The organism is Stenotrophomonas sp. Steno-C17 (assembly GCF_056393165.1).
In genome coordinates this window covers 1-57,671 of the sequence record NZ_JBWJPD010000016.1, presented here as the reverse complement: position 1 = coordinate 57,671, position 57,671 = coordinate 1, and the positions used below count along the sequence as shown (strand labels likewise).

Below are 57,671 nucleotides of genomic sequence, written 5' to 3'. Positions count from 1 at the left end.
CCAACCTGGGTGTACGGATCAGAGAGACTGCGGAAACCTGATATTTACAAGCAGTACCTACGATGTTGGCTATCGTCGGAATATTCCAGTGGGGAATTGTTGGTGCTAACTCCAAGTAAGCTCCTTCTTCTGGCCAGTCCTCGTGATCCAACGCCCCGTAGAACTCTGCCAGGCAACTCGCATTGGTTCGCGTAAGATCGCCAGCCGAGATCGCACCAACTATCTCTTGCACTTCAGCTTCGCCAAAAAAAGGCCTGAACTCAGGGCGAACCAGTCGATCAGGGCCAATCAGGCTAGCTTTGCAACGAATGCATTGATCCAGTTGTCCCTTATTGCAGCCGTGACCTCTCGAGTAAACAATCTGAGATTGAGTGCACCGTGGGCAGGTCGTCCTGAGCAGGACTTTGTGAAAGGGGCATCGGATCATAAATCGCGATGTCCATATCAAGCGGTCGAACGCCGGGCGCATATTTTTGCGGTCCTCGACAAAGCACTGCTCGCACCATGCTCGTGCAGTTCTCAGTGACGTGTTGCGAGGACTACATCCATCAGATGATAGCGGAAGAAATGTCAGACGAGTCAAGCCAGGACTACCGCTTAGCTCCGCGAGAAGATCGAGCTCCGAGCGTACGTCAGATGGCGGTCGAGGTGCACAGCGGGCACGCGCGGGCTCGGCAGCTTCATCGTGCGCGCGTACCCGTCTGACAATCCCTAACAGCTGACGGGGTGTTAGGCCGTTACTTGCGGCTAAACGTGATTGAAACGAAGACAGGGACTCAACCTCATCTGTTCCGAGCCCGATCGGATCTAATTTCAGAAGAAAAGTAGTCATTGCGCGCTAGGGTAGCGATCAGGATTGCGCTGGAATGGCCTCCCCTTCTTGGGCTTAGGTGGCGCCTTCGTGGACTTGGGTGGCATCTTGCCAGGAGCGCCAATTAACGTAAGCTCGCCCTCTGCATCTGCTTTCCATTCCACCTGCTGAAGCCGATCCATCCCATCTGCGATGTCCTTTCGCTGCACCTCCCACTGCAGCTTGGTGGGACGGCGCTCAGCGAGAGACGTCTTATCAAACGGAATTCCGTGAGCTGCACACCAGGACAAACAGTCTTTGAGCCTGCGTTCAAGAACACCAACGCATCCGTTCGACTCCTCAATCAGCATGCTCGCCGAATCGATAAGGATCTTTCCCAAGCCGAACAGTTTGGGGCTCTTTGACATCGTCTTGAGAATTCGCTCCCACTCGCCTAAACCTGTCGTCAGATCATACGGAGCCAAGTGGAGCACGACTGTTCGCATGGCCAAGTGCGAACGTATAGAAAGTGCAGGCTCAAGTAGGTCATAGCCTCCGCACACTACAAGGTTCCTGTCAGGCCCTGCCAAATTCTTGAGAGACTCCATCAGTGTTGCGGCGAACTTTGGGTCTTTGGTGCGAGTGATAGCCTGGCCTTCATCAATCAAGACGTACCGAACCCCTCGGCGGGACACGAGCTCTGTCAAATTCCCAAGTAAAACGTCCTCACTGTGGCTCCTTGGCGTGGGGTAGAAGCCTGCTCGCTCTATGCGCGCAGGGTCGAACAGCGGGTGTCCTCCATCTTCAAGAAGCGCACGGATCAACTGCTTCGGCGTCATTCGGGAATCCTGCGAGGGGTTTGCCCTTGCGCCAATGATGGGGATATGGCCTATCTCTACGTGTGTGTAGAGCGTATCCCTAAGATGCCGTGCGAGAAGCCCCAGTAGCTGAGACTTGCCGTTGTTGGAAGGTCCTACTATCAGAATGATGTCGCCGCCGTTGCTGAGCCCGGTAAAGGCCTTCAGATATCGCCAAAGGATTGAAAAGTTCTGATGCATGATAGGGGCGACCGTGAAAGCCGGAGCCATATTCTCAAGCTCGGAGACAAATCTGGTCATGGGACACGCAATCACTGGGCACCGCCTTCATAGATATCAAGTTCACTAACGTCTTCCCAGTCAGTACTGATACTTCCCTCCGGAGGTCCCGCAGCTGTGTCATCATGCGGCGCGCTTGGGTCCACCTGCTCAGAATCGCTGTTCCGACCACCTTCTTCCGTCGACATCGCGAGTTCTGCCTGATATTCACCAGCGAGCACAGGCCTTGGTTGAGTCTGACTGGATGCGGCAATGGACGATGCTTCGTCGGTGGCTCGCCTTGCGCGACGTGAAATCTCGATTGCTTCGTGCAGCGGCAATAGACTGGCTGTCGTGCCCCTGGCTTCGTGGTCGTGCGCAGCTTCCATCAAGATGGACTCGACACTTCTACCCGCAGAGGCAAGGCCCTCACGACAGATTGCCGTGTGCCACTGGCCGTCCAAAAAGAAGTACATCACCGATCCACCGGACTCCGGGTCAAGTCGAGGGTGCAGCGCGCTAACCTTTATCGACTTCCCGATCAATACAGGAGAGTAGTACCGCCGATCTTCCCAACGGATAGCGCCTCTGGTCTCCGTCTTGCCCTTAATCTGCTTCATGAAGGGCGACGTGTAGACGTAGAACCTGAAGTCGAGATCACAAGGAACGCCTTGAGCACCGAAGAGCTCTTCCGAGCGCAGCCGCAGGGCAATCCGGTCAACTCCTTCATCTCCATAGGCTGAGCCATCATTGATCCCGGCCATTGCAATGTTGAGATCAATCATCAGATCACGGAGCTTGCGCTTAGGGAGGTTCTTAGGTTGATGACTTGCGGAGGTGCCGCGCATGGTCTTGACGGCTGGAATGTAGCCGGCAGCACCCTTTACCGCAGTCTCCTGAATGGTCCAGTGATAGCGCTCGATCTCACTTCCCGCTTTAGCTTTTGCAGGCGGGCGCCTGATCAAGGACACTCCGAGTTCCGCTGCCGCGATGCAGAATTGCTTGCTCAAGAAGTCAGAGCCGCAGTCGTGGTAGATGTAGCGACTGAGATACCCATGCTTCCGAACACACTGACGCATCAGAAGACCGAGTGTCGCCGCGCTAGGAGACTCGAATCTGATGACGGCCGCGAGTATCTCTTTGTGTTTGTGGCACACAAAACTACTGAGTTGAGGGGAACGCTCAGACTCCTCACAAAGTACCGGCAGATGGCAATGGTCGCTGTGTGACACCTGGAATGGGAGGGTACACAGCGGCTTCTGGACTGACGGATCACCATAGGCAGAGTCTGCGTTTGCCCTGCGCTTGCCACCGATCCCATAGGCGTCCTTTGCGTTGTGGCGTCGACTGTTCCAGAGTCCGTAATAGGTAGAGAGGCCAACAAGCTTGAGCGCACGCCCATCACTCACGGCTTGGGCGACATCGAGCTTGTAACTGGCATAGGACTGCTGAACAGAGTCATGGTGTGGGCTACCTCGATCAGTCCTGATCCTCGCACCTGCAAACTCGATGTCATCGCTAGTGAAAGTCGGCTTCCTGCCGCACTTATCCCAATTTGGGTACAGGCCACGAATGCCGTGCGTCATGTAGAGCTTCTTAATCCGCTGTTCGGTACGCTTTCCGAACTTGCTGACGCCGCTGAACTCCGCAGGATCCATCCCCGTCGCGATCGCGTAGCGGATGCCGACGAGTGGTAGATGCTTTGGATCGCAGGTGACCCACGAAACATCGGCGCCGCGAACTGCTGCGGCTGCCAACGCTTCAACAGCCCTTCCTACATTGCAGGCGTCGGCCGGTGTGATGCAAATGCACGTGTTCTCGGGGTCCCACAGGCTGCAACGCTGGAGATCGACGAATACATGGCCATCGCAGATCGCTCGGAGAATCTCAGTTCCAGTTTCCAAGTGCAGCTTGTCGACAATTGTTGCCAAGCTTGTCGGTTGCTTCTTGGCGACAAATTTCTTAATTGCGGAGAGCGTCCCTTCGTCGCGCTCCGAATTGGATATTTCTTGGCTTGCAAGTAGCCTTAGATTCTCCGAATAGATCCACGAGATAGTCTCTGCCGGCACAACCTGGTGAACAATGCCAAGCTCACCAAAGTACTTGTGGGGCGGCTTATACGTAAATTGACCACTCTCATATGCCCAGAGGTGAGGACTTTCCTTCTGTAAGGCAGTCAGCGCTTCTAGTGGCTTCACTTCATACACAACTACTTTGTCGCGATGGATGACGAGGTAGTCAGGCGTGTGTTGATAGCTGTGGAGGCGGCCAGCCGGGTTCCGCCACGGCGCGAAGACCGTGGTAGGCTGGTCGATCAGAAACAGCGTGGACGGGTGAGCGCTTACGCATATAGCGAAATCGTGCTCAGAGCTCGACTCAAACTGTATCGTCGCCGCCCTGGGATCTACCCGAAAGCCACTCTGCACGAAGCTCTGAATCTCTCCAACGCGGCTCCGCTGATGTGCACCGCCAACCTTTCTGGCGGGAGGACTATTGAGCGCTTGAATGACATAGCAGATGCCTTCCTCCGGTAACCCTAAGGAACGAAGGTGTGCGACCGTGTCTTCCAAACTAAGGAAGTTTGCAAGGTCGCTTTTCGTCCGGGGGCGGCAGCCCGCAGACCAGGAAGCCTCCGCGCACGACTTAAGATCGTCCGCGCAGATAACTTTGGCAGCATGTTCCACGCCTGATGAATCCGGCGGCTGCACCGAATTTGGCAATCTGGCCATAATTTGGGCAAAAAGATAGGCCTCCCCGCTTTGACGGGGCCCCACGAGGTGGTATCGTAGGGACGTCTGGCGTTCAAATCAGACATACCCTAGCGGTTCCCGAGGCCCGTGCTTCCGCAAGCACGGGCCTCGTTTTATGGGCTGGCAACTTAGTGCGCTTGCTCCTTATCGTTTGCTTTTGCGTTCAGGTTATCTGGGCGCTTGTACTGCTCAAACAACCAATCGGCCAGGTCACCCGATCGAATGACGCGAGTGCGTCTTCCTGGAAGCAACACAGCTGGAACGCCCAGTCGGTCATTGGCAGCGGCTCTACGAGCTGCCCCGTAGGTTCGAAAGCCCATGACCTGCCATGCTTCCGTGATCGGAACGAACAAGCCGTGCTCATTCGTGATCCGCTCAGTGAGTTCGCTTGGCGAACGGGACTGAAGGACATGGTGCTGGATGGCAAGGGGATTCATCCCCGAAACGCTAAACCATTTCTTCTGATACGCAAACACCCCTCGCCAATGCTATTGATGCGCGAACGTGGCGATTGAGCGACAAACTTTCGAGAAGCCTTGATGCCAAAGGATTTGCACGATTTTCTCTCGCGATTCACGATTGGCGCGGAGATGGCGCCAAGTGAATGAACTTAAATCTACTGCCATTGAATTGCGCAAGCTAGTCCAGACTGCCGTGTAGGAAGCATGTGCATGGAAGCAACTCAACCCAAGCGATGTGTGCCTCAATTGCGGCAAGTTTCCTATAATTTATGATAGATCGCTTGATCGCGTCCGCATGCGGACGATCGTGCTTCCTGTCTCATCAGCGCGCCTGGTGTCACGGACGGAGATCTGTCAAGCCGCCCTCCGTGGTGGTGCGGATGAGCCCGCCGGCAGCGAGCCAGCCGGCAGTGTAGGGATGCAATTATTAGATGCGTCGAAAACTTCTGAGCCGTTGTGATTATTATCAGGCAGTGCCAATCACGTCGAGCTTACTAGGGGGTCGATAATGATCAAGCATCCGGAATGACTGGCCTTATATTGACTATTAGGTCTAGATGCTTAAGGAGTTGCCGTGCGTGCCATCGCGAACTGCCTTGCCCGATACGGGATTCATGATTAATCCGGATAGACAATTAGGTTGATGCAGATCTGGCAGAAATGAGCCGGCTATCACATCTAAAGCACGGCTACGAAATTTGTTCGTAGTGTGGGTTCCCCCAACATCGTTTCACAATTGGCTCGGCGATTGGGTTGCATAATGGGCTGCAAACTATTTATTTTATTAACTTAGCGGGTAGTCCATCGAATCATGGGCAGGGCCGGGGATCCAAAGATCTGACTTTTCAATCAACGCATCTAAATTGGAGGTAAATGCCGCCGACAGGTGCTGATCTCGCTAGCGCTCTGTGATGGACCTGCGGCATGCCGCCATGAGCGTCACGACAACGGTGTGGCCCCGGAAGAGCTCAGTCAATCTTTGCTCAGGCCACCGTCGATCTTGCTGTGCCACTACACTGTATCCATTGGCCGTATGCGACGGTAGCCGCGCTTGGCCAGCCTGATTCTTCTGTAGTCACTGAGCCTGGTGCTAGCCTCCGCCATGGATGCCTGATAGTGATCAGATCCCAGAGGCTGGCAGTCTGTCCACGGTGTCGCGCCGAAAAATCTAACACCTTCAAGAATCAACTCAGGCCTCTCCAGGTAGTCGATATGTCCGGTAGCTACACATCCAGCTCCCAATTCCCTCTTCAGCGAATCGAGGTTGTGGCCATATCCCTCGTGGTTTCCTGGAACATAGATGACCGGTAGGCCTGAGAACGCCTCATGTGCCCATGCCACTGCGCGAACGCCGACCTCTATGTCGCCCGCGAGCACAATGATGTCAGGCTGCGATACGCGGAGATCGGCTGCATCGTCTCCAGTCCAGCCTTGGCGGAGGCATTGGCATTGTGCCAAACCTCGCTATGCAGATCCGAGAGGACCAGCAAGCGCATGGCTACCTAGGATCAATAGCAATTGGCGAACAGCCACTTCCACTGAGAACCGCAACGCGTTCAACCAACTGCCGGTACGCAACGCTCAACCCATCGTCCTTCGACGAGTAGGGGGACCCGAACAGAGAGATCTCAACCCAAAGATGCTCCTGCCCCGGCTTCACATACGGACCGTGATCGTCAAGCAGCAATGCCTCACCCAGACGAGGCGAAACGAAGGAGAGGTCCTTGGTGTGGCCTGACCAAGATACATAGACGAGGTCGGCAAACCACTCTGGAGCCGTGGCTTCGTATACCAACAGTTTGGCAATGCTTCTAACCCTGGCTTCGGGTACCGTGGTGAAGAACACAAGGTGATCAAAGTGAGACCGAACAGCGTTCAAGAACGCATGCAGACCAGGCCTCGGAATCTGACTGATTGCATTGGAGATGAGCGTCCCTTCCAGGTCCAATGCCAGGATGGTGGGCTTCATACGTGGCCTCCGCTTTCACTCGGAGTCCATACCTTGCACCGCTGCTGGGCACCTGTCTACCGCGTGAGCCTACTGGTACGTCCGCGCCAAGAACGTAAGGCGCCTGGAAGCCCCTACCCACGACGGGTGAGGGCATTGGTAGGGGCTGTTGCGCCAGATTTCTTGGCCGACGAACTTGGAAACGGTTGTGCGGCCTAAATGTAGCAGCAGAGCCGACAGCAAAGCCTACTTCAGGTTCTTGTCAGCGCTAAGGGACGTGGTGGCTGGAGGTGCAAAGAGCATCTCTAGCACTTGCGCTCTGACCGCATCATCGGCCCTCTCCTGATTCGCCGCAGCCTCAAGCAGTTGCAGGAGCTGTTCCAACTCAGCTGTCATCCCCTCGTGATCCGCACCATCGGTAGCTGCAAATTCCTTCCAGCGAAAGAGCAAAGTTCCAATAGCCCTTTCGTGCGTGCTACCGATTGACTTCAACCTGACACTATTAATAGCAGCAGCTAGCCGCTTTTTTAGATCAGCCACGGTCTTCCTCCTCTAAGCTATGCATCGAGTGCAACTGCAAGCCAATCTCCGTCGAGACTACGCGATGCATAGTGAATCGAATTGCTCACGCGCTATCGCAAATAAAGCGATTGGCCCGCTCCAAGAGTGATCTTCCACTGGAGGAGCTTGGTGCGTAAGTCCGGCCTCCGTGAAGGCTACTGGCCGTCAATGATCGGCTTCAACTCGTCAATCAAAGCGCGCGCCTCACCTACTGTGGTTGTAGTGAGGGCTCTCTCTAGGTAGTCGCCGCTTAGAAGGTTCCGGCCGCAGTAGATCCCTACGGCCGTAACCAGTGCAGCGTGCGCTGTCGCGGATAGCTTGTCTGTAGTCACGCCATCAAACTCTGCTTGATTAGCGACCCAGCGGCCATCCTCGTTGGTTGCTATCGCCAAGGCTCTGCCAACGAACCCTTCGTCCTTAATCATGCGTTCCATAAGAGCTCCAAAAGCAATTACGTTCCGAATAGGTGTCACGCGTGGGCCAGAAAGCCGGATTGCAGTGCTGGCATCAGGTCGCTGCAAGCGACTACTGCCCACCCCCGATAGTAAGGTTTCATCGAATTCATCGCCACCTAGAAGGGGACGGTTCTCGTACATCAACCGCTGCTTCAGAGAAGGCCAGTCGTGTATCAAACCATCGAAATGGGATTAGGGATCAATCAAAAAAATATTTCCCATTGACACCTGAAGAGAGGCGTGCGCTAGCGTTCTCTCAATCTCGATGTGTGAACATTAGCCCGTGCCGCTCATGTCATTCTGCCCATATGGCACGCAACCCATGATTCGCTTCGCTGAGGGCTGCACCGGGCATCCAACAGTCGAGGTTCATAGAACGCCAAACTTAGGCCGCATCGCCTTGGCTAAGGTCAATGCCGGAGGTTTGCAGAGCGCCACGGGTCACGGGCCGGGACAGTGGCTCGGGGTTAGGATCTGGCGAGTACGAACGCGCTCTCAGCAGTCAGCTCTTCTCGTGGTTGGCTAGCGCAACACGATGACGGGTCTCACCTGCATAGCTCCTGGCACGATCGACATCGGCCTTCATCCCAATGATCACCTGCTCGGCATCTGGATCTTTGAAAGCCCTTTCAACAGTCCGTACCACCCCAAAGAGATTCCATGCCGCCACAAGCACTAGATCTTGATATGGCTCATCGATGAAGGCATCACCGTGCGCTTTTCTCCTACCGGAAGCCCCGAACCAGTGAGGGTTCTTCATGAAGGAGGGTACGGTCCCAGGTCCCAAGCTCACCAGGTAGCCGTGGACCAGACTATTGCGGTATTCATGGAGATCTCGCGCAGCGCAGGCAGCCACAGCAAGTACAGCGTTGCAGTCGTCGCTGAACTTGGGGCTACCGGCACCTAGCATTTCAAACTGCTGGCTAGCGTTCATCGTTTCTGTAAATGGCCGCTTGCCCTCCATAGGCACGCCGCTCAAGGACCACAGTGCGCGCTCAAGGGTAGTCTCAAACAGACCATAAGCCGTGACAAATGCGCCAATCATGACCAAGTGATGCGGCATCAGCCCCATCGCCATCAGGCGAGTCTGGATCGCTCGAGAGCTTGATACATAGTCGTATGCCATTGGAGGTGCATCTCCTAACTCTTAGCATCCATCCGGCAGCATCTCTGGCTGCCGTCGAGTTGAAAGTTGAGGCCTGCGCTGATGCAGGTGTGACCAGCGCAAGCAAAGCAATGGCCTTAGTAACGAACAGCCGGACAACGCCTGCTCAGGCATCTGACCTACCAACTGTGGCAAACGATCTCAACGCGGCCTCAGCCCTTGTCACCGCTTCAGATAGCTCGTGCACGACGTTGTCGAACTCGGGATCAGTGGCCCAAACGCGATCCTCAGCTTGAGCCAATCTATCTCGAGAGCCTTCGTAAGCTTTGATCTGGTCGTCGCTTGGGTACCTGTCGAGAAGGTGCGCACGGTGAAGCATGATCTTCTTCAGGCGACCAGCCGCGGCTGCTTCATTGCGCACCCCGCGGAGCACTTTCAGGATCTCTTCTATGGCGTCCTGCGCCTCCTTTCCGAGGGCTGCACGGACTCTAAAGCGAAGGGCCGCCAACTGTGATGCAACTTCTGCATGTTGCTGGTAGCGAATCTCGACCACCCCGTACTCCTTTCGAAGATCAAAATCCTCTTCGCTCTCTTCCTCCCCACGATGAACCGACTTCATTTCGCCAGCCAAAGCAAAGGGCTGGCGCATGTGTCCAATCGCGTCCACCACCCGGTAAACCAAACTCAAAGCGTCCTCAGCAAGGGCTTGGCTCCGTGTGCCACGCAACTGCTGCTTCCAAGTGCTAAGTCCCAAGCCGCCAACAACCGCAACTGCTATCGCCCCAAGACCCTGGGTCACGGCGCCAAATACCGCGGCCGCAGCCGGCCAATCGACTTCAAGTGCCAAGCAATTCATGGTGACCCCCACGGCAAGAAGACGCGAACATTGACACGTTGGGACATCACCCTCGCTCGCGCTGTCGACAATGCCGCCTCTAGCGCGACAACATCAGTTTCTCCACGATTGGCTCTTTCATTCTCATTGATCACACCATGGAGCTGTGCGCGGATATCGATCGACGCCGCAACTTGCCGTTCAGCTGCCAGATCGTCTGCCGCCCGGTCCATCGCCTTGCGATCAAAGCCACGTATCACGACGCCATCGGCTTCTTGCATGTACTCAACCTGCTTGAGGGCACGCTCCGCGTCCCGTAGCAGTGAGTTGAACCTGGCGGTGCGGGTGACGACGAGACCAGAGGAGTACCCCGACAGCACGCCGGTAATCAGTCCCGTCAACAGGCCGACGACTATGTTCTCCAGCATTCACTCCCCCAATGAATTTCTTGATGAAAGGCCGAAAGCTACCGTCTGAGGACACTAGCAAACATGGATAATTGTCGACAACCAAGGAGTTGGCATGACAATTGAAGCTGTTGCTAGTAGCCCTGATCTGCAAATCAAACTCTTTACGGCAGCCGGGCAAATTCTGGTCGCTGCGGCCGTAGGCGTCATTGCCCTGCGACAATGGCTAACCGCCAGAAACAAGCTGAAGGCGGACCTCTTCGACAGACGATTCGCTCTTGTGAAGGAGTTGAGACGCAGGGTAAATACAGTCAGAGCAGGTCAGGTCAAAGCAGAGGACTTCTTGACGCTCCCCGATCTGGCCAGGGAAGCGGGATTTCTATTCAACAAGAAGGTTAGGCGGACTTCAGAGCTGCTGGTGGAAAACCTCACTGACTATCATCGCCAACAGGTCCTGCTGAGTGAAGCGCACGCCACGCTGGTTCAGGAACGTCAGTCTTTGCTCAATCTCATGAATGATTCGCAGGAGGAGCGCATCGCTGCCCACGAGCAGATGGAAAAGCGCATTGCGAATACGATCGCGCTGATCGGAGAGCTGGGGACTGCGACGAAAGACCGACGCAGTACAGTTTCCGGACTTCTCAACGATCTGGAGAGCATGACTTCGAACTTCTTGACGCTCAAGCATTAGCGCGTGTTTAGCCTACGCGAAGAAGATTCGGAAGCTGCACGTTGGACTATGCGCTAACCATTTGGCCTGCATCAAGCCTGCAAGAACCTGCCCCATAGCTGCTTTGTTCCGCGACCTAAGGCACTCGGGACGCAGAAGGCCACAAGCCAGGTCTCAAAGCATACCGCGGCTTAGTCGTGCGATCGGTATGACAGAGAACCTGGCTTTCGTCCCACAGGGCTGCTCAGCGACAGCGTGCAGGCCGGGCGAGGCGGCAGGGGATCTAAGAGCAGTCTCCTGGGGCTCGATGCTCAAGGCTGTTCATGCTGCCTCCTTCCGTACGGAGGGCATCCCAGGATCTGTCGCATGGCTTGTCTTCCTGTCGCGAGCTGTCGCTTTGAGGCGACTGATCACGCCGGAAGCGATCGAGAAGGCAATGACAGTGTATCCGAGCAACTCAGTGGTCTCCTCAATCGCATTCTTAACCGATCTAACGTATCCATCCTCCAGGAGATCAATCCAGATGTCTTGCATTCCCATAAGGCGGGAGTAGATCAGAAGAACCGCAAGCCCGGGCAGCACAAGTGCACCGCCATCTGTCCGCAGGAAGCGAAGGCCGCCGAGCGCAGTGCTTCGGGGGTCACTGGCGGCGTAGGTTAAAGCTGAGATGGAGAGTACAGCGACGATGTACTGCCACAGATGCGGAACCAGCTCATTGAGAAAAAAATCGCATTCGCGTACGAACATGCAGGCAAAGAATGCCGCCGCAAGCAGAGCAAATTTCTTGTCCTGCTGGTTCACCTTCGCAAGCACAGTTAGGGACGCAATGCTGATGCCAAGAAGGAGGAGCTGAGCGTTCTCCACTGCTCCCCCTTCGCCTACACCGTTCGCAAAGATCTGTACGTCCAATCTCAACATCAGGATAGGGAATGTCATGCAGACACCCAGCAAGAACAGAAGTGCAGCCTTGCGAAGGACCGCTCCCCAAGGAGATTCAGACTCACTGAAAGTATTCATCTTACCCAACACTTGCTCACCTATTTCACTTCTTGGATCAGACAGATCCGGGTTTATCTTGCTGAGATTACTGGTGCGTCATGGAGCGGGAGAGTGGTCCGGCGGACCTTCTTCACTGCTTGGGTGCGTCCGGCTTTGACACCCGGCGAGCTCAGCGGCCTCCAAGTCGCTCCAACTGACGCCGGCGACCTCCCCTCGATAGACCTCGTACTCCAACTCGGATTCAACGGGCTTTCTAGTGAGACCACGGCATCGAAAGCACATGAGAGGCGCCTCCCTTATTAGTCTTATGGATACGTATGAATTTCACGCACATGGATCTGGAAACCGACATAGCGGGTACAGCTGAAATCGAAGACTCTGCTCGAGGCAATCAAGAACATGAGCTCCGGTCTGTCCCCGGATACCTCACGTAGGAACGTCTCGATTCCCTCAACCATCTTGAGGTCGATCAACGACCGGCGATTCGCCGGGCACTCTGTCTTGAGCTGCTCGGTGCGGCGCCAAAGATCGCCGCCATACTCAAGGAACGGCCTCTGGCGAGACGTAATCAAGTCACCGACGAGCTTGGACATGAAATGAGGCGAGTACGCTTCCACGGGGCTGGCCAGGTACCAGTCAAATCGCTGCTCATCCTTCGCCACCCCGAGAAGCAAGTGCCCGCTTGATAGGATGATTTTGCGCTCAAAAGGCGCCAAGCCTGCACCCATTTCGTGTTCGGTCACTACCCTGACATAGCGCACATCATCATAGAATTGCCAGTAGCGGCGCTCGGGAGCGAAGAAGCTTGGTCGGATGGAGAGTTGATCTCCTTCCTTGAAGCTCACTTCCAGCGCACGATCTTCGTAGGATTCAGAGCGCTTCAACACATTCAGTTTCATGGCGATCACGGATACAGAAGATGGTCCCACTGGCCTTCCCGAACCGAGTGGGCAGCTAGAAAAAACGCAGTGGTCGAGTCGATGTGCTTCTTTAGTTCTGAGTCGATCCAAGGGGCCAACTCCTTCTTTCCTGGCCCCCTGCTCAGTCCTCCTCGGACCAGGCACATGAACTGGGACGCCGCCAGCTCCGGGCAATCCACACGCATGTATCCCCTTTTTCTGGCGTCTGCAATGGCTACTACAACCGCTGCCCGGTAGGGATCAAAAATCTCGCGCCAGATAGGGAATGGATCAACCTCAGCCTGCTGCATTGGCAGCGCCAACAGCCTGTTGATCGCCTGGAAATCACGACCGAGCTCAAGACGGGCCAATCGCCAGGCGATAGCACAGAACCGGATATCAACTCGCCATGAAGAGCCGGCGATGACGCTTGCTGGAGAAGGAAGTTTGGCAGCCAAGGTGCCAACCACGCTGTGGAACAATCCGAGCTTGTCCCCGAAGATTGCATACAGCGTCGCCTTGGTACATCCCGCGTGTGCAGCGATCTGGCGAACGGGGCTGCCATCGTAGCCTTGCCTTTCAAACAACTGGCGCGCGCTCTCCAGAATTGCCTTTCCCTTTGGAGAAAGGCTCTTCACATCGAGCTTGCTTAGCAAGCCAACGCCATCTCCACCAATGCCGCAAGATGGCCCGCGCTGTGTACTCATCTGGCGAACTCCACGTTGCGACGTCAGGACTAATGTGAGAGGAACAGGGGAAGGGGAACGGACTCAAGGAATGAACGCGTCGTACCCCCGAAGAGGATCTCCGACATCCTCGAGCGGCTGTATGCCCCAAGGACAATCAGATCGAAGTTGCCAGTCACCGCCCGATTCATGATTACGTCGACAACGGCCGAGCGACCAGCGCTAACGCGATTCACCTCGACGACCGCTCCGTGTCTAGCCAGATAGGTGGCGACGTCGGAGCCTGGCTCCTCTTCCAAAGCGAAGTTCGCCGAATCCGGATCAACAATGAGCAGCTCCACCTGGTCGGCGTGGGCAAGAATCGGCATGGCATCAGCAACAGATCGCCGAGCCGCTCGACTACCATTCCACGCAACAAGTACGCGACTTCCAATACTGCTGTTCTCTGCCTGGTTAGGAAGAAGGAGCAGTGGGGTCGAGTTGAGCGAGACGACACGATCCGAGTTCCAGGTCATCGGCGCCCCAAATGCCTTGGGGTGGCCAACCACAACGAGGTCCGTGTACAGCGTATGGAGCGTCGTCTCCTCTCTAGACTCACTGTATGGAATGAACCTAAGTTCCGACGTCACGGTGTGCGCCTCAGACTCCTTAGCTATCGCCCTTCCAGCGTGTGCGGCGTGGGTTGCTTCAAATGCTCTGCGAGCAAGGATCACGTCGGCCATCGCTGCACCTTTGCTGTAGCCGTCAGCAGCGTGGGCTTGGCTTTTCGGTGCACTGGTCACGCCGATAAGGTGTGCATCGTGCTTACCTGCCAGCTTAGCGGCCTGTGCCAGCACGCTCAGCCCTTTCTCGCTAAGGTCGAAGAAGACCGCGAGATCCCTGAAAGTCGGTACGATCATTGCGTCACCTCTTGGTTAGTTCGGCACGGCCTTCCGTTGGCGACATCGGGTTGTCCCGGCCGCCGCCCAGTACACGGTACAAGTCAACCGCATTGAGTCGCTCCTGCAGGCTGATCGTGATCAGGGCGCTCTCCGCAGCAAATAGAGTTCGCTGTGCGTCGAGTAGATCAATCTGAGTGGCTACTCCCGACGTATACAGATCCCCCATCGCGTCAAGGGATGCATTTGCCGCCTTTACTTGGCGCTTTCGAGACGCGACACGGTCACCGAGTACACTTCGGTCCACCAGCACATCCGATACCTCTCGGAAGGCTGTCTGCACCGTGCCCTCATAGCGAGCCAAAGCCATGTCGCGGCTCGCAGTGGTTGCTCGAAGTGACGCCCTCAGCCGGCCCCCGGAGAAGATAGGCAGCGTCACCTGAGGTATGAAGCTCCAGGACTTGCTGCCAGAGTCAAATAGCGAGCTCAGTTCCCCACTCTGACTCCCATAGGCCCCGGTCAGACTGATGGAAGGGAAGAACGCCGCGCGTGCTGCACCAATGTCGGCATTGGAAGCCAAGAGCTCATGTTCGCTGGCTTTCACGTCGGGCCGAGAGGCAAGCACTGCTGAACTCAAGTGGCCGATCGGCAGATCGTCCGCAAGAATCTGATCGATTGGCTCCGCGGTAAGATTGGCATCCAGGTTCGTCCCCACCAGAAGCTGTAGCCCATTCCTGGTCTGCTGTGCTGCGGCTTTCCACCGGAGGAGGTTGTCACCGATCTCCTCCAGCTCCGCAGCAGCCCGATTGATCTCCAAGGACGAGCTTATGCCTGCTGCTGCGAGCTCTTTCTGGAGTTCGTACGCGGCGACGCGGCTTGTATAGGTCTGATCCGCGAGTGCAAGTTGCTGCTGATCTGACGCGAGCTGCAGATAGCTACTGGCGATCTGCGAGATCAGTGCCAGTTCAACAGAGCGACGGGTCGCATCGCTCGCGAGGTAGCGTTCGAGTGCAGCGTCCTTAAGACTCCGAATGCGGCCAAATAGGTCGAGCTCCCATGAGGCTATCGAGACACCCGCGCCATAGGTCCGAGTCAAGCTGTTTGCTTCTGTCCCAAAGCTCGGTGCGCGCGCAGAGCTGCCTTGAGCGAAGAGATCCAGTTGCGGGTACAGCTCAGCACCTTGGATCCTGTACATCTCGCGTACTTTGACCATGTTGAGGCTAGCAGCACGCAGGTCGCGATTGTTTACTACCCCTGCACGAATCAGGCGACGCAGCTGATCACTGCGAACCAAGGTGTCAATGGAAAGTGCACCCTCGCGGCTCTCACCGTTACCTGCAAAGTTGATGAGCGCCGACGCCTCCGGTACCTCAATGCCAGGGACCGGCGGTGCCAAGCTGGTGCATGAGGCAGTAAGGGCTGCCAGGATGGCTAGAGCAAGATGCTTGGGCAATGTGTTCAACGTCTCTGACTCTGTTGTAGTCGTGGTGTCCCACGTAGCCCTGTTGCAATGTAGTAGCAGGGCACTGTTCAAATTGGAAATGGCTGGGGATGGTTCCGGTCATCCCCAGCACCGGCCCTGCTGATGCGGGACCTGTCGCCTATTGCAGACGACTGTCGCGCGGTAGGGGCCGCCGCGACGTTTGCCGGCCGGGCTCGGGGGCCGGCACCGAAACAGAACTAGTGGATAGCCTCTACGTCCTCGTCTTTTGACTGGGCCGCTGCTTGGCGTTGCTTCTTCTTGGTAAAGAAACTGGTAACGCTGACGTAGAACAGCGGAATGAAGAAGATGGCCACCAACGTCGATGTCACCATGCCGCCGATCACACCGGTACCAATTGCATGCTTGCTTCCCGAGCTTGCACCCGAGGAGATTGCCAGCGGGATCACACCCATGGTGAAGGCCAGCGAAGTCATGATGATTGGACGCAAACGAAGCCTGGACGCTTCAACTGCAGCTTGGATCAGCGTCTTCCCGCTGCGCTCATGCAGATCCTTCGCAAACTCAACGATAAGGATCGCGTTCTTCGCGCAGAGGCCGACTGTCGTAAGCAGGCCAATCTGGAAGAATGCATCGTTGTCCAGGCCCCGCATCAGTGTGGCGATCACTGTACCAATCACGCCGATGGGGATTACCAAGATCACCGAGAACGGGACCGTCCAGCTTTCATACAGCGCTGCCAGGCACAGGAAGACGGCGAGGATGGATAGCGCATAGAGAGCTGGAGCTTGGGAGCCAGACGCGCGCTCCTCGTAGGAGAGAGCCGTCCACGAGATCCCATATCCCTGCGGAAGCTTGCTGGCAATTTCCTCCACGGCTTTCATTGCATCGCCGGAGCTGTAGCCAGGCGCCGGCTCACCGAGAATCTCCACCGCTGGAACGCCGTTGTATCGCTCAAGCTTGGGGGAACCCATGATCCAACGGCCAGTGGCGAACGTGGCGAAGGACACCATTTCACCGTCCCGATTTCGGACAAACCACTTCGCAAAGTCATCCGGCGTAATGCGCGAGTTGGCCATTCCTTGGATGTAGACGCGTTTGACGCGGCCTCTGTCGATGAAGTCATTGATGTAGGACGAACCCCATGCTGCCGTCATCGTGGCGTTGATGTCAGAGAGTGAAACACCCATAACCCGAGCTTTCTCATCATCAATGTCGACTTGGTACTGGGGCTCGTCCACCTTGCCGTTGGCCCGGACCATGGTCAGCGCTGGCGATTCGGACGCAGCTTTCAGCAGCTGATCACGTGCGTCCATCAGGCCAGCATGGCCGGCACCGCTGATGTCCTGGAGGAAGAAGTCAAAGCCAGTAGCGTTGCCAAGCTCAACGATTGCGGGTGGTGCAAATGCAATGACCTGAGCACCAGTGATCGAGGAAAACCGCTCGTTTGCGCGCTGTTGAAGCTCGAATACCGTTCCCTTGCGCTCCTTCCACGGGCGTAGCTTCACAAACAGAAGGCCGGAGTTCTGCCCACGTCCACTGTAGCTAAAGCCGCTCGCACCAAAGACGGAGTCGACCACCTCTTTCTCGTCCACCAGGAGGTAATCGGTAACCTCCTTGAGCACGGCTTCTGTGCGCTCCGAGGAGCTGTTTGCTGGAAGCTCCAGCTGGACGGTCAGTGATCCCTGATCTTCGTCCGGCAAGAACGAGCTGGGCATCAGCGGGAACAGCGCCACCAGGCCAAGTACGATCGCCAAGAACACAACACCGTAACGGCGGCGGCGCGTTGTTACATGCGTCACGCCGCGCTCGTACCTACCGGCATTACGCTCAAAGGTCCGATTGAACCAGCCAAAGAAGCCCTTCTTTTCATGGTGGCCATGAATCGGCTTGAGGAGTGTCGCGCAGAGGGCGGGAGTAAAGATCAGCGCCACAATCACTGACAGCACCATGGCCGTAACGATCGTCAAGGAGAACTGTCGGTAGATGACACCGATGGAGCCGCCGAAGAAGGCCATCGGAACGAATACAGCGGAGAGCACCATGCCGATGCCAACCAGCGCGCCAGAAATCTGATCCATGGATTTCTTGGTGGCTTCTACTGGGTCCAAGCCCTCATCAACCATGATGCGCTCGACGTTCTCCACAACGACGATGGCGTCGTCCACGAGCAGGCCGATTGCCAAGACAAGGCCGAACAGCGTAAGGGTGTTAATGGTGAAACCCAGCGCCGACATCACGCCAAAGGTACCCAGCAAAACAACCGGCACTGCGAGGGTTGGGATCAGCGTTGCGCGGAAGTTCTGCAGGAACAGGTACATGATCAGGAAGACCAGGACGATCGCCTCCAGCAACGTATGCACCACGCCGCCGATGGACTCCGTGACCACAGGGGCCGCGTCGTACGGATAGACGATCTCAACACCTGCCGGAAGGGTAGGCTTAAGGTCATCCAGCGTCTTTCGCACAGCCCGAACCGCGTCGATGGTGTTGCCGCCGCTGACAAGGCGCAGGGCGATACCCGCGCTGGGCTTGCCATTGTGCTGGCCGCTGATTGCATAGCTTTCAGAGCCAAGCTCGACTTGGCCAACATCACGCACTCGCACCTGCGAGCCGTCATCGTTAACCTTCAGCAGGATGTTCTCGAACTGGCTGGGGTCTTGGAAGAGCGCCTTTCCCAGGACAGTTGCATTCAGGTCCACGCCATTGCCTGTGGGCCGGCCGCCCAGCTGGCCTGACGACACCTGAACGTTCTGTTCGCGAACCGCTTGCATGACGTCGCTGGGCATCAGCTTGAAGTTATTAAGCTTCGCTGGGTCCAGCCAAATGCGCATTGAATTCTGCGCAGCCATGACAAAGAAGTCGCCCACGCCAGGCGTACGGCTGAGCGGATCCTGCAGCTGAGAGACGACGATGTCGCCCAGCGCGTTCGTGTCCAGACTCCCGTCCTCGGAAACAAGCGCTGCAACGGCCATGAAGTTGACCTGGTACTTGACCACACGCAGGCCCAGCTGCTGGACGACCTGGGGAAGCATGGGAGTTGCCAGAGACAGCTTGTTCTGCACCTGCACCTGGGCAATGTCGGGATTGATGCCCTGATCGAAGGTCACCAGGATGGTGACCGTGCCGTCAGTATTGCTTTCAGATTTCAGGTATCGCAGGCCGTCCAGGCCAGACATCTGCTGCTCGATGACCTGCGTCACCGTGTCCTGAACGGTCTGTGCTGACGCGCCTGGGTAAGCGGCAATGATGCCGATGGTAGGTGGCGCGATAGATGGATACTGGTTTACGGGCAGGCTGACGACGGACAGCGCTCCCACCACCATGACAACAATTGCCAACACCCACGCGAAGATGGGGCGGTCGATAAAGTACCTGGACATGTGTTCTCTTAGTGGATTGCCGCGGGAGAGCCGGACGATTCAGCGGCCTTCTTATCGCCCTTTGCGACGACCTGTTGACCGATGGCGACCTTCTGAATCCCGTCCTCGATCAGACGATCACCGGGCTGGATGCCGGTGCTGATCAGCCAGCGATTGCCGACTGCCCGATCCACTACGACAGAGTGCTGCCGAACGATCTGCTTGTCGTCCACAGCCAGTACGTATGGACGCCCTTGGTTATCGCGGCTCACCGTGCGCTGTGGCACCAGCATTGCGCGTTCGTTGGTGCCTGCAGGCACCTTCGCCCGAACAAACATGCCCGGGAGCAAGGTCCCGTCTTTGTTGGGAAACACTGCGCGCAAGGTGACGGAGCCGGTACCTTGATCGACGCTTACTTCAGAGAACTTGAGAGTGCCCTTGTAGGGGTACTCTGCGCCATTCTCCAGAGTGAGAGACACTTCCGCACCGTTGCCCTCTTTGACCTGGAGCACGCCGGCAGCCGCATCGGCTTTCAGCTTCAGCACCGCAGTGGACGACTGGACGATGTCCACGTAGATCGGGTCCAACTGCTGGATCGTGGCCAGCTCAGTCGTCTGATTGGCAGATACCAGCGCACCCTGGGTAACTGAGGACCGACCAATGCGACCCGAGATCGGAGCAAGTATCCGGGTATAGCCCATGTCAATTCGGGCGCTCAGGGCGGCAGCCTTTGCCTCCTGGAATTGTGAGGTGGCATCGTCGCGTGACTGACGGCTGATGGCCTGGTTCTCCACAAGCATGTCGTACCGCTCCGAGCGCAGGCGAGCCGCGGACAGGGTCGCCTCAGCGCGGCTCAGGACAGCTTGATAGGGCGCGGCATCCACCTGATAGAGCGGCTGACCTTGTTCAACGTAGGAGCCTTCTTCGAAGAACCGCTTCTGAAGGATTCCGCCAATCTGAGGCCTGACTTCTGCCACCAAGTAGGGGGCGGTTCGGCCCGGAAGCTCGTCGGAGAGGGCGAGCGATTCAGTTCGAACGGTGTACAAACCTACTTCGGGTGCTTGGCTTGCCTGCTCGCCAGCGTCATTGGAACTGCAGCCGACTAACGCGCAGGAAAGGACAGTCATCGCGGCGGCGGCAGTGGCCACGCGTGCTCTTGAAAGGGTCATTTTGCTGTCTGAACGGAGGGGGGAGATGGCGTAGCGAATTAGGTAGGTTGACCGACCTAACTTTGACCGTGAGAGTCTATCTCACGGAAAGATAAACAGCGGCTGAACGAAGGGGTGGGCGCACCGCGGCGCTCGGTCATACTTTCGGGCTGCCCTGAGACAGACGCCTAACAAGGTGACGTAATGTCAGAGAACTCAGAAACTCCCACCGCCAAGCGTCGCAAAGCCCAGGTGGTCAGCGCTGCTGCCGAGTGCTTCCGCCGAGATGGCTTCCATCGCTCGAGCATGTCTCGCATCTCCGCTGCTGCAGGGATGAGCTCTGGGCATATCTATCACTACTTCGCTCGCAAAGAGGACATCGTCGAGGCGTTGGTTGCTCAAGAAGAAAGCGAGCTTGCCCTGCTGGTCCAAGACGTGGAGCGGGCCGCGGAGCACTCTGACGTAGTCAGCGCAATCTCGGACTTAGCCGAGCGCACTGCGGAGCGATATATGGATCGCGAGCATGCCGGATTGGCGATGGAGATTCTTGCCGAGTCGGTTCGCAACCCCGAAATTTCGAAGCTAATTGCTGAAAGCGACACAGACGTGCGCCGTTCCTTTGAAACCCTGCTCGGTGAGCGCACGCCGGAATCGGTGTCCCGCTGCGCTTTGGTTGCATCATTACTGGATGGGCTGTCTGTACGATCGATACGTCACCCAGGTGTGGCCGCGGACATTGACCGAGTCATGCTCGCCAAGGTCGTGCGATTCATGCTCACGGCATAAGCAAGCCCGCATCCAAGATCCAAGTTGCTTGAAAGGCAGGAACTCCTAAGCGCATTTCTGAAGAGTACGCGTGAGCTTGTCATCTGGCAGAGAATGTGAAAAGCAGCCGCAACGCCCCTACTACCGGCCGGTCTGCGCCGGCATATCTACGACGGTGAGCGAGCAATGATCTTTGTCGACGAAAGCATTCACTCTAACCTCGATCTCATCTGCGTGAGCTTCGTCTACTCGCCTGATGACCCAGGATCCGAAATCGATCGAGCGCTTAAGCACGCAGGGCTGGAGCCCGGGCTTGATGAGTACAAGAGTGGAGTGCAGATGTCCGGCAAGCCGCATCTGCATGCGTTGCGTGAGAGCATCGGGGACATCGCACTAGGGTGCCAATTTGCTGTTTACGTTGCACCGTTGTCAGAACTTAGCAGTTTGCAGACTTCGGTGGTGAAAATTGCCCTCGAAATCATCCAAGCCAATGCGCTGCCGACGCCTCAACATCTGTTCATTGACGAAGGGATGGTTGGTGGGTACAGCGCTGACGCAACGAGGCTGATCGTCCATCACGGGTGCGACTCAAAGCAAGTCCTTGGCGTGCAGCTTGCGGATTACATTGCGTACCACTGTGCGCTTCTTCTCAAGACGCATCTCACTGGAAATGTAAAAACAATCAAATTGGATGGCACGCCTCACCCGCTCGCAGGCGAAGAGGTGGCACTGGACTGGATGGTTCGAACTGACATGCGACGAAGCTTCTTCCACGAGCCGCGAGATTTTGAGTCAATTGAAGGAGATGACTTCTTCTTCAAAGTCTCAGGCTACGGCTTCTTCTCGTCCTCCAACTTGAACCCGGCAGTCCAAGATGCAGCCCAGCATACGTTCCAAGAGATGTACCTGGGTTGCGTCTGGTGATGTAGCAAGGAAGCTACAGCTAGGTGCCAGGAGGCGAAAGCCAAGCGGTCTAAGCATCAAGGGCGGCGACGTTCAATAGAATGGCCGAACCTCTGGGCATTTCATCACCGGCAGGAATGACGATGTCTCGGCCTACGGCATCCGGGGCATCGATCAGCGAAGTAGATTGGGCCCAAGATCCACTCCGGTACGTCAGCGTCGCACCGGACGGTCAAACTGGGCGTCCAAGCTCTTGCAGCCGCGTGAAACGCGACGGGCGGGATGAATCGGCTTGAGGAGACCCCTGCAGAGGTCTCCCCAAGCTCGATTGGTTCAGGATTTCGAGAATCGACCTGCAATCAGGCCAAGAATTGCCGTGAATGCAGGCCAAGCGAGCTTCGTGACTTCTGGTTCGCGATCAAACAAGATCACGTACAGAGATGCAGCCAAACCCATGACACAGGCTGCAGTAAAGATCACGAAGATGATCAAATCCTTGCGTCGACGATGGCTCGCATCCTCAAGGCATTCAACCTTTTCCACACTCAGCGACATCCGCTCAGGGATGCGATTCAAATCCAGATTGTTTTCTGACACGTTGGGGACTCCAAGGGGTTAGAGTCCGACAACCTCCCCATCTACGCGGCGGGTCTTAACATCGAAGAAGCCGAGCTTGCGCTCGCCACTCCTCGTGTTGTCACGAGCAGCTAGATAAAGGTGAAGAGCTTTTCTCAACGTCTCACTGGCAGACTGTTCAGTCTCCGCAGTGACCTGGTCAAGCGCCCTTTTCAAGTCATCGGACAGAACTATGTTCATACGAACGGACATGAGAGGACTCCGAGAATATTGAGATTATGATATGAGTGATTCAATCGGCTTAGAGAATCAGTAGATTAGATTTAATTAGATATGATCGAGAAATATATGAGATGCCGAGAAGATCAAATAGTCTGAGATGTTTGATATGAGTTGGAGGTGGTCGATGTCCAGTCGGCCACGGCGCAAGTATACGCACCAACGGCGCACTTTGCACACACTTTCGACACACTCATGCAAGCCTTTGATTCCATTGTTATTTCGAGAGCAACTTCACTGTCGGCTTAGGGCTCAACGCCCACTGAAGCCATCGGCGTAGCCCCAAGGCCTTCCGGTTCTCGGGCAAGATTGAGCCCCTGAGGCGACCAGAAAGCGGCCCGAGGGCTGACGGATCGCATCTCGGTGATGTGGTCTTACCGTAGACCTGCTGCCAGCTCAGCATTGGCATGACCTCCTTGGTCCAGTCTTCCAGGCCAAGAGAGCTCCGACACGACGCTTCGTTTTAGCTGACGGGTGACGCGCCCTCCACGCGACAACCTGCAATCAAATAGAGCGGCATCGCATGAACAAAAGCGACGGATGCTCTAGGTCAAGTATGACCACGCACTCGTCTTCGAGAGCGCTCACTCTACGGTTGAAGTAGGTGGCCAGCCTATGAACTGCCGCTTGTGAACTCGCTTTGGGCGGCACTCAGCACGCTAGCCGGATCTTCAGCCAGCGCCGCAGCAGGAGAAGCACCTTCGAGCAACGCATGCGGCGATAGAAACCACTCGATCTCGCCCCAGCCGGTGGTGCGATGCAAACCCTGTGACTCTCGCTCGAATGGACCAAACTCGCGCAACAACTTCAGGATTTCAGCGAGATGGTCAACGGGTTGACCATCCGGCCGGAACTGCCAGGACGGATAACGATAGGTCGGCAGAGGGAGTGCTACATACACCCCCAGCAACTTTCCTTGGCGCCGCAACTGGCTTGCGCTGTGCACATCCCCGAGTCTCCTTGAGCCCAATCGAGTGGTGACCTGATCGGAGCTAAGCCATTGCTCGGCTAGCGCGCGGCGTTCGTAAGCTGCGTCTAGAAGGATCTTCTGGGCGGGGGAGAGAGTGTCCATATTTGCCTTGGTGGCGTCCTCGGCAGCAAGAGGCTTCAGGTCGCTGCTTCGCATGGGTCGGCAGCGATGTCGCAGTGGAGTTTAGTCTCGCGCAACACCGTTCACGATGACGCTCATTGCACGCTGTGGTCGTTGGTGCTGGAATGCTATGGGCCTTGATCAGCACATAGTCGCTACTGGGGCTTGCCTGCTGTGACGGTGCTGCAAGGCAAACGGTCAGTGACAATCTCAAAAGGTCCTGCAGATCACGCTGGGCCGAAGACCCACGATGAGGCGAAGTGTGCCTTCAGCCGCAACGTTGCACCGCAGCGCGTGCCGCGTCAAGCTGAACGGGGAAGAGCGCCATAAAACGCCCGAATACTGGCGTGCCTTGATTCAACTTTTCGACCGATGGATCAATCTGATTCAGCTTTCGCGAGCGTTGGCTAATCATCAATCCTGACGACGTCCCGAAAGCATCAATGCGGGGGCGAAATCTTAAGGCGTTGACTAGTAGTGATAGCTATGTCGGAGGTGTATCTTTCCAGTAGCTCAACTGAGGTAATGGGCCGTGCACGAGTCAGAGCGTAATCAGCCGGACGATCTGGAAGAAGGCGGAATTCGGATATTTGAGCGAATTGCTGAGGCTTGGTCTCTAGGCAAAGACGAACAGCGCCAGATGCTTGCGCTGCCAGAGCTTCCGCAGACAGCTGATGATGCGCAGTGGTTGATCGACGACTTAGTGCTAATGCGTATTGGATACATCATTTCCATTTATCGGATGCTGCACACGATCTTTCGTAGCCCTCAACAAGCAAATTCGTGGATCCGCCGCAAAAATGCTGCAGCTATGTTTGGCGGCGAACCGGCGATCAAGTTGATGTGCACCGGTGACATTGAAACCCTAGAGGCTGTGCGCAATCACCTCGATGCTCAGATGCGCTGATGTGAGTGTGTGTTGGTATCAGCGGAAGGAATCGGGCGTGCAAGACCACACCGTCTTGGATTTCACGAACGAGGACGAGTACCCGACAATGCTTGCCTAGCTACATGATGGATATACCCGAAAGGATGCCGCCGGCGTCAATTGCCGGCGGCCTTTCGCTCACGACTAGATCCGGGTATCAAGCCTTCATCGTCTGCCGATCATTGATCTCCATCAGGATGCCTGCGTCGCCAGTGTTGTTCCAGACAGGCGTCCCCAAGCCCCAATAAATGACATGGGTGGTGGTTCCAGCTCTGTTCTTGTGTGATGTATCTACTCCCTTGCCGGTTCGAAGGAAAACGTAGTCTCCCTTTGCCAGGTTCTTTGGTGTAAACCAGTGGACGTGCCTGAGCTTGTTCGAAACGGTGGTTGGAGACAGGTACGTAGTGTCAGACAAGATGTAGTTGCTCAGCGTGCAGGCTTCCTTTGCCTTCAGCTCCACGTACTCGGCATCCTGCTTTCCCTTCTCGTGAATCCTCACAATCTCAAGCTTCATGCCCTTGCTCCTTGTGGTTACGTGGGTTGATCGATGCAGCGTCTACGAAAGAAACGTCCTCGAATAGACCGCTAACTTTCCCCGGCCTCTCAAATCGCGGCTACCGGTGTAGCCGGCCGAAGCCATTAAAGCTCTTTGTACCTCACGACTACTCAAGCCGGACTTGCTTCACTACGCCAGCGGAGCCAACACCGGCCCATATCGTCTGAATGCCTACTACAAGGAAGATCATCTGTCTCGCACTGGCTCCAGCGAGTATCTTCTTCCACTCAAAAAGGTCAGTGCCCGACGGCGAAGGATGAACTTGGGGATGTGTGTGCCACTCGCCTAAGTAGTCACCTGTGCCAGCGGAGGATGACCAATGTTGCAGTGCTGCGGCTTGATGCCCTTGGGAGGAGCGCTCAAATGAAGTTCGGGAGCAGCGATCATGGACGGTTGGTGTTGTTGCTCTGGTCACATGTAGATGGACCCCCCGTCGGAACCCAAGCAACACTCCTCCCGACTCTGGTGCTTCAGCGTTGTGTTGGCAGAATCCCCGAATGAGCTCAATCACCTCCGCCTGGATCAAGACATGGCCCCCTAGGCCAAGCGCGTCAGACGCAGTCAGATCGTGCGACATGCAGGACACTCCTTAAGGGGCTCGACGTCCTGATTCTTGAGTCTGCGGGCACTGCTCCCTTCTACAATCCGCGTGCGGAATCGCGGAGATGGTGTTCCACGAAGCCACGAGCTGATCTGATCAATGGCCAACGCGCTGGCCATCATCGGAGCAGAAACGGCATAGGGGGTGAATGTCTGGCATCCATGTATAACTTCTGTGGCTGGCGGAAGACCAAGGTCGAACCGCGGCGTCCGCTTGCCGTCGTTCAGGACCATGCATCTGTAACAAGCATGACGAGTGTCGTCAGTCCAGAGAGCTTGAGCGCACTCCCCCTTCCCTGTCACCCATATGTGCTGAGTGGCAGGCCTCGTGCTCTCAGGGAGCTCGAGCCGGTGATAGTTGATAGCCTCACTCAGAGATTCCTCCCCGGTCGCGTCAATCACTAGGTTGGCTCGATAGAAATCATTGGGAAACTTAGCGCGCCGAATACTTGGCACGATCTTGGCGTGGGGGAACTGACCCATAAGTAGCTCAGCAAGGGCTGCTGACTTTGCTTGGTAGAGGGACTCGATACCCAGCACGTGTCGTCCCAGGTTGCCGGGGGACAGGTGATCGTGGTCAATGAGCTGCAGCTCGCCATCGCCGGACCCTGCGCCAAGACGAACCAAGGCCTGTGCCAAGTAGCTACCGATTGAGCCGCAGCCGATGAGGACAACGCGACGGCCTGCAAGGCTAGGGAAGGTCAAGTTGCGACTGTGGATGTATTCCGGTGATATCTCGTTGACCGACACCCTCCTAATTGCAGTGTCTCGGCGACCCGTGTGAAGCCTTTGACGAAGCTGGCCGGGCTTGCGGCGAAATGCCACTGCGAGTGTTCTATCTATCTCCATGGAGAAGCCGAACCAGCCCGCTGCTGAGTGGATCAAAAAGGTGATCTCGCCATAGCGCAGATAGTCAGGTTCGGAAAAGACTTTGCACACTCTTCGATAGAGCGACACGTCCCAAGTCTTCAGCCATATGAACATCTCTCCTATCGTCGCAGGGAGACCATCAGGCATAAGCTTAGGCATCTCGTTGGACCGAAGAATCCAAGCTGAAGAGTTACCTCGCAGAGGTCCATCCCAGCCACATGCGCGCGCAATCGTGTCCGGTTCTGCCACTGCGGATGAAATTAGATTTGCCGCAAGTCCCTTGAAGGGGAGGAGGTAGGAGGCCGACTCGGAGTCGCCTGGGCTTACCGTGCCCAGTAGGAATTGACGAGGCAGGGGCGATTGGCCGATCGACCAGTTCGCGCCAAACTCACTTTGGAACTCACCTTGTCTGTAGCTGGGATTGGCAAGGAGGCGGTCTAGCTCCTTCTTGGCAAGGACAAGGCATTGCTGAACTGCGACATCTGGATTGTAGCGATCAAGCACGACTGATCCAGCTGCTAGGTAGCAGAAGCCGCCCCATGCGCTGATATGAGGTATGAGTTCCGGTGAGCCGCCAGGTAGTTCGTGCACTTGAATGACGGGATAGCTGACAAAGTCCCAATCGACTACCGTCAACGTGACAGTTGCCTCGCCACCGGTGCAGGGCAGCGAGCCGCTGAAGCTATATCGCCCATCTCGAGTTGGGAGCTGCTTGAAGCCCTGCGAGGTCATGAACCTAAGCAGGGCGGAAAGCGCCGTCTTACGCGGCTGGCCCATTGGTCAGCCTGCCTTGGTTGCGCCTACCGCGGGCGCAGCGACACGAACAGGGTCAACCGAACGAACCTCGGCAGCAGTGTCCACCGAAACCAAGGAAGGCTCGTTTGCTATGCGTTCTCCGAACTGTCCCCTCATGTTCTGGATTGCTGATGCGATCAATCCTTGTCCATAGTGGCGGCTAGAGTGGATAGCCTGATAGAGCTCGCGTGCTTTTTCAGCGGCCTGAGTCCTTCTGGCTGCATCAAGGCGATTGAAGTCCTCTTCGCCGAAATCGATTCCGACTTCTCGAACTTCTCCCGACAACTTCTGAGCAAGAACTTGGGCGGCGCTTTCGAGAGCGAGATCGTCTCTTCCTCGAATCGGCTTGAACGATTGCGAAGCGATGATCATTAAAAGGACGGAAGAGGGGCCGCCGGTTTCCCAGTTGTGATCGCGCCATGCCTTCAGGTACCGGCATACACGACGCAACTGGTCAGTATGCTCAGTGACGCGATCATCAAACCAATTCGCGACCTGCTCAGGGTCGGACTTTTGCCAAGTGCCGTCGCGCTTCGCCACGTGGATCTCATCCATCAACACCCAGAAGTCGTTGGGCATCTCGCCACTCTCAGAGTAATCCTCCAGTCCAGCGCTTTCGCGCAGATAGTTGGCGCTAGCTTTTGAAGAGTCCATGGCAGCTCGTTCGGACACGTGCTGGAACTTCTCTTCAGGTGCTGCGTACAGCGGAAGGTCAACATGCCCCCAACTGGCTATCTTGACGCGTGCACAGCGATTATTGGTGCGATCCAGAACCCAAGGGCGCGTACGGCATAGCTCGGCCAGTGAATGCTCGACAAACTCGAAGTAGAGCTTTGCCATCTTTCGCGGAGGCGAAGTGTCCTCCCAGGCGGTCACCGGCAAGTACACTCCGAAGTCCCAGTCCATCTCCTGTGGCGGAAGATGCGCCCCTTGGATGCAGGTTCGGTAGGCCCATGAACCTTGCGTACGGAATCGCGGGGACACCATATGGGACATTCCCAGGATCGTAACCGTCGCATCCCGAATGCTCTTACGAAGGTGATCGCGAATGATGTTCTTCGCCTCCTGCAGCTGACGCTTCTGATCGTCGGTAGGCGTGATGACCTTATCCAAGCTAATGGGGTTGTCGTCGTTTAGAAAGAGCTTGTGCAGGTTAAGCATTGATGACTCCTTCTTCGACTGCCTGGGGGCCGTAATAGAACTTAGGATTCTGAGCCGCACTTTTAAGAAGCTCACGGAGGACTGGGTTGCCAAGCGCGACTTTCGATGACTGGCGAGCGGCGCCGATCAGTGCTTCTTGCGCTGCGTAATCAGTCTTGTCGAGGGCAACTGATCTCGCCTTTTCATCGGTCAAAGGTTCGTCGACGTGGTGATATTGACCGGCTTTGACCCTGTGAGAGAGCATTGAGTGAACTAGGGACTCTTGCGACGAAATCGCGATTCCGAACAGGCGTTGTGGCGTATTCACTGGGTTGAATCCACCCCAGTCCAACGTTCCTCCCGCACGCCCAGAACTTGGATCAACGGTGAACCGGGATGACATCGTGCCTACCGACAGAACGTGGATCTCATCCCTTTTCGCACCGAGGTAGTGTTGCGCTTCATGTACAGCCAAGAGTCCAGGAGCATTGGCAAACAGGCCCCCGTCGATGAATTGGCGATTGTCAAAGCAATGCCGCGGGAAGTAACCGGGCGCTGCGCTGGTTGCAAGCGCGACATCGGTCGCCGCATACGCGTGGTCCCTGGTTAGATCGGGGTGATGGGGCGTCTTGAACAGCACGGGTACCCCGTTGCTGTAGTCGATGGCTGGCACGATAACTCTTCGGCTGCAGTGCCCCAGCGTTTTCTGCCCGAAGAGATTCTCTCCTCGAAGAAGGTCCAGCAACGCGAGCTGTGTGTACTTGGAGCGCCAAATGCCCCCGAGGGAACTTCGTGCTTTGAAGATCTCATGCCCATGGGCCGTGAAAAGCTCAACCATCCGAGCAGCAGGAACTTCAAGCGATAGAGCCAGCGCCAGAATCCCTCCGATGGAGGTGCCTGCGATTAGGTCGAATCGGGAGGCGATGGGCGCTTGGATATGGGCTTCAAGGTCAGCTAGCACTTGAGCTGTGTAAAGCCCCCTGAACCCCCCGCCAGATAGAGCCAGTATCCTGAAAGGGTTCGAGGCGGTGTCAACGATCGGGTCCGAGGGGGGCGAGACGTCCCCCAATCCCGCGCCAGTAGATGAGTACTGCTGAGTCACGTCCTGTTTCCCCCTGAGAAGGTCACTTTCCAGCAACTATCAGGTCCAGGAGTCTCAAACGTTGCGACGAGACTTCCTTGACCGCCTTCTCATTGCATTGGTGATGCTCGTCACATCTTTCAAGGGGTCAGGAATCAAATTTTGACGTTCAGTTGGCGATGCTCCTGATCAACACCTCAAGCACGCTAGGTGCTTCAGCCGCCAGGGAAGGTCCGACGCATGCCCGGAATTCAATATGCCAATGATTGACGCTTTGAACGGCTCGCTTCCGCATGGAGCGACAATCAAACACGCAATTACACGAAAGATTGGCGTAAGCGACAATCTTTACGCCTCTGCATAACCCCTTTCACCCGCCCCTACCGTTCGTCGGCCCATGACTTCCGGGGGGTTGACTACATCTGTCGTCACGCCGACAGTAACTACACGTGTAGTCAATGGAGTGGTGTCATGCGCGGCAAGACCATCGGGGACCAGGAACTGGCCCTGCTGCAGTACATCGATGAACATGCGCCGGCCAGCGTCGGCGAGGTCGCCAGTGGCTACGGCGAGGCCCGCGGGCTGGCCCGTTCCACCGTGCTGACCATGATGGAGCGCCTGCGCGCGAAGGGGTATCTTCAGCGCCAGCAGCAGGACGGTGTCTACCGCTACCAGGCCACCCGTGGCCCGGAAAGCGTGCTGCAGGGCGCGGTGGCCCAGTTCGTCGACAACACCCTGCAGGGCTCGGTGTCGCCGTTCGTGGCCTATCTGTCGCAGCGCCAGCAGGTCAGTGACAACGAACTGGCCGAGCTGGAAGCGCTGGTCGCCGAACTTCAATCGCGTCGCCACGAGGGCTGAGCCATGGATACCACGATGCTGATCGCGTTGCTGGAACGGCTGGGCTGGACCAGCCTGAAGACCGCCCTGCTGGTGGGGCTGGTGTATCTGGTGTGCAAGCGGCTGCCAACGCTGTCGGCGGCCACGCGCTGCCGCCTGTGGTGGCTGGTGTCGCTGCAGGCCGTGTTCGGCCTGGCCTGGAGCCAACCGCTGCAGCTGGCCTGGCTGCCGGCTCCGGCCGAGGTGGCGATGACCACCACCGATCTGGCCGCCGATGCGATCTACCCGCTTGCGCCCGAAGCGTCGGCGCAGCTGCTGGCCGACGCGCCGATCGACCAGACCCACGACATCGCCGCGTCCATCGGTACGGGCGCATCGCCGCTGGCCGTGTGGGCACTGGCGCTGGCTGCGCTGTGGTTGTCGGGCGTGTTGCTGATGGCGTGGCGCACCTTCGGCGAATGGCGGCAGTGCCGCGCGCTGCTGGCCGCCTCGCACCCCTGCGAAGACGCTGCCCTGGTGCAGGCACTGCAACTGGCGGCCGATGCACATGGCCTGCGCCGGGCGCCGCGCCTGTGGATGAGTGCGCAGGTGGACGCACCGCAGCTGGTCGGGCCGCTGCGCCCGGTGCTGCTGCTGCCCGCCGGTGCCAATGCGCTGCAGGGCGACGCGCTGGACCTGGCGCTGACCCACGAACTGCAGCACCTGCAGCGCCGTGACCTGCAGTGGGGGTTGCTGCCGGCGCTGGCCCAGCACCTGTTCTTCTTCCATCCGCTGCTGCGCATGGCCGTGCGTGAATATGCGCAGGCCCGCGAGGAAGCGGTGGATGCGGCGGTGGTCGGTCAGCACGGTGCCAGCCGCCACGCCTATGGCCGCCTGTTGCTGCAGCTGGGCGTGGCACCGGCACCGCATCTGGGCGTGGCCAGCGCTGCACCCAGCACCACCAGCCTGAAGCGCCGCCTGCTTTCGCTGCAGCCGCGCCGCTCCTGCCCGCGCGTGCTGGCGGCGGCGCTGACCACTCTGGTCTTGGCGCTGAGCGTGGCACCGATGCAGCTGGTGGCCGCGCCGGTGCCGCCGGCACCGCCCGCCCCGCCGTCGCCGCCGACGGCGGTGGTGGCGCCCGCTGCACCGAAGGCGCCTGCCGCCCCGGCGCGTGCGCTGCCCGCCGTGCCCGCCGTGCCGGCACCGCCGGCCGCTCCCGCCGCGCCGCCTGCACCGCCGGCCCCGCCGGTCGATGAAGACGATGACGACAGCTTCACTACGGTGGGCCAGCTGCATCTGGGCAATGACATGGAGCGTGGCCACGTGTTGATCGACCACGGCCGCAGCTACGCCAGCGCCACCATCGACGACATCAAGCAGGCCCGCCGCGATGTCGGCCGCGAGGGGCCGGTGCTGTGGTTCCGCGAGGGCAACAAGCGCTACGCCGTGCGTGACCCGGCGCTGATCCAGCCGCTGCAGCGTGTCTACGCGCAATCGGCCGAAGTGGGCCGGCAGCAGGGCGAGCTTGGCCGCGAGCAGGGCGCACTGGGGCGCCAGCAGGGCGAACTGGGCCGCAAGCAGGCGGTGCATGCACGGGAAATCGCCCGCGTGGCGACGCAGGCGGCCAGCAAGGCCGTGCGCGCCACCGACATCAACCGTGACGCTGCGGCCGAGGCGGCACGGGCTACGCGCGGTGTGACCGACGATGCCGCGATTGCCCGCGCGGCCGACGCCGAAGTACGTCGTGCAATGCAGGACCTGCAGGACACGCACAGCCGCGATATCAGCGAGCTGGCCGATCAGCAGGCCCAGCTGGGCCTGCGCCAGTCCGCGCTGGGCAGCCAGCAGGCGGAACTGGGCGAACGCCAGGCCAAGTTGCAAGCGCAGGCGTCGGCGCAGGTGAAGCAGGTGATCGCCCGCGCCATGGCCAGCGGCAAGGCCCAGCAGCTGTAAGACCGCTTCGCTCGCCGGGCATGGCCCGGCGCTACCGGATCGATCGCGTCCGTGGTTACGGCGCGATCACATCAACCGCAGCTGGCGCGCTCGATCCTGTTCTGCGCATCCACCTGCACGGTGACCCGGTCCTGGCGGAAGTCCATGGTGACGGCCATGCCCGGCTTCACCACCCGCGCGTTGCGCGCGCCGCTGTCGGCCACCAGCTTCTTGATGGTGGCCTCGTCGGCGGTCTTGCCGGTGAACGCTTCCAGCGCCTCGGGACGGCACTCCTGCGGGCCATCGGAGACCTTGGCCGGCAGGCTGCCGGTATCGGCGGTGCTGTTGCCGCCGGCATGGCTGCAGGCAGCCAACGGCAGGATGGCGGCCAGCAGCAACAGGGAAGAAGAACGCATGGGCACGACTCCGCAGGATGGAATAACCGGCAGTGTCGCCGCTGCGCGTGTCAGCGGTGTCAACGCGGCCTGAATCCGTGCCGCGCTACTGCCCGACCAGCGCCAGGGTTTCGCGCTCGCGCTGTTCCTCGCGCACCAGCCGCTGCAGCAACAGGGCCAGGGTCACCACGTCCTGGTGGTTGTGCTCGGCCACCCGGCGCAGGTTCAGCGCGTCGCCGCCGCGCAGGTAGCGCAGCCACGCACCCGGTGCTTCCGAGCCTGGCAGGTCGTCCTCGCGTACTACGTGCAGCAGTTGGCGTTCGATGGTGGACAGCTTGCAGTTGTCCCAGGTGCCCCGGTAACGGCGGCGGGTGGGGTAGAGCAGGTCCACATGGTCCAGCGCGCTGATCGGATCGCGCTGCCGGGCCAGGCGGTAGCGGGCCTTCAGCAGCGGTGCGTCGTAGCTGCGGCCGTTGTAGCTGCAGAACACCGTGGACGGCTGCAGCCAGCCGGCAAAGGTGGCCAGCATGGCTTCTTCGGCGGCCATCGTGGACATCAGCAGCTGGCGGATGCGCAGTCCTTCGCCGCGCTGCGGGCAGGCATGCCAGTCGGCGGCGCCGATCATGAAGGCGCGGGTGCCGGTGCCGCCGGCCAGACCGGTGGTTTCGGTATCGAAGAACAGCAGGTCGCGTGCGGCCACGTACTGGCCATCGCGGCGGGCGAAGTCCAAGGACAGCGGCTGCGCCGGAATCGGCTGTGGCTGCAGCGATTCGATCAGGAACAGGCCCGGCGCGATTTCCTCGCCGGGCAGTTGCCGATCCTGCGCGCTGGCGCGTGCCGGTGCGGGACCGCCGCGGGTGCGCAGGCCCAGCAGGCGGTGCAGGCTGCCGACGTCGGGCCGCCGCAGCGGTGCCGCGGCAGCAACGGGTGCGGCCGCACCGGTCGGCTTGTGGCGGATTTCCTGTTCCACCCAGGCGAACACCGAGCGTTCGGCGGGCGGCTGCCGTGCATCGTTGGCGGCGATCGGGGCCGGCGCGGCGGGCGGTGTTTCCGCCACGGCCGGCGCGCTCGCCTTCGGGTCACCGGCCTGTTTGCGCAGCAGGCGCAGTTTGTCCAGGCTCAGGCTCACGGCGCCAGCAGTTCCATCGGGTCGCGCGTGGTCACCACTGCATCCGGCACGTGCTGGCAGGCGTCGGCATCGAACAGATCCAGCACGCGCAATGCCAGCGCACGCGGTGATGTCTCATCTTCTTCCTGCGCGGCCAGCACCGGGCCCACGCAGGCCGGGCAGCCGGCCTTGCAGTCGCAGCGCTGCACCAGTTCGCGCGCGCGCTGCACCAGCTCGGCCTGGCGCTGCCACAGCGGCTCGCTGAGGCCGACGCCGCCGGGGAAATTGTCGTACAGGTATACGGTGGGCACGAACTCCTGCAGCAGTTCCACCACGCCGGGGTCGCCATTGCTGCCGCGCAGCTGGCCACGGCCGCTCTGGTCGGCAATCGCGAACCACGCACCATCGCCGTTGCCGACTGATTTCTGCAGATCACGCGCGTCGGCCATCACCGCCACGGTGGCGACGATGTGCAGTGCATAGGCCGCGCCGAGGAACCCATCCAGCGCATCCTGCTTGCTGGCGAACGCGCGCAGCAGCAGCGCCTGCGGCAGCTGCCACCACACCGCGGTGGTGTGCAGTTCCTGGTCGGGCAGGTTCACCGGCCCGTAGCCGATGTTTTCGTGGGTGTAATAGCGGATCTTCTTGTAGCCGGCCACGCGGCGCACCACGTGCACTTCGCCATGGTGCGAATCGCCACGACCGGCCACGCCACCGTCGAAGCGGTCCAGCACCTTGAGCTTGGTGAAGTCGATGCTGTCGGTGTAGTAGTCCACGTGGGTGCGGGTGACGTAGGCCTTGCGGCCCTCCCAGTCCAGTGTTTCCACCTGGTACGGAGTGGACTGCACCATGTGGATGGCGCCTTCGTACAGGGTGAGCGCGGCGGCGGAGTAATCCACTTCGGCAATGATCTGCTGGCGGCCATCACTGCGGTCGACCACCACGAAGTTGCCATCGGCCACCGCGCGCAGGCTGACCGCGTTGGCCGGATAGCTGTCGGCGATCCATTCCCAGCGCTCGCCTTCGCGATGGATCACCTCGGTTTCGGCCAGCGCTTCCAGGAATACTTCCGGGTCGATCGGGCCGAAGCCATCGCCGACCCGGAACGGCAGTTCGAAGGCGGCACAGCGGATGTGGTCGAACAGGACCAGCGGCTGGTCCGGCGCGATGCGCGCGTGCTCGGGCGAGGCTTCGGCGAAGAAATCCGGATGGCGCACCACGTACTGGTCCAGCGGCTGCGAGCTGGCCACCATCACCCCCAGCGCGGGCTGCTGGCGGCGCCCGGCGCGGCCGAAGCGCTGCCAGGTGGCGGCCACGCTGCCGGGGTAGCCGTTGAGGATCACCACGTCCAGGCTGCCGATATCCACGCCCAGTTCCAGCGCCGAGGTGCTGACGATGCCGTCGATGTTGCCGGCACGCATGGCCCGTTCGGTCTCGCGGCGTTCGGTGGGCAGGTAGCCACCGCGGTAGGCGCGGATGCGCGGCGGCTTGCGCGGGTCGTGGTCGAAGATGTCCTTCAGGTACTTGGTCAGCACTTCCACCATCAGCCGGGTCTGCGCGAACACCAGGGTCTTCAGCCCGGATTTGATCGCGATGCGGGCGATGCGGTTGCTCTGCGAACGTGCCGACGCACGCAGGCCCAGGTCCGGGTTGATCACCGGCGGGTTCCACAGCAGCACCTGCTTGGGCCCGCTGGGCGCGCCGGATTCGGTGATGGCGGTGACCGGCGCCTCGATCAGCGCTTCGGCGTGCGCCTGCGGGTTGCCGATGGTGGCCGAGCACAGGATGAACTGCGGTTGCACGCCATAGAACGCGCAGATGCGCTTGAGCCGGCGCAGCACGTTGGTGACATGGCTGCCGAACACACCGCGGTAGGTATGCACTTCGTCGATGACGATGTAGCGCAGGTTCTCGAAGAACTGCGCCCACTTGGTGTGGTGCGGCAGGATGGCCTGGTGCAGCATGTCCGGGTTGGACACCACGATGTCGCCATGCAGGCGGATCGCCTGGCGCGCATCGCCGGGGGTATCGCCATCGAAGGTGAAGGCCTTCACGCCCAGATCGCCGGCGCGGTTGAGTTCCAGCAGTTCGGCCACCTGGTCCTGGGCCAGCGCCTTGGTCGGGAACAGGTACAGCGCCTTGGCCTTGTCCTGCATCGCCGCGCTGACCACCGGCAGGGTGTAGCACAGCGACTTGCCGCTGGCGGTGGGGGTGACGATGGCCACGTGCTCGCCGCGCTGGCTGGCCTCCCAGGCCTGCGCCTGGTGGCTGTACAGCTGCTCGATGCCACGCGCCTTCAGTGCAGCGGCCAGGGCCGGCGGCACTGCATCGGGAATGGGTGCGTAGCGGCCCTCGCGGCCGGGAATGGCGAAGCTGCCGGTGATGCGGTCGTGGTAGCGACGCTGCAGGCGCGCGCTGAGCAGCGCGCCATCGCGCGCGGGCAGGCCGTCGCGGGTGGCGAGCTTCTGCTCGGCATCGGCGGTGCGCTTGGCGAGTTCGTAGGCCATGGGGAGCAGGGGGACGGTTTGCGAGGGGTGACATGGCACCACAGATGGGTCTCAGGGTGTGAGACCGCAGGCCGGGATGCAGTAAACCATTCAGTGCGGGGGCCATCGTCGGCTGAACGCCGGCAGCGTTGCCAACGAAATCTGAAGCTGCCCTGCGTATGCTCGAAGACTGGACACACCTCACAGGGCAATGGCTGTGGCACGACGGATACTGCAGGGAGCACTTCTGGCCGGCATGATGCTGGCCGTCACCACCCACGCTCAGCAGGCGTCCGCGCCGCCGGGCGACGCTACCGTGCAGACAGAACCGGTACCGGCGCCGGACAGCGTGACCACGCTGGGCGAGGTGCGCGCGCTGAAGCCGGAAGACGACCAGCCGCTGGACCTGTACCGCTTCAAGAACCCGGTGAGGTTCGGCGACAACCGCTTCAGCCGCGACTGGAAGGAACCGCCTACCCCGGAGCAGGTCAGCCTGGGCGGGGGCTACATCATGATGGGCGTGGTCAAGGGCGTGCTGGCCGCGGGCCGCGGGCTGAACAAGCTGACCGGCGGCCCGGACCAGATCCAATCGGCCATTGCACGGCCGCCACCGGAACTGAGTGCCGATCAGCAGCGCCGCGCGTTGCAGTTCTGCCAGCAGCAGGATGGCTGCGGCGCACCGCCACAAAACTAGGCGTTATCCTGCGCGCTCGTTCTTCTGCGAGGTTGTCTGGATGCTGCTGCGTTCCGTGTTCCTGCTTGCCCTGTGCAGCCCGTCGCTGGCGATGGCCAGCGATCTGGCCGACGACGGCTCATGCCGCAACGGCGGTTTTCCCTCCCAGCAGTCGGACTTCGCCGTGGCCAAGGTGGTCGGCACGCAGCGCCTGTACCTGCTGGGTGACATGGACGGCTGCCCGGCCAAGGGCGAGCCTGCATGCCGCCAGCGCAGCTATGTGGTGAGCGGCGATACGGTGGTGACCGGTCGCGATCTGGGCCCCTACCGCTGCGCATTTTTCCCCAACAAGGTGGGTGGCAGTGCCGGCTGGGTCGAGCGCAGCAAGCTGCAGCCCCTGCCGCAAGTGACGCCGACCCTGCAAGGCTGGGTGGGGGACTGGAAGGACAGTGACAACGGCCTGCAGATCCGTGTGCGTGGCGGCCAGCTGCAGGTGGAAGGCGATGCCTACTGGCCGTCGGCCAATCCGTCGCTGGAAGAACGGCCGGGTGGGCCGCACATCGGCGCGGTGAGCGCATCGGCCACCCCGCGCGGAAGCCAGGTGGAGTTCGTCGAGGACACCTGCACGGTGCACGCGCAGCTGCTGGGCGATGTGTTGGTGGTGTCGGACAACAGCGAGTGCGGTGGCATGAACGTGCGGTTCAACGGCGTGTACCGGCGCGCGGGCAAGCGATGATGTGATGGAGGGGGTCAGAGCCCTTTCGCGCGCGAAAGGGATCCGACCCCGTGGCCGATGCGGCCTTGCCCTGCAGTAGATCCACGCCATGCGTGGAGGGGGGTCAGAGCCCTTTCGCGCGCGAAAGGGATCCGACCCCGTGGCCGATGCGGCCTTGCCCTGCAGTAGATCCACGCCATGCGTGGAGGGGGGTCAGAGCCCTTTCGCGTGCGAAAGGGATCCGACCCCGTGGGCTTCATTGCCGGCGTTCCAGCCACCACAGCAGCGATGCGCACAGCACGAACGCCAACCACCACGGCCAGCGCGAGCCGGGTACCGCTTGCATCGCCTGGCTGCGGTGGGGCGTGGTGGTTGCCAGTGCCTGCACGGTGGCGTCGATCACGGCCTGTTGGTGCAGGGCCGATGCATCCTTGGCATCGAACACGTAGCGCCAGACCGTAGCGTCGCCGTGCTGCAACCGCTGCCAGCCGGCGGCCTGCGGCCACCAGCCGGCGCAGCGCATTGACGATGTGGCGGGATCAACCACCAGCGGCACACCGGCGTCCTTCGTATCGAACGCCTGCAGCGGTGCCTGCACGCCACACAGGGCAACGCGCTCGCCCAGCCAGGCCTGCGGCTGCGGCGACCACAGTGCATCGCCGCTGGTCTGCGCGCGGGCCACGGTGGCCAACACCGTGCTCCACAGTTCGCCATGGCGATCATCGCGCCCGGCCAGCACCCAGCGCCAACTGTCGGTGAGCGGCAGCAAGCCGATGCGGCCCTTGCCGATGCCGTGCCAACCCCCGATCGATGCCCCCTGCCGATCCTGCAGCAGCGCCGTGCTGCCAGGCGACTGCAGGGTCAAGGCTTCCAGTGTGGGGAGCGCGGCAGCGTGCGAGCTGCGGTCCGCAGCTTCGCCGTCGGCGGTCGGCAGGGTTCCCGCCGCCAGCGGACCCCGGCGCGCGGCAAGGATCGCGCTGTCACCGTCGCCCGGCAGTTCCAGCGCATGGCTGCTGCCATCGCCCTGCACCGGCAGGCCCAGATCGCGCAGGCGCTGCCGCGCGCTGGCCGAGGGCGCGGCAGCGCTACGTATCAGCACACCCAGGCCGTCGCGCAGGGCCTGGCGCACGGCGGCCAGCTGCCCTGCGCTCAACGCCGCCAGGCTGCGTTCGTCCAGCAGCAGCAGGTCGCTGCGCGCCAACGTGGCGGCATCGAGCGGCACCGCGCCATCGCCCACGCTGAGGCCGGCGCCGGTATCGGCCTGCACCTGCACGCGCAGGCCCGCATCGGTGGCCCAGCGCCGCAGATACTTCAGTTCCGGTCCGGGGGCGCTGGCACGCACCAGCAGGCGTAGCGGAGCCGCCGGCAAGGTCTGCTGCGGTACCGGCACGCTGTCCAGCACATGGCCTTCGGCATCCAGCAGGCGCAGGCGGAATACGCTGCGGCCTTCGGCACGGGCAATGCCACTGAGCTGCGCGCGGCCATCGTCGGCAACCGCTATGCGGTCCACCACGCTGTCGGCCGGGTCCAGCAGCTCTGCCTTGGCATGTGCCACGCCGCGCGCGCGCGCCTGCACCTGGAAGCGCGCCCCCGGCGCGACGTCAGCGGGCGCGGACAGCGCGATCCAGCCGCGCGGCGCGGGGCCTGCTTGCCAGCGCGTGTCCGCTGGCAGCAGCGCATCGCGATCGCGTGCCTGCAGACCGGCACCCACCAGGGTGAGCGTGGCGGCCGGGTGCTGGCGCAGTGCCGTGGCCAGGTCGGGCACGCGCTGCGCGCCGGCGACATCGGCGGCTTCCGGCAGCAGCAGGGTCGTGCCGGCCGGCAGTGGACCGGCGGTGTCCGCGCCGGCACCGAGCACCACCAGCCCGCCGGTGGGCTGCTGCTGGCTGGGGGGCAGCAGGCAGAAATACAGCAACACCGTGGCAATGGCCTGCAGCCCCAGCCGCACCGCACGACGGCCGCGATGCACGGTGGGTGTGCGCAGTTGCAGCAGGCTGGCGACAATCACGATGAGCGCCAGGGCAGCGGCCAGCCACAGGTTCAAGGTGCTGGCATTCATGGCTGCGCCTCCAGCGCGTCGAGGTAGCGCTGGCCCATCGGGTCGGCCGCACGGCGCCGCATCACCTGTGGCAGCGGACGCTGCAGCGCACGCCACAGCTGCGCGCGCAGGCGTTGGCGGCAGTCGCCGCAGTCGGGTTCGATGCGCAGCTGCTCGATCGCGGCGGCCAGGTCCAGTGCATCCGGCAGAAAGGCGGCGTTGCGCTGCTGCCAGGCGGCCAGCGCATCCAGATCCGTTGCGCCGCTGTCATCCCCCAGGCGTTGCCAGGCCTCGACGATGGCCGGGTCCGGCGGTGTGCGCGCGGCCAACGGCAGTCCGCGGCTGGCCAGTCCGGCGCGGTCACCGCCGAGGCGGCGGCCCTCATCGATGGGCGGCAGCTCCGGGCCGACGCGGGCCAGGTAGATGCGTTCGGCCTGCTGCACCTGCTTGATGAACGCCAGTGCCTTGTAGGCGAACGGCAGCGCATGCTCCGGGCGGCCCTGGCGCAGCTCGCCTTCGGCCGACCACATCTGGTCCAGCGCGGCCTTCAACGTGGCGCGGGTCTGCGGGTCGAGCAGGGTGGCCGCCTCGGCGTGGTCGTGGGTGTGGCCGTACTCGGAAAGCACGTCGGTGGCGCTGCCGAACAGCGGCGGCGCATCGGTGCCGCCGGCGGTGCCGCCGTGGTCATGCCCGTGATCGTCGTGCGCGTCGGCGGCCGCGCCATGGTCGTGGTCGTGATCGTCGTCGTGCGCTGCTGCGGTGGGTGCATCGCTGGTGGGCAGGTCACTGGTCGGCGGCGGTTTGGGCGCCCCTTCGCTTTCCTCGCCCAGGAACTGGCCATAGCGCAGGCGCAGGATGCGCTGGTCGACACCGATCGCGTCGCTGCGCTTCACCAGGTCGTCGGCGGCCAGGCTGCGCCGCTGCCGGATCAAGGCCTCGGCATCGATGATGATCTGCCGCTGGCTGCGGAAGTAGGCAGGAAGGGTCTTCTTGATGCGGCCTTCCAGTTCGGCGGTCAGCGCCACCTCCGTGCTCGGCAGGCGCAGGATCACGCTGCTGCTGCGCCCGATCTGCGCGGTGGGCGCGTGGTTGTCGCGCACTTCCAGCTGGGCGATCACATCATTGCCCGGCTGCGCGCCCAGTGCGGCCAGATCGAGGGTGTGGGCGAAGCGCCGCGCGATGGCCTCGCCGCTGCCGGTGAGGGGGATGCTGCGGCGAACGAAGGTGATGTTCTCGCCACTGCCCTGGGTGAGGGTGATCGACAATGTTGCCTGCGCGGCAACGCCGTAGTCATCGCTGGCCTCGAAGCGCAGCGTCCAGTGGCGCTGCCCGGCGGCGCCCAGCACCAGGCTGGTGGCGGGCTCCAGCACACGCACGCTGGGCACGCGGTCGGCCACCACATCCAGGCGGTGCAGTCGGGTTCCGGCCAACGCCGGTTCGGTCATCACCCGGTAGAGGACCGGGGTGCGTGCCACATCCTCTGCCAGCCAGTGGCCCTGCTGTTCGCGCAAGGGCAGCTGGCGGCCATCGTGGAACTGCAACCAGGCCTTGCTTGGCGCATGGTCGAAGCGCAGCGACCACGACAGGCGGCTGCCGGCAGCAACCTTGGCGTCCAGCGCGTTCTGGGTGAGCGTGGCCTGGCCGGTATAGGCCGGTGCGTCGATCCGCAGTCTGCTGGAAACCAGGCGCGGGGCGCCTGCCGCAGGGGCCTGCGACGGCGCAGCCACGGGGGCGGCATCCGGGGGCGGACCCGGACGCGGCCAGCCCAGTGCCAGCAGTGCCATGGCCAGGCCTGCGATCCAGCACACCGCCAACGCCCTGCGTGGCCAGCGCGGCCGCAGTTCCGGCATCGCACGTTCCAGCGCGGCGAGCACATGCGCGCGCTGGCGCTGTTGCAGGGGATTGAGCGTGGTGACATCGGCAAACAGCAGATCGGCGCTGTCTTCGCTGCTACCGCTGCCATCCAGCTGGCGCTGCAGCCATTGCCGGTCCAACCGGCGGCCGCGCGCGGTGGCAAAGGCCGCGCAGGCGAGCAGACTGAGAGTGCCCACGACGCAGGCGACGTCGAAGCCCGCCGTGCGCAGGGCCAACGCGGTAGCGGCCAACGGCCACGGCAGGCCCAGCAGCAGGGTGATGAGCGCGCGGCGCCGTCGTGCGCGCTGCCAAGCATGCTGCAGCAGCTTCATGCGGCTGCTCCGCGTCGGGCGCGGCTGGCCATGCCGCGCTCCAGCGCGAACAGCAGCACGATGCCCAGCAACAGCCACGTGGTCGGTTCGCGCACCGGCGGGGTGGCCGCTGGCAGGGCAGCCTGTCGCGGCGCATGGTTGCGCGCGTCGGCCAGCTGCGGCGACGGTGGCGGTTGCAGGGCCAGCAGCAGGGCGCGCGGCAGCTGCGGATCGCGCAGCGCGGCGTTGCGGGCGGCATTCCAGTCGCCGGGCAGCGACAGCAGGCGGCCGTGGCCGACGCGCTGCTGCCACAGCAGCGGTGTGCCGTCGACGGCGTGCAGCACAACGCTTGCTGCCGCGCCAGGTTTGCCCGCGGTCAGCACGCTGCCGCCTTCGCCCAGCCACGCCTGCCAGTGGCTCGGCAGTGGTGCGTCGCGGCTCCAGACGCCGATCTCGCCGCGTTCGGGAAGTGCAGCCGCTGCCAGCGCGTCGGGCAGTGCCTGCGTGCCCCACGCGCGCTGCAGTGCGCCCAGCCAGTGCTGGGCCGTGGCCGATGCGTCGCGGTCTACGCGCAGGCGTGGCGGTGTCGGCGCAGGTTGCAGCGGGCTGGCCGGCACCGGCTGTGGACGCCACTGCACCTCACGCGACAACTGCAGGCGCGCGCCATCCAGGCCGGGTAGGGGATCGGGTACGTGCACGGTCAACGCGGTACCTGCCGGCAGCTGTGCGTCCAGTTCGCGCAGCAGGCTGGGCACGGACGCGCTGGAGGCAGGCGGCGCTTGATCGATGGCAGGGAAGCCGGGCGCCAGCCAGTGCCAGTGGCGGTCCTGCCCCGTACCCCGCAGCGCGGCAGCGTCCAGGCCCGGGGCCACCACCGTCCATGCTGCAGGGGCGGCAGCAGGGCCGGTCAACGCCGGCCGTGCCAGCAGCAGGGCCAGGGCGGCCAGCAGCAGCAGACGTACCAGCAGCAACGGCCAGTCATCGAAGCGGATGCGCTGGCGTGGGCGGATCTGCGCGCGCAGCCAGCGCAGGGCGGCGAAATCCAGTGGCGTATACGGATGACGGCGGGCGAGATGGATCAGCAGCGGCAGCAACCAGGCAGCGAGTGCGGCCAGGCCCAGCGGGAACAGCAGGTTCATGCGCCGCCCCCGCGTCCGAACAGCACCTGCAGCGGCTGGTCCAGCGGCTGGTCCAGCCAGCCGGTCGCGCTGGCGATGCCGCTGGCCTGCAAGCGCGACTGCAGGGCGCTGCGGGCAGCGGCAAAGCGCCGCAGGTAGTCGGCACGGATGGCGGTGCCATCACCCAATAGTTCGTCGCCGGTCTCGGGATCGCGGAAGCGATGGCCGGCGTCGAACGGGAAGTCACGTTCGTCGGCGGTCAGGATCTGCAGCAGCGCCACTTCACGGCGCGCGCTGGCTAGTTGTTCCAGCAGCACGATACCGGCCTCGTCGAAGCCATCGCCGATGGCCAGCAGCAGGTCGCCGGGGCGCACGCGTTCCCACAGCGGGCGCAGGCGCTCGCTCAGCGGCCAGCCGCCACGTGCCTGCAGCGCCTGCAATTGCAGATACACACGGTCGCGCTGGCGCGCAGCGCTCGCGGATGGCACCAGCTGCAGGCCGTCGCCATTGATCGCCAGCAAGCCGAAGCGGTCGCCCTGCTGCAGCGCCAGTTCAACCAGGCACGCCGCTACACCACGCATATGGTCCAGCCGCGTGCGCTGTGGTGCTGCACGGTCGGCCTGGCCAGCCGAGGCCGTGGCATCGAGCAGCAGCCAGACGGTGATCGGGCTCTCGCGTTCGGACTCGCGCACGAAAAAGCGGTCCGAGCGCGCGTACAGCTTCCAGTCGATCTGGCGCAGTTCGTCGCCGGGCTCGTAGGCGCGGTACTGGGCAAACTCCAGGCCGGCACCGCGGCTGCGGCTGGCATGCTGGCCGATGCCGCTTGCGCCGCTGGCCAGGCGTGGCCGCAGGCGCAGCATGCGCAGGCGCGCACGCAGGTCCGGTGGCAGGGTCAGCGGCGCAGCAGTGCTCACGCGCGGATCAACCGGGGAACGGCACGGCCTGCAGCAGCGCCGCCACCACATCGTCGGCGCGCTTCTGCTCGGCCTCGGCGGCGAAGGACAACAGCAGGCGATGGCGCATGACCGGCGCGGCCAGTGCCTGCACATCCTCGCGGGTGGCGGCGAAGCGGCCCTGCAGCAGCGCCCGGGCCTTGGCCGCCAGCACCAGCGACTGCCCAGCACGTGGGCCGGCGCCCCACTTCACCCATTGGTTGATCGCTGCCGGTGCGCCGTCGCCGGGCCGGCTGGCGCGCACCAGGCGGGTGATCCAGGCCAGCACATCGGGGCTGACATGCACCTGGCGCACCGCGGCCTGCAGCGCGATCACCGCGTCGGCATCCATCACCTTCGGCACCGCTTCGGTGGCACCACCGGTGGTCTGTTCCAGGATCTGCCGTTCCTCGTCCTCGCTGGGGTAATCGACCAGCACGTGCAGCAGGAAGCGGTCCAGCTGCGCCTCCGGCAGCGGGTAGGTGCCGGCCTGCTCGATCGGGTTCTGCGTGGCCAGCACGAAGAAGGGTGCAGGCAGCGCATAGGTGGTGCCCGCGTAGCTGACCGTGCGCTCCTGCATGGCTTCCAGCAGCGCGGCCTGGGTCTTGGGCGGGGTGCGGTTGAGTTCGTCGGCCAGCAGAAGATTGGTGAAGATCGGGCCCTGCTGGAAGCGGAAGTGGCGATGGCCGGTGCCGTGGTCTTCTTCCAGCAGTTCAGTGCCGAGGATGTCGCTGGGCATCAGGTCGGGGGTGAACTGCACGCGCCGGAACTGAAGCTCCAATGCCTGCCCCAGCGAGCGCACCAGCAGGGTCTTGCCCAGGCCCGGCGCACCTTCCAGCAGGCAGTGGCCGCCGGCCAGCAGGCCGATCAGAAGCTGCTCGACCACGGTGTTCTGGCCAACGACCGCGCGTGCAAGCGCCGCGCGCAGATCGTGCAGGCGCGGCAGCAGGGAATCGAGGTCGGGGGAGCTCATGGGCGTACAGGTCCTGTCAGTTGTTCAATGCGTACATCACGATGTTGACGCCGAAGCGGGTGTTGTCTTCGGCCAGGAAACGCTTGTTGCGCCAGTCGTAGTCCCATTCGCAGCCGTAATCCTTGTTGCTGTAGAGCACGCCCAGGCGGCCGTCGACCTCGATGCCCTTCAGGTAGTCGTGCACCAGGTCGTCGCCCCAGCCGTTCAATTCGAAACTGGTGGCGGGTGGGCCCTCGGGAAAGCGGAAGAAGCTGCGGTAAAGGGCGTGGCTGTTGGGCAGCTTCTGCAGTGCCTTCGGCCCGAACAGGCGTGCCATCTGCGCCTCGAACGAGGTGGCGAACAGGCCGTCGATGTCATGGTTGCAGTCATCGACGAAGACGAAGCCGCCGTTGCGCACGTAGCGCACGAAGTTCTGCCGCTCGGCGGCGTTGAACTCGACCAGCGTGTGCCCGGCCAGGTAGCAGAAGGGGGCTTCCAGCATGCGCGGATCGGCCAGGGCCACCACGTGTTCCTGGGGATCCACGCGCAGCGAGGTGTAGTCGATCAGCGAAGTGATGAGGTTGGACGGCATGCGCGCATCCACGTCCCAATCGCCCGAGTCGTATTGCAGGCGGGTGAACCAGAAGTCGTAGCGCGAACTGCGCGGGCCCGCCTGCGCCCAGGCCGGCAGCGCCGCCGCCGAAGCGGCAGCGGCCAACCAGCGCAGGCAGGCCCGGCGATCCATCAGACGGCGTCGGACAGCGAGGTGAAGGTGAAATCGCGCAGCTTCATCGGCGGGATCATCATCACGAAGCTGGATTCATCACCGGCCACGCGCACCGGCTTGCCCAGCTCTTCGATGTTGTTGAGCATGATCACCGGCGATTCGTTGAAGCGGAAATTCTTCACCGGGTGCTTGATCTGGCCGTTCTCGATGTAGAAGGTGCCATCGCGGGTCAGGCCGGTCAGCAGCACGGTCTGCGGATCGACCATGCGGATGTACCAGGTGCGGGTGACCAGGATGCCCTTCTGGGTGCCGCGCACCAGCTCGGCGGTACTCTTCTCGCCGCCGCTCATCAGCAGGTTGCCCGGCGTGGCCTTGGCGGTCTTGCCCTGCTTCTGCGCCCAGAAGCGCGAGTAGTCCAGGTTGGCCACCTTGCCGTTCTCGATGATGGCCATGCGCTCGCGCGGCATGCCTTCGCCATCCCACGGCAGCACCGGCGCTTCCGGATGCCACGGATCGGCGTACATGTTCACGCGCGGGTCGTAGACCTGCTCGCCCAGCTTGTTGCCACCGCCCTTCTTCGACAGGAAGCTGCGGCCTTCGTCGGCCGAGCGGGCGCTGAAGAAGTTCATCATGAAGCTGATCAGGCCGGCCGCCGCTGCCGGTTCCAGGATGACCGTGTACTTGCCCGGTTCCAGCGCCTTGGCCTCGGCCGATTCGGTGGCCTTGCGCATGGCGATGCGGATGTCCTGCTCGGCCTTGAAGTCGGCGGCATCCTTCAGGTTGCGGCCGACCCAGCCCGAACCGCGGCCGTCCTCGGTGCGCACGGTGCAGGTGTAGTCGAAGCTGGTGGTGCGCTGGTAGCCGAAGTTGCCATTGCTGTTGGCCGTGGCATAGAAGCCCTGGCCATCTTCCAGGAAGCCAGCGGCGATCAGACCGTTGCCACGGCACGGGGCGATCGAATCGGCCGCGACCTTGGCCCGGAAGGCCGGGTCGATGGCCGCGGTGGATTCGCTGAAGGTCGGGCTCGGGCGGTAGCTCTGCTTGCCGATGGCCGGCATGAATTCCGGGTTTTCCGGGGCCAGGCGGGCCAGGTCTTCGGCACGGCGCACCACGCGTTCCAGCGCGGCATCGTCGAACTCGTTGATCGAAGCGGTGCCCACGCGCTTGCCGAAGGCCACGGTGACGGCCAGTTCGGTGTTGTCGACAATGCCGCTGGTGGACACGTTGTTCAGCGCGAAACGGATGTTGCCGTTGAGCGAACCAACCAGTACGGCGCTGCACTCATCGGCCTCGGACAGGGCGATGACCTTGTCGAGGATGGCCTTGGCCTGGGCTTCGGTGAAGATACTCATGGTGTAAGGGCTCCTGACCGGTCAGCCGAGGCTGCGTGCGGTGTTGATGACGTTGATGCCGTTGAAACGCGCGGTGGACGACCCGTGCGAGACCGCCGAAACCTGGCCTGGCTGGCCCTTGCCGTCGAAGAACGAACCGCCCAGGCGGTAGTCGCGCTCGTCGGCCACGGCGGTGCAGGCATTCCAGAACTCGGGCGTGCGGATCTGGTACGCCACGTCTTCCAGCATGCGGGTGATCTGCCCGTTCTTGATCTCGTAGAACAACTGGCCACCGAATTGCGCGTTGTAGCGCTGCTGGTCGATCGAGAACGAACCGTCACCGATGATGTAGATGCCGTTCTCCACGTCCTTGATCATGTCCGACACGCTCAGCGGGGTCTTGCCCGGTGCCATCGACACGTTGGCCATGCGCTGGAACTGCACGCTGGACCAGGAATCGGCGTAGCAGCAGCCATCCGATTCGCTCTTGCCCAGGATATGGGCCTGGTCACGGATGGTCTGGTAGTCCACCAGCTTGCCGTTGCTGATCAGGTCCCAGCGCTTGCACTTCACGCCTTCATCGTCATAGGCCACTGCGCCCAGGCTGCCCGGCTGGGTCTTGTCGGCGAAGATGTTGACCAGCTCGCTGCCGTACTGGAACTGCTGCTCGCGCTTGTCCAGGGTGGCGAAGCTGGTGCCGGCATAGTTGGCTTCGTAGCCGAGCACGCGGTCCAGTTCCAGCGGGTGGCCGATCGATTCGTGGATGGTCAGCCAGGTATGCGACGGGTCGAGCACCAGATCGTACTTGCCCGGCTTCACCGACGGTGCCTTCAGCTTCTCCTGCGCCTGCTTGGCGGCGGCGATGGCGTCTTCCTTCATGTCGTAGGACGAACCGTAGTTCACCACGCCATTGGGGGTCAGCACCTTGCCGCTGGCCGCACCGTCCAGGTACTCGTAGCCCAGGCCCATCGGCGCGGACAGCCCTTCGCGGGTACGGAACTTGCCGCTGGCCTTGTCGATGGCGGTGATGGTCATCGGCGCCCAGATGCGGTGTACGTCCTGGTCGATGTAGGAACCATCGGTGGAGGCGAAGTACTTCTGCTCGTTCACCAGGAACAGCATCGAGTTGACGAAGCTGGCGCCGGCGCCCAGGGCTGCGGCATTGACGTCCAGCAGCAGGTCGACCTTCTCCTTGATCGGCACTTCCATGGCGTTCTTGCGGATGGGCGTCTTCCATCTCACCTCGCCCACGCCCGGTGCCTTCGCCAGCTGTACCGGCGCGGTCTGCACGCCGGCGTTGGCCTTGGCAATGGCGGCGGCCTGCTGCGCGGCGCGGGCCACATCGGCCGTGCCCAGCGCATTGGTGGCCGCAAAGCCCCAGGCGCCGTTGACGATCACGCGGATGCCCACACCGGTGGACTCGGTGTTCACCACGTTCTGCACCTTGTCTTCGCGGGTGATCACGAACTGCCGCAGGTAGCGGCCGATGCGCACGTCGCAGTAGGTGGCGCCGGCACTGCGCGCGGCCTGCAGGGCGGCGTCGGCCAGGCGCTTCTTCAACGCCGGGTCCAGGCTGGACTGCAGCTGTTCGGCGGCGATGGCCTTGCCGAAGAAGGAGGGCACGATCAGGCCACCCGCGGTAAGCCCGGTCAGGGCCAGGAAGTCACGTCTTTGCAAGGCTGCTCTCCACGTCGAAGGATGGGAAGACTCAGGCGCCGAGACTGCGCGCGGTGTTGATGATGTTGATGCCGTTGAAGCGGGTGGTGGACGATCCGTGCGAGACCGCCGAGACCTGGCCAGGCTGCCCCTTGCCATCGAAGAACGACCCGCCCAGGCGGAAATCGCGTTCATCGCAGATGGCCGTGCAGGCATTCCAGAACTCCGGCGTGCGGATCTGGTAGGCCGCGTCCTCGACCATGCCGGTGATCTTTCCGTTCTTGATCTGGTAGTAGAGCTGGCCACCGAACTGCGCGTTGTAGCGTTGCTGGTCGATGGAATAGGAGCCCCGGCCGTGGATCCAGATGCCGTTCTCCACGTCCTTGATCATGTCCTCCACGCTGAGCGGCGTCTTGCCGGGCGCCAGCGAGACATTGGCCATGCGCTGGAACTGCACGCTGGACCAGGAATCGGCATAGCTGCAGCCATGGGAGGCATCGCGGCCCAGGATATGGGCCTCATCGCGCGTGGCCTGGTAATCGACCAGCACGCCATCGCGCACCAGGTCCCAGCGCTGGGTCTTTACCCCTTCGTCGTCGTAGCCCACCGCGCCGAGGCTGCCCGGCTGGGTCTTGTCGGCAAAGAAGGTGACGATGTCGCTGCCCCATTGGAAGCCGGCATCGCGCTTGTCCAGCGTGGCGAAGCTGGTGCCGGCGTAGTTGGCTTCGTAGCCCAGCACGCGGTCCAGCTCCAGCGGGTGGCCGACGTTCTCGTGGATGGTCAGGAACAGGTTGGACGGGTCCAGCACCAGGTCGTACTTGCCGGGCTTCACCGAGGGCGCCTTCAGCTTCTCGCGCGCGTGGCGGGCGGCGGCAATGGCGTCCTCGACCGGGTCGTAGGAGTCGCGGTAGGCGGTGATGCCGCCGGGCAGCTGCACCTTGCCGCGCGCATCGCCGTCCAGGAATTCGTAGCCCATGCCCATCGGCGAGGACAGCCCGGCGCGGGTGCGGAACTTGCCGCTGGCCTTGTCGATGGCGGTGGCGGTGAAGGGCAGCCAGATGCGGTGGATGTCCTGGTCGATGAACGAGCCGTCGCTGGAGGCGAAGTACTTCTGCTCGTTGACCAGGAACAGGGTGGAATTGATGTAGTCGGCGCCGGCATTCAGCGCGGCGGCATTGAGTGCCAGCAGCAGCTCGACCTTGTCCTGGATTGGCACTTCCATGGCGTTCCGGCGCACTGGCGTCTGCCAGCGCACCTCGCCGACGGCCGGGGTCGGGGCCAGTTGCACGGGGCGGGTCTGGATGGACGCGTTGGCGCGGGCGATGGCGGCCGCCTGTTCGACGGCAGCGCGGACGGCGGCTTCGGTCTGCTGGTGGGTGGCGGCGAAGCCCCAGGCACCATTGACGATGACCCGCACGCCCACGCCGGACGACTCACGGTTGGTCACGTTGCCGACCTGGTGTTCGCGGGTGATGACCGACTGGTTGAGGTAGCGGCCAATGCGCACATCGCAGTAGCTGGCCTTGGCGCTGCGCGCGGTGGACAGGGCCACCTCGGCCAGGCGCCGGCGCTGGGCGGTGTCGACCGGGGCCAGCAGCTGCTCGGCCGCGATCAGCCGCGAATGCGGCAGCACCAGGCCCGCCAGGCCCAGACCGGAAAAAGCCAGGAACTCACGTCGTTGCACAGCGTCTCTCTCTCACTCCCGTGCGGCTGGCAACGGGCCAGACCGATCACGTCCACTCCCCGACTTTCGCCAGCGCGGGGCATTGCGGCAAGTGACTGCAGTCATGGGTGGGGAGGGTTTCGGCAGGGCTTGCAGCCCTGCACCTGCTCAATGCAACGGCAACGGCCAAAGCCAGAGCGGGCATTCCGTGGGATGGCGGGGCGGTGTCGGATTGCGGGGACGCCGCAAGTACGTCCGTGTAGGCTTGGCCGCGGCATCCATGCCGCGGACACCCCGCAATCCGACACCGCCCCACCTCTGACAGATTCCTGCGGCTGTGGGAACTGCGATGGTTGTCCGCGCGGCTGTTGGTAGGTGTCGACCTTGGTCGACACATCTGTCAGATATCGAAATAAATCTGGGGTCAGATCGCGGTCAACTGTCGAAGGCGGGGTGGGTCCGGTTGAGGGGGTGTGAGCGGCATGGATGCCGCGACCAAGCCCCCATGGATGGGTTTACGGCGTCCCCCTCAACCGGACCCACCCCGCCAACCCACAGGAAACGAGCTTTTGCTGTTGCTTTGGCCGTTGCCGTTGCCTCTGCAGGTGCAGGGCTGCAAGCCCTGCCCAACAATCCCCCCTCGTGCACAATGGGCCGACTCCGCCCGGACCCCGCCCTGATGTCGAGCAAGCCGTATTCGGAAGCCTGCGAACGCAACCGCGAACCCATCGCCGCTGCGCTCGACCCGTGGATGGGCGACCGCCATCGCGTGCTGGAAATCGGCAGCGGTACTGGCCAGCATGCGGCGTTCTTCGCCGAACGCTGGCCGTGGCTGCGCTGGCAGCCCAGCGATCACCCGGACCACCTGCCGGGCATCGAGGCATGGCGTGCCGAGGCGGCCCTGCTGAACCTGTTGCCGCCGCTGGCGCTGCAGGTGGAACTGCCGCCTGCGCCGGGTCTCGCGGTGCCCGCAGGCAGCGCCTTCGATGCGGCATTCAGCGCCAACACGCTGCACATCATGGGCTGGGAGCATGTGCAGGCGCTGTTCGCCGCTCTGCCTCCGCTGCTGCGCCACGGCGCGCTGCTGGCCGTGTATGGCCCCTTCAACTATGGCGGCCGCTACACCAGCGACAGCAATGCGCAGTTCGATGCCTGGCTGAAGGCGCGTGACCCGCGCAGCGGCATCCGCGATAGCGAGGCCGTGCAGGCGCTGGCCACGGACAACGGCTTCACCCGCCTGCGCGATGTGGCGATGCCGGCCAACAACCGGCTGCTGCTGTGGCGGCTGGGCTGAACCGTCGGTAGTGCCGGCCGCTGGCCGGCACGCCCCTGTTCCGTGGCCTTACGCCACCTGCACAATATGCAGCGCCTTCGGGTTGCGCCACTGTGCCAGCAGCGCCGCTTCCCGCGCCTTGGCCTGGGCGAAATGCGCTTCCTTGACGTGGCCGAAGCCGCGGATGTGCTCGGGCACGCTGGCAATCTCCACCGCCAGCGACAGGCGGTCGTCCTCCAGCCCGTCCAGCAGCATCTGCACCGTCGTCTCGTAATCGGCAATCAGCTGGCGTTCCATGCGGCGCTCTTCGGTGCGGCCGAACACATCGAAGCGCCCGCCACGCAGGAATTTCAACTTCGCCAGCAGGCCGAACGCCTTGAACATCCACGGGCCGTACTCCTTCTTCAGCAGGCGGCCCTGTTCGTCCTTCTTCGCAAACAGCGGCGGCGCCAGGTGGAAGCGCAGCTGGTAGTCACCCTCGAACTGCTGCTGCAGGCGGCGCTGGAAGTCGCCGCTGGTGTACAGGCGGGCCACTTCGTACTCGTCCTTGTACGCCATCAGCTTGAACAGATAGCGGGCCACGGTCTCGGTCAGCGCGGTGGAACCGCCGATGCGCTCGCCTTCGGCAGCCCGCACGCGGGCCACCAGATCGCGGTAGCGCGTGGCATAGGCGGCATCCTGATAGTCGACCAGGAAGGCGGCACGGCGCTCGATCATTTCATCCAGCGAACGCGACAGGCGTGCATCGTCCAGCGGCAGGAACGCGACGTCGCCACCGTGCGAGGGCAGGCCACGCAGTTCGCGTTCGTCGCCGGTGTTGCGCGGCGCGGCGGTGGCGCCCCACTCGTTGCCTTCCCACTCGCCCGGCGGCAGTGGGTGCAGCGGGCCCGGGGTGGCTTCGGTATCGGTGTGGCGGTTGCGCACCAGGCCGGCGGCCTGCTGCACGGCCTGCGAGTCGACCGCGGCCAGGCGGCCCCAGGCGAAGGCCTGCTGGTTCATGGCCACGGCGGCGCCGTTCAGTTCGATGGCACGCATCAGCGAGTCGAACGACAGCGGCACCAGGCCCTGCTGCCAGGCATAGCCAAGAATGAACAGGTTGGCGGCGATCGCATCGCCCAGCAACGCGGTGGCCAACTGGGTGGCGTCGAGCAGCAGCGGCTCCCGGCCGCCCAGCGCCACGCGTACGCCGGCAATGATGTCGGCCGCCGGGAACTGCATGTCCGGGCGGGTGGTGAAGGTACCGGGCATCGCTTCGTAGGTGTTCAGCACTACCTGCGAACGACCGGCGCGCACCTTCGACAGTGCCCAGTAGTCATTCACCACCACCATGTCGCAGCCCAGCACCAGGTCGGCCTCGCCAGCGGCAATGCGCACGGCATGGATGTCATCGGGGCGGCGTGCGATGCGGATATGGGTGGTCACCGCGCCGCCCTTCTGCGCCAGGCCGGTCTGGTCCAGCACCGAAGCGCCCTTGCCTTCCAGGTGGCCGGCCATGCCCAGCAGCGCGCCGATCGTCACCACGCCGGTGCCGCCCACGCCGGTGATCAGGATGTTCCAGGGCTGTTCCAGCGTGCCGCGCACGGTCGGCGCCGGCAGGTTGTCCAGCAGCGTGGAAGCATCGCGCTTGCTGCCCTTGCGCGGCTGGCCACCGTGCACGGTGACGAAGCTGGGGCAGAAGCCGTTCACGCACGAATAGTCCTTGTTGCAGTTGGACTGGTCGATCTCGCGCTTGCGCCCGAACTCGGTGTCCTTCGGCAGCACCGACACGCAGAAACTCTTCTTGCCGCAGTCACCGCAGCCTTCGCAGACCAGCGAGTTGATCAGCACACGCTTCTGCGGGTCTTCCAGCTTGCCGCGCTTGCGGCGGCGGCGCTTTTCAGTGGCGCAGGTCTGTTCGTAGATCAGGATCGAAACACCCTTCACTTCACGCAGGCGCCTCTGCACGGCATCCAGCTCGCTGCGGTCGTGGAACTCCACGTCGCTGGGGAAATGCTCGCGCTGGCCGGTCCACTTGCCGATGTTGTCCGACAGCACCACGATGGTGTGGATGCCTTCGGCGCGCATCTGCCTTGCGATGTCGGGCACGCTCAGCGGGCCGTCCACCGGCTGGCCGCCGGTCATCGCCACTGCATCGTTGTAGAGGATCTTGTAGGTGATGTTCACCCCGGCGGCCACCGCCTGGCGGATCGCCAGCGAGCCGCTGTGGAAGTAGGTGCCGTCGCCCAGGTTCTGGAACACGTGCGGTGTGTCGGTGAACGGCGCCTGCCCGGCCCAGGTCACGCCTTCGCCGCCCATGTGGGTGAAGGTGTCGGTGCTGCGGTCCATCCAGGTCACCATGTAGTGGCAACCGATGCCGGCCAGCGCACGCGAGCCTTCCGGCACGGTGGTGGAGGTGTTGTGCGGGCAGCCCGAGCAGTAGTGCGGCACGCGCGGGAAGCTGGCGCGCGGCAGCGCAAGTTCGGCTTCCTTTTCCTGCATCCACTGCAGGCGCTGCTCGATCGATTCGTTGTTGAAGAACTTCTGGATGCGGCGGCCGATCACGCCGGCGATGGTGGCCGGGGTCAGTTCGCCGGTGGACGGCAGGATCCATTCACCGCTTTCGTCGTACTTGCCGACGATGGACGGACGCTGGCCCCAGCTGGCCGGCCAGTTGAAGAACTGCTCCTTCATCTGCCGCTCGATGAAGGCACGCTTCTCCTCCACCACGATGATGTCTTCCAGGCCCTGCGCGAAGCGCGCGATGCCCTGCGGCTCCAGCGGCCAGGTCATGCCGACCTTGTACACGCGGATGCCGATGTCGGCGCACGCCGCTTCGTCCAGGCCCAGGTATTCCAGCGCCTGCAGTACGTCCAGATAGCTCTTGCCGGTGGTGACGATGCCCAGCCGCGCGCGCGGCGCGTCCATCACCACCTTGTCGATGCCGTTGGCGCGGGCGAAGGCTTGGGCGGCCTTCACCGCATAACGGTGCAGGCGCATTTCCTGGTCCAGCGGCGGGTCCGGCCAGCGGATGTTGAGGCCGCCGCTGGGCATGTCGAAGTCTTCGGGCAGCACGATGCGCCGCGCCAGCGGATCGACCTGCACCGAGGCCGACGATTCAACCGTCTCGGCAATGGTCTTGAAGCCGACCCAGCGGCCGGTATAGCGGCTCATGGCCCAGCCCAGCAGGCCCATGTCCAGGATGTCCTGCACGCCGGCCGGGTTCAGCACCGGCATCATCGCGCTGACGAATTCGTCTTCGCTGCCGTGCGGCAGGGTCGAGCTGCGGCAGGCGTGGTCATCGGCGGCCAGCGCCAGCACGCCGCCATGGCGCGAGGTGCCCGCCGCATTGGCGTGCTTGAACACGTCGCCGCAACGGTCCACGCCCGGGCCCTTGCCGTACCACATGCCGAACACACCCTGCACGTTGGCGCCGGGGAACAGGTTGGTCTGCTGCGTGCCCCAGACCATGGTGGCGCCCAGATCCTCGTTCAGGCCCGGGGTGAACTTCACCTTGGCCGCTTCCAGATGCTTGCGCGCGCGCCACAGCTCCAGATCGAAGCCGCCCAGCGGGCTGCCGCGGTAGCCGCTGACGAAGCCGGCACTGTCGATGCCCTCGGCGGCATCGCGCAGGCGCTGCATCAGCGGCAGCCGTACCAGCGCCTGCACACCACTCAGGTAGATCCGCCCCTCGTTGCGGGTGTACTTGTGGTCGAGCGTGTAGTCACGGTCGATCAGGTCGGCGGAAGAGGGCGAAGTGAGTTGCGCGGTACTGGTCATGGCTGGCCCGGTGAGGATCGGCTGGCACCGGCCCTGCGCGGGGCAGGGCGGGAAAGGCGCGGATTGTAACAGTGGGGGCGTCGTGGCCCGGCACTCGCATCGGCGGCCGTGCTGGGGTTAGGATCGGGGTGTGGGGGGTTGTTGTTTCAACCAGGGGGAAGTTTGATGTCCGTTTCAGCAAGATTCCTGGCCAGCGCGATGCTGGCCTTGGGTGCGGCCAACGCGTGGGCCGCGCCGGCACTGCCCGTGCCGCAGGAGTTCTATTTCGACAGTGACGCCGCCGCCGCGCCGATGGTGGTGGTGCAGGGGGGCGGTGAAGATCTGGTGCCGCAGCTGATGAAGCAGCGCGAGCGCGGTCGCAAGGCGCTGGAGGCCAGCGTGCAGCTCGCTTCGGTGGCCATCGGCCTGGGCCGCACCGAGCTGGGCGACCAGCTCTACCGCGAGGCGTTGGCCGAAACCACTACCCAGAGCGTTGCCGGTCGCGGGGTGCGCTGGAACTACGGTTGGGACCTGATGCGCCAGGGGCAGCCGCTGGGCGCGCTGGAACAGTGGATGGCGGCCACCAGCAACCTGCGCACCAATCCGAGCTGGGTGCCGCCCACCTTCGCCTTGGCGCTGTGGCGTGCCGGCCAGCAGCAGGAGGCGGTGAAGTGGTATGCCGCCGCAGTACGCACCGAGCCGACGCAGTGGAGCGACAGCAGCCGCTTCAGCGAACTGCTGCCGGGCTGGCGTGACGACGAGCGCAGCAGCCTGGCCGAAGTGCAGCAGGCATGGGCCGCCGCGCCGCCGGCCTGGCCCTGATCGGCTGGCATGGCTGACCCGGCAGGCCCGCGCCCTGGCGCAGCACGCTGATGGCCTTTGATGCATTCGCGCTGATCCTGGCCATGCTGGGCCTGGGCATGCTGTTTGCACGCCTGCGCGCCTTGCCGGAAAGCGCACCGGAAACGCTGAACAAGGTGGTGCTGTACGTCTGCCTGCCGGCCGCCGTGCTGACCTATGTGCCGCGCCTGCATCTGGATGCCAGCCTGCTGGGGCTGATGGCCACGCCCTGGCTGTTGATGCTGGCCACCTGGGCATTGGTCAGTCTGGCCACGCGGGTGTTCGGCTTCGCCCGCGATGTGCACGCCGTGCTGCTGATCTGCGTGGCGCTGGCCAACTCCAGTTTCATCGGCTATCCGATGGTGCGTGCCCTGCTGGGCGATGCGGCGCTGCCGTATGCCGTGGTGTACGACCAGTTCGGTACCTTCCTGCTGCTGTCCACGTTCGGCCTGCTGGTGCTGGCCCGCTACAGCGGCGACCGCCCACCTACCGCGCGGCAGGTCCTGGCGCGGATCGCGCGCTTCCCGCCGTTGTGGGCCTTGTTGTTTGCGGTGTTGCTGATGCCGGCGCAGCCGCCGGCCTGGATCGGCACGGCACTGAAACAGTTGGCCGATGCCATGCTGCCGCTGGTGATGCTGGCGGTGGGCCTGTCGATCCAGCTGCGCCTGCGCCGCGAAGAGCTGAAGCCGCTGGCGGTGGGCCTGCTGCTGAAGCTGCTGGTGCTGCCGGCGCTGGCGCTGCCGCTGTCGTGGCTGCTGGGCATGCAGGGCCTGATGCTGCAGGCCAACGTACTGGAATCGGCGATGCCGACGATGATCACGGCCGCGGCGCTGGCGATCTCGCACCGCCTGGCACCGCGACTGGCGGCCGCGCTGGTGGGGTACGGCATCGTGCTGTCGCTGCTCACCCTGCCGGCCTGGATGTGGGTACTGGGGTGAGGGGGTGCGGCAGGGCTTGCAGCCCTGCACCCGCGGTAGAGTCGAGCCATGCTCGACTGAAGCAACGTCAACAGCCGGCATTCCGTGGGATGGCGGGGCGGTGTGGGTAGGCGGGACACGCCGT

The 57,671-nt window shown here is 62.2% G+C and carries 47 protein-coding genes (1 of these 47 running past the window's edge); 11 read left to right on the top strand and 36 right to left on the bottom strand.

The window, feature by feature from the left end:
• From AC06FA_RS14680 to AC06FA_RS14645, 8 genes are all read right to left on the bottom strand, one after another.
• Positions 1–832: the 5' portion of a TniQ family protein gene (locus tag AC06FA_RS14680; RefSeq protein ID WP_478068954.1), read on the bottom strand. Its footprint begins 278 nt before the window's first position; 832 of the gene's 1,110 nt are visible here — the first part of the coding sequence; it begins with the start codon at positions 830–832; its stop codon lies off the left edge, out of view.
• Positions 829–1,908 carry an AAA family ATPase gene (locus AC06FA_RS14675; RefSeq protein ID WP_478068953.1) on the bottom strand — a complete coding sequence of 360 codons (1,080 nt, stop codon included), beginning with the start codon at positions 1,906–1,908 and terminating at the stop codon, positions 829–831. Before AC06FA_RS14675 ends, AC06FA_RS14680 begins: the two co-directional genes overlap by 4 nt.
• 11 nt (positions 1,909–1,919) lie before the next feature.
• The gene (locus tag AC06FA_RS14670; RefSeq protein ID WP_478068952.1) at positions 1,920–4,550 is read right to left on the bottom strand and encodes a Mu transposase C-terminal domain-containing protein; all 2,631 of its coding nucleotides are present in this window, start codon (positions 4,548–4,550) and stop codon (positions 1,920–1,922) included.
• Positions 4,551–6,575: 2,025 nt separating this feature from the next.
• The gene (locus AC06FA_RS14665) at positions 6,576–7,046 is read right to left on the bottom strand and encodes an NIF family HAD-type phosphatase (RefSeq protein ID WP_478068951.1); all 471 of its coding nucleotides are present in this window, start codon (positions 7,044–7,046) and stop codon (positions 6,576–6,578) included.
• Between the two features lie 695 nt (positions 7,047–7,741).
• Positions 7,742–8,182, bottom strand: a complete 441-nt coding sequence (locus tag AC06FA_RS14660) for a hypothetical protein (RefSeq protein ID WP_478068950.1) — start codon at positions 8,180–8,182, stop codon at positions 7,742–7,744.
• A 361-nt stretch (positions 8,183–8,543) separates the two neighbouring features.
• A complete protein-coding gene (locus AC06FA_RS14655) occupies positions 8,544–9,167 on the bottom strand; it encodes a hypothetical protein (RefSeq protein ID WP_478068949.1) in 624 nt (207 codons plus the stop codon).
• Positions 9,168–9,312: 145 nt separating this feature from the next.
• A complete protein-coding gene (locus AC06FA_RS14650; protein WP_478068948.1) occupies positions 9,313–9,993 on the bottom strand; it encodes a hypothetical protein in 681 nt (226 codons plus the stop codon).
• A 5-nt stretch (positions 9,994–9,998) separates the two neighbouring features.
• Positions 9,999–10,409, bottom strand: a complete 411-nt coding sequence (locus AC06FA_RS14645) for a hypothetical protein (protein ID WP_478068947.1) — start codon at positions 10,407–10,409, stop codon at positions 9,999–10,001.
• 94 nt (positions 10,410–10,503) lie between these two features.
• Between AC06FA_RS14645 and AC06FA_RS14640 the strand changes: the two genes are divergently transcribed.
• Complete coding sequence (locus AC06FA_RS14640; protein ID WP_478068946.1) at positions 10,504–11,079, top strand: hypothetical protein; 576 nt, start codon at positions 10,504–10,506, stop codon at positions 11,077–11,079.
• A 300-nt stretch (positions 11,080–11,379) separates the two neighbouring features.
• Here the strand turns inward: AC06FA_RS14640 and AC06FA_RS14635 are convergent, their stop codons facing one another.
• From AC06FA_RS14635 to AC06FA_RS14605, 7 genes are all read right to left on the bottom strand, one after another.
• Complete coding sequence (locus tag AC06FA_RS14635; RefSeq protein ID WP_478068945.1) at positions 11,380–12,075, bottom strand: hypothetical protein; 696 nt, start codon at positions 12,073–12,075, stop codon at positions 11,380–11,382.
• 287 nt (positions 12,076–12,362) lie between these two features.
• Positions 12,363–12,956 (bottom strand): hypothetical protein, encoded by a 594-nt coding sequence (locus AC06FA_RS14630; protein ID WP_478068944.1) that lies wholly within the window; start codon positions 12,954–12,956, stop codon positions 12,363–12,365.
• Between the two features lie 5 nt (positions 12,957–12,961).
• Positions 12,962–13,663, bottom strand: coding sequence for a TetR/AcrR family transcriptional regulator (locus tag AC06FA_RS14625; RefSeq protein ID WP_478068943.1), 702 nt, complete (start codon positions 13,661–13,663; stop codon positions 12,962–12,964).
• Between the two features lie 29 nt (positions 13,664–13,692).
• Entirely contained in the window at positions 13,693–14,541 is an 849-nt protein-coding gene (locus AC06FA_RS14620; RefSeq protein WP_478068942.1) for a universal stress protein, read from the bottom strand.
• Between the two features lie 4 nt (positions 14,542–14,545).
• Positions 14,546–15,982, bottom strand: coding sequence for an efflux transporter outer membrane subunit (locus tag AC06FA_RS14615; protein ID WP_478068941.1), 1,437 nt, complete (start codon positions 15,980–15,982; stop codon positions 14,546–14,548).
• 218 nt (positions 15,983–16,200) lie between these two features.
• Positions 16,201–19,344, bottom strand: coding sequence for an efflux RND transporter permease subunit (locus AC06FA_RS14610; protein ID WP_478068940.1), 3,144 nt, complete (start codon positions 19,342–19,344; stop codon positions 16,201–16,203).
• 8 nt (positions 19,345–19,352) lie between these two features.
• Positions 19,353–20,471 (bottom strand): efflux RND transporter periplasmic adaptor subunit, encoded by a 1,119-nt coding sequence (locus AC06FA_RS14605; RefSeq protein WP_478068939.1) that lies wholly within the window; start codon positions 20,469–20,471, stop codon positions 19,353–19,355.
• A 204-nt stretch (positions 20,472–20,675) separates the two neighbouring features.
• On the opposite strand from AC06FA_RS14605, the gene AC06FA_RS14600 reads away from it, so the two are divergent.
• On the top strand, positions 20,676–21,257 hold the full coding sequence (locus AC06FA_RS14600; RefSeq protein WP_478068938.1) for a TetR/AcrR family transcriptional regulator: 582 nt from the start codon (positions 20,676–20,678) through the stop codon (positions 21,255–21,257).
• A 165-nt stretch (positions 21,258–21,422) separates the two neighbouring features.
• A complete protein-coding gene (locus AC06FA_RS14595) occupies positions 21,423–22,160 on the top strand; it encodes a hypothetical protein (RefSeq protein ID WP_478068937.1) in 738 nt (245 codons plus the stop codon).
• 312 nt (positions 22,161–22,472) lie between these two features.
• Here AC06FA_RS14595 and AC06FA_RS14590 read toward each other — a convergent pair whose 3' ends face one another.
• From AC06FA_RS14590 to AC06FA_RS14580, 3 genes are all read right to left on the bottom strand, one after another.
• Positions 22,473–22,736, bottom strand: a complete 264-nt coding sequence (locus AC06FA_RS14590; RefSeq protein WP_200750964.1) for a hypothetical protein — start codon at positions 22,734–22,736, stop codon at positions 22,473–22,475.
• Positions 22,737–22,754: 18 nt separating this feature from the next.
• On the bottom strand, positions 22,755–22,955 hold the full coding sequence (locus AC06FA_RS14585; RefSeq protein ID WP_478068985.1) for a ribbon-helix-helix protein, CopG family: 201 nt from the start codon (positions 22,953–22,955) through the stop codon (positions 22,755–22,757).
• 652 nt (positions 22,956–23,607) lie between these two features.
• Entirely contained in the window at positions 23,608–24,120 is a 513-nt protein-coding gene (locus tag AC06FA_RS14580; protein ID WP_478068936.1) for a hypothetical protein, read from the bottom strand.
• 496 nt (positions 24,121–24,616) lie between these two features.
• Here AC06FA_RS14580 and AC06FA_RS14575 point away from each other — a divergent pair, with 496 nt between their 5' ends.
• Positions 24,617–24,991, top strand: a complete 375-nt coding sequence (locus tag AC06FA_RS14575) for an antitoxin Xre/MbcA/ParS toxin-binding domain-containing protein (protein ID WP_478068935.1) — start codon at positions 24,617–24,619, stop codon at positions 24,989–24,991.
• Positions 24,992–25,169: 178 nt separating this feature from the next.
• On the opposite strand, the gene AC06FA_RS14570 is transcribed toward AC06FA_RS14575, so the two are convergent.
• The 5 genes from AC06FA_RS14570 to AC06FA_RS14550 all read right to left on the bottom strand — a co-directional run bounded on the left by AC06FA_RS14570 (position 25,170) and on the right by AC06FA_RS14550 (position 30,075).
• Entirely contained in the window at positions 25,170–25,526 is a 357-nt protein-coding gene (locus tag AC06FA_RS14570) for a hypothetical protein (protein WP_478068934.1), read from the bottom strand.
• 148 nt (positions 25,527–25,674) lie between these two features.
• Positions 25,675–26,145, bottom strand: a complete 471-nt coding sequence (locus tag AC06FA_RS14565) for a Mov34/MPN/PAD-1 family protein (RefSeq protein WP_478068933.1) — start codon at positions 26,143–26,145, stop codon at positions 25,675–25,677.
• Positions 26,130–27,770, bottom strand: coding sequence for a ThiF family adenylyltransferase (locus AC06FA_RS14560; RefSeq protein ID WP_478068932.1), 1,641 nt, complete (start codon positions 27,768–27,770; stop codon positions 26,130–26,132). The genes AC06FA_RS14565 and AC06FA_RS14560 overlap by 16 nt, the downstream gene beginning before the upstream one ends.
• Before the next feature lie 48 nt (positions 27,771–27,818).
• Complete coding sequence (locus AC06FA_RS14555; RefSeq protein WP_478068931.1) at positions 27,819–28,994, bottom strand: CBASS cGAMP synthase; 1,176 nt, start codon at positions 28,992–28,994, stop codon at positions 27,819–27,821.
• Complete coding sequence (locus AC06FA_RS14550) at positions 28,987–30,075, bottom strand: CBASS cGAMP-activated phospholipase (RefSeq protein ID WP_478068930.1); 1,089 nt, start codon at positions 30,073–30,075, stop codon at positions 28,987–28,989. Before AC06FA_RS14550 ends, AC06FA_RS14555 begins: the two co-directional genes overlap by 8 nt.
• A 450-nt stretch (positions 30,076–30,525) precedes the next feature.
• Between AC06FA_RS14550 and AC06FA_RS14545 the strand changes: the two genes are divergently transcribed.
• Both AC06FA_RS14545 and AC06FA_RS14540 read left to right on the top strand, forming a co-directional pair.
• A complete protein-coding gene (locus AC06FA_RS14545) occupies positions 30,526–30,912 on the top strand; it encodes a BlaI/MecI/CopY family transcriptional regulator (protein WP_108751749.1) in 387 nt (128 codons plus the stop codon).
• Positions 30,913–30,915: 3 nt separating this feature from the next.
• Positions 30,916–32,823 (top strand): M56 family metallopeptidase, encoded by a 1,908-nt coding sequence (locus tag AC06FA_RS14540; RefSeq protein WP_478068929.1) that lies wholly within the window; start codon positions 30,916–30,918, stop codon positions 32,821–32,823.
• Positions 32,824–32,894: 71 nt separating this feature from the next.
• On the opposite strand, the gene AC06FA_RS14535 is transcribed toward AC06FA_RS14540, so the two are convergent.
• The 3 genes from AC06FA_RS14535 to AC06FA_RS14525 form a co-directional block, all read right to left on the bottom strand.
• Positions 32,895–33,218 (bottom strand): I78 family peptidase inhibitor, encoded by a 324-nt coding sequence (locus tag AC06FA_RS14535; RefSeq protein ID WP_478068928.1) that lies wholly within the window; start codon positions 33,216–33,218, stop codon positions 32,895–32,897.
• Positions 33,219–33,303: 85 nt separating this feature from the next.
• Entirely contained in the window at positions 33,304–34,326 is a 1,023-nt protein-coding gene (locus AC06FA_RS14530; RefSeq protein WP_478068927.1) for a ribonuclease H-like domain-containing protein, read from the bottom strand.
• Complete coding sequence (locus AC06FA_RS14525; protein WP_478068926.1) at positions 34,323–36,812, bottom strand: DEAD/DEAH box helicase; 2,490 nt, start codon at positions 36,810–36,812, stop codon at positions 34,323–34,325. Before AC06FA_RS14525 ends, AC06FA_RS14530 begins: the two co-directional genes overlap by 4 nt.
• 190 nt (positions 36,813–37,002) lie before the next feature.
• On the opposite strand from AC06FA_RS14525, the gene AC06FA_RS14520 reads away from it, so the two are divergent.
• Together AC06FA_RS14520 and AC06FA_RS14515 are read left to right on the top strand one after the other, a co-directional pair.
• Complete coding sequence (locus AC06FA_RS14520) at positions 37,003–37,485, top strand: hypothetical protein (RefSeq protein ID WP_478068925.1); 483 nt, start codon at positions 37,003–37,005, stop codon at positions 37,483–37,485.
• A 40-nt stretch (positions 37,486–37,525) separates the two neighbouring features.
• Positions 37,526–38,200 (top strand): hypothetical protein, encoded by a 675-nt coding sequence (locus AC06FA_RS14515; RefSeq protein ID WP_478068924.1) that lies wholly within the window; start codon positions 37,526–37,528, stop codon positions 38,198–38,200.
• A 235-nt stretch (positions 38,201–38,435) separates the two neighbouring features.
• Here the strand turns inward: AC06FA_RS14515 and AC06FA_RS14510 are convergent, their stop codons facing one another.
• Genes AC06FA_RS14510 through AC06FA_RS14470 form a run of 9 tightly spaced genes read right to left on the bottom strand, consistent with a single transcriptional unit; the run spans position 38,436 to position 50,782 of the window.
• The gene (locus tag AC06FA_RS14510) at positions 38,436–40,238 is read right to left on the bottom strand and encodes a hypothetical protein (protein WP_478068923.1); all 1,803 of its coding nucleotides are present in this window, start codon (positions 40,236–40,238) and stop codon (positions 38,436–38,438) included.
• Positions 40,235–42,403: a hypothetical protein gene (locus AC06FA_RS14505; protein ID WP_478068922.1), complete on the bottom strand. Its 2,169-nt coding sequence runs from the start codon at positions 42,401–42,403 to the stop codon at positions 40,235–40,237. Before AC06FA_RS14505 ends, AC06FA_RS14510 begins: the two co-directional genes overlap by 4 nt.
• On the bottom strand, positions 42,400–43,521 hold the full coding sequence (locus AC06FA_RS14500; RefSeq protein WP_478068921.1) for a BatA domain-containing protein: 1,122 nt from the start codon (positions 43,519–43,521) through the stop codon (positions 42,400–42,402). The genes AC06FA_RS14505 and AC06FA_RS14500 overlap by 4 nt, the downstream gene beginning before the upstream one ends.
• Positions 43,518–44,414 carry a DUF58 domain-containing protein gene (locus tag AC06FA_RS14495; protein ID WP_478068920.1) on the bottom strand — a complete coding sequence of 299 codons (897 nt, stop codon included), beginning with the start codon at positions 44,412–44,414 and terminating at the stop codon, positions 43,518–43,520. Before AC06FA_RS14495 ends, AC06FA_RS14500 begins: the two co-directional genes overlap by 4 nt.
• Positions 44,415–44,421: 7 nt before the next feature.
• Positions 44,422–45,405 carry an AAA family ATPase gene (locus tag AC06FA_RS14490; protein WP_478068919.1) on the bottom strand — a complete coding sequence of 328 codons (984 nt, stop codon included), beginning with the start codon at positions 45,403–45,405 and terminating at the stop codon, positions 44,422–44,424.
• A gap of 16 nt (positions 45,406–45,421) precedes the next feature.
• A complete protein-coding gene (locus AC06FA_RS14485) occupies positions 45,422–46,129 on the bottom strand; it encodes a DUF4159 domain-containing protein (protein ID WP_108760858.1) in 708 nt (235 codons plus the stop codon).
• Complete coding sequence (locus AC06FA_RS14480) at positions 46,129–47,463, bottom strand: TldD/PmbA family protein (RefSeq protein ID WP_478068918.1); 1,335 nt, start codon at positions 47,461–47,463, stop codon at positions 46,129–46,131. The genes AC06FA_RS14485 and AC06FA_RS14480 overlap by 1 nt, the downstream gene beginning before the upstream one ends.
• Positions 47,464–47,484: 21 nt before the next feature.
• A complete protein-coding gene (locus tag AC06FA_RS14475; RefSeq protein WP_478068917.1) occupies positions 47,485–49,119 on the bottom strand; it encodes a TldD/PmbA family protein in 1,635 nt (544 codons plus the stop codon).
• A 31-nt stretch (positions 49,120–49,150) separates the two neighbouring features.
• Positions 49,151–50,782 (bottom strand): TldD/PmbA family protein, encoded by a 1,632-nt coding sequence (locus AC06FA_RS14470; RefSeq protein ID WP_478068916.1) that lies wholly within the window; start codon positions 50,780–50,782, stop codon positions 49,151–49,153.
• Between the two features lie 658 nt (positions 50,783–51,440).
• Here AC06FA_RS14470 and AC06FA_RS14465 point away from each other — a divergent pair.
• Entirely contained in the window at positions 51,441–52,055 is a 615-nt protein-coding gene (locus AC06FA_RS14465) for a DUF938 domain-containing protein (protein WP_478068915.1), read from the top strand.
• 48 nt (positions 52,056–52,103) lie between these two features.
• Here the strand turns inward: AC06FA_RS14465 and AC06FA_RS14460 are convergent, their stop codons facing one another.
• Positions 52,104–55,790, bottom strand: a complete 3,687-nt coding sequence (locus AC06FA_RS14460) for an indolepyruvate ferredoxin oxidoreductase family protein (protein ID WP_478068914.1) — start codon at positions 55,788–55,790, stop codon at positions 52,104–52,106.
• A gap of 165 nt (positions 55,791–55,955) precedes the next feature.
• Between AC06FA_RS14460 and AC06FA_RS14455 the strand changes: the two genes are divergently transcribed.
• Together AC06FA_RS14455 and AC06FA_RS14450 are read left to right on the top strand one after the other, a co-directional pair.
• Positions 55,956–56,591 (top strand): tetratricopeptide repeat protein, encoded by a 636-nt coding sequence (locus AC06FA_RS14455; RefSeq protein WP_478068913.1) that lies wholly within the window; start codon positions 55,956–55,958, stop codon positions 56,589–56,591.
• Between the two features lie 50 nt (positions 56,592–56,641).
• A complete protein-coding gene (locus tag AC06FA_RS14450; RefSeq protein ID WP_478068912.1) occupies positions 56,642–57,547 on the top strand; it encodes an AEC family transporter in 906 nt (301 codons plus the stop codon).
• Positions 57,548–57,671: the final 124 nt, after the last annotated feature.

What these genes read in the sequence shown, in the direction of transcription:
- AC06FA_RS14675 (WP_478068953.1), bottom strand. Translation starts at nt 1,908, where the DNA reads ATGACCAGATTTGTCTCCGAGCTTGAGAATATGGCTCCGGCTTTCACG.
- AC06FA_RS14665 (WP_478068951.1), bottom strand. Translation starts at nt 7,046, where the DNA reads ATGAAGCCCACCATCCTGGCATTGGACCTGGAAGGGACGCTCATCTCC.
- AC06FA_RS14660 (WP_478068950.1), bottom strand. Translation starts at nt 8,182, where the DNA reads ATGTACGAGAACCGTCCCCTTCTAGGTGGCGATGAATTCGATGAAACC.
- AC06FA_RS14655 (WP_478068949.1), bottom strand. Translation starts at nt 9,167, where the DNA reads ATGGCATACGACTATGTATCAAGCTCTCGAGCGATCCAGACTCGCCTG.
- AC06FA_RS14645 (WP_478068947.1), bottom strand. Translation starts at nt 10,409, where the DNA reads ATGCTGGAGAACATAGTCGTCGGCCTGTTGACGGGACTGATTACCGGC.
- AC06FA_RS14640 (WP_478068946.1), top strand. Translation starts at nt 10,504, where the DNA reads ATGACAATTGAAGCTGTTGCTAGTAGCCCTGATCTGCAAATCAAACTC.
- AC06FA_RS14635 (WP_478068945.1), bottom strand. Translation starts at nt 12,075, where the DNA reads ATGAATACTTTCAGTGAGTCTGAATCTCCTTGGGGAGCGGTCCTTCGC.
- AC06FA_RS14630 (WP_478068944.1), bottom strand. Translation starts at nt 12,956, where the DNA reads ATGAAACTGAATGTGTTGAAGCGCTCTGAATCCTACGAAGATCGTGCG.
- AC06FA_RS14625 (WP_478068943.1), bottom strand. Translation starts at nt 13,663, where the DNA reads ATGAGTACACAGCGCGGGCCATCTTGCGGCATTGGTGGAGATGGCGTT.
- AC06FA_RS14620 (WP_478068942.1), bottom strand. Translation starts at nt 14,541, where the DNA reads ATGATCGTACCGACTTTCAGGGATCTCGCGGTCTTCTTCGACCTTAGC.
- AC06FA_RS14610 (WP_478068940.1), bottom strand. Translation starts at nt 19,344, where the DNA reads ATGTCCAGGTACTTTATCGACCGCCCCATCTTCGCGTGGGTGTTGGCA.
- AC06FA_RS14600 (WP_478068938.1), top strand. Translation starts at nt 20,676, where the DNA reads ATGTCAGAGAACTCAGAAACTCCCACCGCCAAGCGTCGCAAAGCCCAG.
- AC06FA_RS14595 (WP_478068937.1), top strand. Translation starts at nt 21,423, where the DNA reads ATGATCTTTGTCGACGAAAGCATTCACTCTAACCTCGATCTCATCTGC.
- AC06FA_RS14585 (WP_478068985.1), bottom strand. Translation starts at nt 22,955, where the DNA reads ATGAACATAGTTCTGTCCGATGACTTGAAAAGGGCGCTTGACCAGGTC.
- AC06FA_RS14580 (WP_478068936.1), bottom strand. Translation starts at nt 24,120, where the DNA reads ATGCGAAGCAGCGACCTGAAGCCTCTTGCTGCCGAGGACGCCACCAAG.
- AC06FA_RS14570 (WP_478068934.1), bottom strand. Translation starts at nt 25,526, where the DNA reads ATGAAGCTTGAGATTGTGAGGATTCACGAGAAGGGAAAGCAGGATGCC.
- AC06FA_RS14565 (WP_478068933.1), bottom strand. Translation starts at nt 26,145, where the DNA reads ATGTCGCACGATCTGACTGCGTCTGACGCGCTTGGCCTAGGGGGCCAT.
- AC06FA_RS14560 (WP_478068932.1), bottom strand. Translation starts at nt 27,770, where the DNA reads ATGACCTCGCAGGGCTTCAAGCAGCTCCCAACTCGAGATGGGCGATAT.
- AC06FA_RS14555 (WP_478068931.1), bottom strand. Translation starts at nt 28,994, where the DNA reads ATGCTTAACCTGCACAAGCTCTTTCTAAACGACGACAACCCCATTAGC.
- AC06FA_RS14545 (WP_108751749.1), top strand. Translation starts at nt 30,526, where the DNA reads ATGCGCGGCAAGACCATCGGGGACCAGGAACTGGCCCTGCTGCAGTAC.
- AC06FA_RS14540 (WP_478068929.1), top strand. Translation starts at nt 30,916, where the DNA reads ATGGATACCACGATGCTGATCGCGTTGCTGGAACGGCTGGGCTGGACC.
- AC06FA_RS14535 (WP_478068928.1), bottom strand. Translation starts at nt 33,218, where the DNA reads ATGCGTTCTTCTTCCCTGTTGCTGCTGGCCGCCATCCTGCCGTTGGCT.
- AC06FA_RS14525 (WP_478068926.1), bottom strand. Translation starts at nt 36,812, where the DNA reads ATGGCCTACGAACTCGCCAAGCGCACCGCCGATGCCGAGCAGAAGCTC.
- AC06FA_RS14520 (WP_478068925.1), top strand. Translation starts at nt 37,003, where the DNA reads ATGGCTGTGGCACGACGGATACTGCAGGGAGCACTTCTGGCCGGCATG.
- AC06FA_RS14515 (WP_478068924.1), top strand. Translation starts at nt 37,526, where the DNA reads ATGCTGCTGCGTTCCGTGTTCCTGCTTGCCCTGTGCAGCCCGTCGCTG.
- AC06FA_RS14510 (WP_478068923.1), bottom strand. Translation starts at nt 40,238, where the DNA reads ATGAATGCCAGCACCTTGAACCTGTGGCTGGCCGCTGCCCTGGCGCTC.
- AC06FA_RS14505 (WP_478068922.1), bottom strand. Translation starts at nt 42,403, where the DNA reads ATGAAGCTGCTGCAGCATGCTTGGCAGCGCGCACGACGGCGCCGCGCG.
- AC06FA_RS14500 (WP_478068921.1), bottom strand. Translation starts at nt 43,521, where the DNA reads ATGAACCTGCTGTTCCCGCTGGGCCTGGCCGCACTCGCTGCCTGGTTG.
- AC06FA_RS14490 (WP_478068919.1), bottom strand. Translation starts at nt 45,405, where the DNA reads ATGAGCTCCCCCGACCTCGATTCCCTGCTGCCGCGCCTGCACGATCTG.
- AC06FA_RS14485 (WP_108760858.1), bottom strand. Translation starts at nt 46,129, where the DNA reads ATGGATCGCCGGGCCTGCCTGCGCTGGTTGGCCGCTGCCGCTTCGGCG.
- AC06FA_RS14480 (WP_478068918.1), bottom strand. Translation starts at nt 47,463, where the DNA reads ATGAGTATCTTCACCGAAGCCCAGGCCAAGGCCATCCTCGACAAGGTC.
- AC06FA_RS14465 (WP_478068915.1), top strand. Translation starts at nt 51,441, where the DNA reads ATGTCGAGCAAGCCGTATTCGGAAGCCTGCGAACGCAACCGCGAACCC.
- AC06FA_RS14460 (WP_478068914.1), bottom strand. Translation starts at nt 55,790, where the DNA reads ATGACCAGTACCGCGCAACTCACTTCGCCCTCTTCCGCCGACCTGATC.
- AC06FA_RS14455 (WP_478068913.1), top strand. Translation starts at nt 55,956, where the DNA reads ATGTCCGTTTCAGCAAGATTCCTGGCCAGCGCGATGCTGGCCTTGGGT.
- AC06FA_RS14450 (WP_478068912.1), top strand. Translation starts at nt 56,642, where the DNA reads ATGGCCTTTGATGCATTCGCGCTGATCCTGGCCATGCTGGGCCTGGGC.